This is a genomic window from Paraburkholderia bryophila (genome assembly GCF_013409255.1).
Taxonomy (GTDB): Bacteria; Pseudomonadota; Gammaproteobacteria; order Burkholderiales; family Burkholderiaceae; genus Paraburkholderia.
Window position 1 is genome coordinate 2,013,307 of record NZ_JACCAS010000001.1, and the last position, 57,017, is coordinate 2,070,323.

Annotated in this window: 51 protein-coding genes (2 of these 51 only partly in view); 21 read left to right on the plus strand and 30 right to left on the minus strand. The window is 62.8% G+C overall.

Going from position 1 to position 57,017, the window contains the following annotated elements; genetic code table 11:
* The 8 genes from GGD40_RS08970 to GGD40_RS09005 all read right to left on the minus strand — a co-directional run.
* Positions 1-464: the 5' portion of a lysophospholipid acyltransferase family protein gene (locus GGD40_RS08970; protein WP_179743415.1), read on the minus strand. It extends 313 nt beyond the left edge of the window; only the first 464 of its 777 coding nucleotides appear in the window; it begins with the start codon at positions 462-464; its stop codon lies off the left edge, out of view.
* A 36-nt stretch (positions 465-500) separates the two neighbouring features.
* Positions 501-1,781 (minus strand): dihydroorotase, encoded by a 1,281-nt coding sequence (locus tag GGD40_RS08975; protein ID WP_179706553.1) that lies wholly within the window; start codon positions 1,779-1,781, stop codon positions 501-503.
* Between the two features lie 12 nt (positions 1,782-1,793).
* Positions 1,794-2,819 (minus strand): aspartate carbamoyltransferase catalytic subunit, encoded by a 1,026-nt coding sequence (locus tag GGD40_RS08980; protein ID WP_179706555.1) that lies wholly within the window; start codon positions 2,817-2,819, stop codon positions 1,794-1,796.
* Between the two features lie 222 nt (positions 2,820-3,041).
* A complete protein-coding gene (gene pyrR, locus GGD40_RS08985) occupies positions 3,042-3,596 on the minus strand; it encodes a bifunctional pyr operon transcriptional regulator/uracil phosphoribosyltransferase PyrR (protein WP_179706556.1) in 555 nt (184 codons plus the stop codon).
* Complete coding sequence (gene ruvX, locus GGD40_RS08990) at positions 3,583-4,023, minus strand: Holliday junction resolvase RuvX (RefSeq protein ID WP_035552701.1); 441 nt, start codon at positions 4,021-4,023, stop codon at positions 3,583-3,585. The genes pyrR and ruvX overlap by 14 nt, the downstream gene beginning before the upstream one ends.
* A complete protein-coding gene (locus GGD40_RS08995; RefSeq protein WP_179706557.1) occupies positions 4,020-4,598 on the minus strand; it encodes a YqgE/AlgH family protein in 579 nt (192 codons plus the stop codon). Before GGD40_RS08995 ends, ruvX begins: the two co-directional genes overlap by 4 nt.
* Before the next feature lie 195 nt (positions 4,599-4,793).
* On the minus strand, positions 4,794-6,215 hold the full coding sequence (locus GGD40_RS09000; protein ID WP_179743416.1) for a hypothetical protein: 1,422 nt from the start codon (positions 6,213-6,215) through the stop codon (positions 4,794-4,796).
* A 154-nt stretch (positions 6,216-6,369) separates the two neighbouring features.
* A complete protein-coding gene (locus tag GGD40_RS09005; protein ID WP_013338354.1) occupies positions 6,370-6,540 on the minus strand; it encodes a rubredoxin in 171 nt (56 codons plus the stop codon).
* A 291-nt stretch (positions 6,541-6,831) separates the two neighbouring features.
* Here GGD40_RS09005 and GGD40_RS09010 point away from each other — a divergent pair, with 291 nt between their 5' ends.
* Entirely contained in the window at positions 6,832-7,692 is an 861-nt protein-coding gene (locus GGD40_RS09010) for a hydroxymethylpyrimidine/phosphomethylpyrimidine kinase (protein ID WP_179706559.1), read from the plus strand.
* A gap of 252 nt (positions 7,693-7,944) precedes the next feature.
* Here the strand turns inward: GGD40_RS09010 and groL are convergent, their stop codons facing one another.
* The 3 genes from groL to GGD40_RS36660 form a co-directional block, all read right to left on the minus strand.
* Entirely contained in the window at positions 7,945-9,585 is a 1,641-nt protein-coding gene (gene groL, locus GGD40_RS09015; RefSeq protein ID WP_179706560.1) for a chaperonin GroEL, read from the minus strand.
* 61 nt (positions 9,586-9,646) lie between these two features.
* Positions 9,647-9,937, minus strand: a complete 291-nt coding sequence (groES, locus tag GGD40_RS09020) for a co-chaperone GroES (protein ID WP_007178996.1) — start codon at positions 9,935-9,937, stop codon at positions 9,647-9,649.
* A 421-nt stretch (positions 9,938-10,358) separates the two neighbouring features.
* Complete coding sequence (locus GGD40_RS36660; RefSeq protein ID WP_218900848.1) at positions 10,359-10,562, minus strand: FCD domain-containing protein; 204 nt, start codon at positions 10,560-10,562, stop codon at positions 10,359-10,361.
* Positions 10,563-10,608: 46 nt separating this feature from the next.
* Between GGD40_RS36660 and GGD40_RS09025 the strand changes: the two genes are divergently transcribed.
* Positions 10,609-11,037 carry a hypothetical protein gene (locus GGD40_RS09025; protein ID WP_373565270.1) on the plus strand — a complete coding sequence of 143 codons (429 nt, stop codon included), beginning with the start codon at positions 10,609-10,611 and terminating at the stop codon, positions 11,035-11,037.
* A gap of 114 nt (positions 11,038-11,151) precedes the next feature.
* Here GGD40_RS09025 and GGD40_RS09030 read toward each other — a convergent pair whose 3' ends face one another.
* A complete protein-coding gene (locus tag GGD40_RS09030; protein WP_051980587.1) occupies positions 11,152-11,772 on the minus strand; it encodes a TetR/AcrR family transcriptional regulator in 621 nt (206 codons plus the stop codon).
* Positions 11,773-11,816: 44 nt separating this feature from the next.
* Here GGD40_RS09030 and GGD40_RS09035 point away from each other — a divergent pair, with 44 nt between their 5' ends.
* Positions 11,817-13,082 (plus strand): HlyD family secretion protein, encoded by a 1,266-nt coding sequence (locus GGD40_RS09035; RefSeq protein WP_179743417.1) that lies wholly within the window; start codon positions 11,817-11,819, stop codon positions 13,080-13,082.
* Here the strand turns inward: GGD40_RS09035 and GGD40_RS36880 are convergent.
* Positions 13,069-13,191 (minus strand): hypothetical protein, encoded by a 123-nt coding sequence (locus GGD40_RS36880; RefSeq protein WP_257030532.1) that lies wholly within the window; start codon positions 13,189-13,191, stop codon positions 13,069-13,071. The genes GGD40_RS09035 and GGD40_RS36880 overlap by 14 nt on opposite strands.
* On the opposite strand from GGD40_RS36880, the gene GGD40_RS09040 reads away from it, so the two are divergent.
* A complete protein-coding gene (locus GGD40_RS09040) occupies positions 13,175-14,614 on the plus strand; it encodes a DHA2 family efflux MFS transporter permease subunit (protein WP_257030494.1) in 1,440 nt (479 codons plus the stop codon). The genes GGD40_RS36880 and GGD40_RS09040 overlap by 17 nt on opposite strands.
* The gene (locus GGD40_RS09045) at positions 14,604-16,160 is read left to right on the plus strand and encodes an efflux transporter outer membrane subunit (RefSeq protein ID WP_179743419.1); all 1,557 of its coding nucleotides are present in this window, start codon (positions 14,604-14,606) and stop codon (positions 16,158-16,160) included. Before GGD40_RS09040 ends, GGD40_RS09045 begins: the two co-directional genes overlap by 11 nt.
* Before the next feature lie 149 nt (positions 16,161-16,309).
* Here the strand turns inward: GGD40_RS09045 and GGD40_RS09050 are convergent, their stop codons facing one another.
* Together GGD40_RS09050 and GGD40_RS09055 are read right to left on the minus strand one after the other, a co-directional pair.
* A complete protein-coding gene (locus GGD40_RS09050) occupies positions 16,310-17,587 on the minus strand; it encodes an HD domain-containing protein (protein WP_179706578.1) in 1,278 nt (425 codons plus the stop codon).
* Complete coding sequence (locus GGD40_RS09055) at positions 17,584-18,498, minus strand: LysR family transcriptional regulator (protein ID WP_179743420.1); 915 nt, start codon at positions 18,496-18,498, stop codon at positions 17,584-17,586. Before GGD40_RS09055 ends, GGD40_RS09050 begins: the two co-directional genes overlap by 4 nt.
* A gap of 121 nt (positions 18,499-18,619) precedes the next feature.
* Here GGD40_RS09055 and metE point away from each other — a divergent pair, with 121 nt between their 5' ends.
* Positions 18,620-20,911: a 5-methyltetrahydropteroyltriglutamate--homocysteine S-methyltransferase gene (gene metE, locus GGD40_RS09060; protein ID WP_179743421.1), complete on the plus strand. Its 2,292-nt coding sequence runs from the start codon at positions 18,620-18,622 to the stop codon at positions 20,909-20,911.
* A gap of 98 nt (positions 20,912-21,009) precedes the next feature.
* On the opposite strand, the gene msrA is transcribed toward metE, so the two are convergent.
* On the minus strand, positions 21,010-21,783 hold the full coding sequence (gene msrA / locus GGD40_RS09065) for a peptide-methionine (S)-S-oxide reductase MsrA (RefSeq protein ID WP_179743422.1): 774 nt from the start codon (positions 21,781-21,783) through the stop codon (positions 21,010-21,012).
* 50 nt (positions 21,784-21,833) lie between these two features.
* Entirely contained in the window at positions 21,834-23,765 is a 1,932-nt protein-coding gene (locus tag GGD40_RS09070; protein WP_179743423.1) for a cytochrome c biogenesis protein DipZ, read from the minus strand.
* A 264-nt stretch (positions 23,766-24,029) separates the two neighbouring features.
* On the opposite strand from GGD40_RS09070, the gene GGD40_RS09075 reads away from it, so the two are divergent.
* Both GGD40_RS09075 and GGD40_RS09080 read left to right on the plus strand, forming a co-directional pair.
* A complete protein-coding gene (locus GGD40_RS09075) occupies positions 24,030-24,776 on the plus strand; it encodes a response regulator transcription factor (RefSeq protein ID WP_179743424.1) in 747 nt (248 codons plus the stop codon).
* Positions 24,773-26,263 carry a sensor histidine kinase gene (locus GGD40_RS09080; protein ID WP_179706588.1) on the plus strand — a complete coding sequence of 497 codons (1,491 nt, stop codon included), beginning with the start codon at positions 24,773-24,775 and terminating at the stop codon, positions 26,261-26,263. The genes GGD40_RS09075 and GGD40_RS09080 overlap by 4 nt, the downstream gene beginning before the upstream one ends.
* A 56-nt stretch (positions 26,264-26,319) precedes the next feature.
* Here the strand turns inward: GGD40_RS09080 and GGD40_RS09085 are convergent, their stop codons facing one another.
* The gene (locus tag GGD40_RS09085; RefSeq protein WP_179743425.1) at positions 26,320-26,979 is read right to left on the minus strand and encodes a M24 family metallopeptidase; all 660 of its coding nucleotides are present in this window, start codon (positions 26,977-26,979) and stop codon (positions 26,320-26,322) included.
* 125 nt (positions 26,980-27,104) lie between these two features.
* Here GGD40_RS09085 and GGD40_RS09090 point away from each other — a divergent pair, with 125 nt between their 5' ends.
* Complete coding sequence (locus tag GGD40_RS09090) at positions 27,105-27,473, plus strand: gamma-glutamylcyclotransferase family protein (RefSeq protein WP_179743426.1); 369 nt, start codon at positions 27,105-27,107, stop codon at positions 27,471-27,473.
* A 54-nt stretch (positions 27,474-27,527) separates the two neighbouring features.
* Here the strand turns inward: GGD40_RS09090 and GGD40_RS09095 are convergent, their stop codons facing one another.
* From GGD40_RS09095 to GGD40_RS09115, 5 genes are all read right to left on the minus strand, one after another.
* Complete coding sequence (locus GGD40_RS09095) at positions 27,528-29,063, minus strand: agmatine deiminase family protein (protein WP_179743427.1); 1,536 nt, start codon at positions 29,061-29,063, stop codon at positions 27,528-27,530.
* Positions 29,064-29,275: 212 nt separating this feature from the next.
* Positions 29,276-30,385, minus strand: coding sequence for an agmatine deiminase family protein (locus GGD40_RS09100; RefSeq protein WP_179743428.1), 1,110 nt, complete (start codon positions 30,383-30,385; stop codon positions 29,276-29,278).
* 51 nt (positions 30,386-30,436) lie between these two features.
* Positions 30,437-31,549: a polyamine ABC transporter substrate-binding protein gene (locus GGD40_RS09105; protein ID WP_179743429.1), complete on the minus strand. Its 1,113-nt coding sequence runs from the start codon at positions 31,547-31,549 to the stop codon at positions 30,437-30,439.
* A 10-nt stretch (positions 31,550-31,559) separates the two neighbouring features.
* On the minus strand, positions 31,560-32,474 hold the full coding sequence (aguB, locus tag GGD40_RS09110) for an N-carbamoylputrescine amidase (RefSeq protein ID WP_179743430.1): 915 nt from the start codon (positions 32,472-32,474) through the stop codon (positions 31,560-31,562).
* A 30-nt stretch (positions 32,475-32,504) separates the two neighbouring features.
* Positions 32,505-33,545, minus strand: a complete 1,041-nt coding sequence (locus tag GGD40_RS09115) for an agmatine deiminase family protein (RefSeq protein ID WP_179706602.1) — start codon at positions 33,543-33,545, stop codon at positions 32,505-32,507.
* 102 nt (positions 33,546-33,647) lie between these two features.
* Here GGD40_RS09115 and GGD40_RS09120 point away from each other — a divergent pair, with 102 nt between their 5' ends.
* Positions 33,648-34,556: a LysR family transcriptional regulator gene (locus GGD40_RS09120; RefSeq protein WP_179706604.1), complete on the plus strand. Its 909-nt coding sequence runs from the start codon at positions 33,648-33,650 to the stop codon at positions 34,554-34,556.
* Positions 34,557-34,588: 32 nt separating this feature from the next.
* On the opposite strand, the gene GGD40_RS09125 is transcribed toward GGD40_RS09120, so the two are convergent.
* The 4 genes from GGD40_RS09125 to GGD40_RS09140 form a co-directional block, all read right to left on the minus strand.
* Positions 34,589-36,106 (minus strand): agmatine deiminase family protein, encoded by a 1,518-nt coding sequence (locus GGD40_RS09125; RefSeq protein ID WP_179743431.1) that lies wholly within the window; start codon positions 36,104-36,106, stop codon positions 34,589-34,591.
* A 108-nt stretch (positions 36,107-36,214) separates the two neighbouring features.
* Complete coding sequence (locus GGD40_RS09130) at positions 36,215-37,771, minus strand: DUF3138 family protein (protein WP_179743432.1); 1,557 nt, start codon at positions 37,769-37,771, stop codon at positions 36,215-36,217.
* Between the two features lie 219 nt (positions 37,772-37,990).
* Positions 37,991-39,112 carry a polyamine ABC transporter substrate-binding protein gene (locus GGD40_RS09135; protein ID WP_179743433.1) on the minus strand — a complete coding sequence of 374 codons (1,122 nt, stop codon included), beginning with the start codon at positions 39,110-39,112 and terminating at the stop codon, positions 37,991-37,993.
* Between the two features lie 400 nt (positions 39,113-39,512).
* Positions 39,513-40,979: a DUF1254 domain-containing protein gene (locus GGD40_RS09140; RefSeq protein ID WP_218900850.1), complete on the minus strand. Its 1,467-nt coding sequence runs from the start codon at positions 40,977-40,979 to the stop codon at positions 39,513-39,515.
* A gap of 219 nt (positions 40,980-41,198) precedes the next feature.
* Between GGD40_RS09140 and GGD40_RS09145 the strand changes: the two genes are divergently transcribed.
* The 8 genes from GGD40_RS09145 to GGD40_RS09180 all read left to right on the plus strand — a co-directional run bounded on the left by GGD40_RS09145 (position 41,199) and on the right by GGD40_RS09180 (position 49,234).
* Complete coding sequence (locus tag GGD40_RS09145) at positions 41,199-41,564, plus strand: LysR family transcriptional regulator (protein WP_179743434.1); 366 nt, start codon at positions 41,199-41,201, stop codon at positions 41,562-41,564.
* Positions 41,528-42,127 carry a substrate-binding domain-containing protein gene (locus GGD40_RS09150; protein ID WP_179743435.1) on the plus strand — a complete coding sequence of 200 codons (600 nt, stop codon included), beginning with the start codon at positions 41,528-41,530 and terminating at the stop codon, positions 42,125-42,127. The genes GGD40_RS09145 and GGD40_RS09150 overlap by 37 nt, the downstream gene beginning before the upstream one ends.
* Positions 42,128-42,362: 235 nt before the next feature.
* Positions 42,363-43,481, plus strand: a complete 1,119-nt coding sequence (locus GGD40_RS09155) for a porin (RefSeq protein ID WP_179706614.1) — start codon at positions 42,363-42,365, stop codon at positions 43,479-43,481.
* Positions 43,482-43,790: 309 nt separating this feature from the next.
* Entirely contained in the window at positions 43,791-44,585 is a 795-nt protein-coding gene (locus GGD40_RS09160) for a hypothetical protein (protein ID WP_179743436.1), read from the plus strand.
* Positions 44,586-44,612: 27 nt separating this feature from the next.
* Positions 44,613-46,025, plus strand: a complete 1,413-nt coding sequence (locus GGD40_RS09165) for a DUF1254 domain-containing protein (protein ID WP_179743437.1) — start codon at positions 44,613-44,615, stop codon at positions 46,023-46,025.
* A 27-nt stretch (positions 46,026-46,052) separates the two neighbouring features.
* The gene (locus GGD40_RS09170) at positions 46,053-47,012 is read left to right on the plus strand and encodes a SphA family protein (RefSeq protein WP_179706620.1); all 960 of its coding nucleotides are present in this window, start codon (positions 46,053-46,055) and stop codon (positions 47,010-47,012) included.
* Between the two features lie 262 nt (positions 47,013-47,274).
* Positions 47,275-47,910 (plus strand): hypothetical protein, encoded by a 636-nt coding sequence (locus GGD40_RS36885; protein ID WP_257030382.1) that lies wholly within the window; start codon positions 47,275-47,277, stop codon positions 47,908-47,910.
* Between the two features lie 238 nt (positions 47,911-48,148).
* On the plus strand, positions 48,149-49,234 hold the full coding sequence (locus tag GGD40_RS09180) for a hypothetical protein (RefSeq protein WP_257030383.1): 1,086 nt from the start codon (positions 48,149-48,151) through the stop codon (positions 49,232-49,234).
* Between the two features lie 73 nt (positions 49,235-49,307).
* Here GGD40_RS09180 and GGD40_RS09185 read toward each other — a convergent pair whose 3' ends face one another.
* Entirely contained in the window at positions 49,308-50,381 is a 1,074-nt protein-coding gene (locus GGD40_RS09185) for a glycosyltransferase (protein ID WP_179706626.1), read from the minus strand.
* Entirely contained in the window at positions 50,381-51,634 is a 1,254-nt protein-coding gene (locus tag GGD40_RS09190; RefSeq protein ID WP_179743440.1) for an oligosaccharide flippase family protein, read from the minus strand. Before GGD40_RS09190 ends, GGD40_RS09185 begins: the two co-directional genes overlap by 1 nt.
* Before the next feature lie 341 nt (positions 51,635-51,975).
* On the opposite strand from GGD40_RS09190, the gene GGD40_RS09195 reads away from it, so the two are divergent.
* A complete protein-coding gene (locus GGD40_RS09195) occupies positions 51,976-53,166 on the plus strand; it encodes a glycosyltransferase (protein WP_179743441.1) in 1,191 nt (396 codons plus the stop codon).
* Positions 53,167-53,353: 187 nt separating this feature from the next.
* On the opposite strand, the gene GGD40_RS09200 is transcribed toward GGD40_RS09195, so the two are convergent.
* Positions 53,354-54,499, minus strand: coding sequence for an acyltransferase family protein (locus tag GGD40_RS09200; protein ID WP_179706628.1), 1,146 nt, complete (start codon positions 54,497-54,499; stop codon positions 53,354-53,356).
* A gap of 349 nt (positions 54,500-54,848) precedes the next feature.
* On the opposite strand from GGD40_RS09200, the gene GGD40_RS09205 reads away from it, so the two are divergent.
* Positions 54,849-56,378 (plus strand): hypothetical protein, encoded by a 1,530-nt coding sequence (locus tag GGD40_RS09205; protein WP_179706630.1) that lies wholly within the window; start codon positions 54,849-54,851, stop codon positions 56,376-56,378.
* A protein-coding gene (locus tag GGD40_RS09210) for a glycosyltransferase (RefSeq protein WP_179743442.1) crosses the window boundary here: on the plus strand, positions 56,375-57,017 show its 5' portion. Its footprint extends 578 nt past the window's final position; the window shows 643 of its 1,221 coding nt (coding positions 1-643); the start codon lies at positions 56,375-56,377; its stop codon lies off the right edge, out of view. Before GGD40_RS09205 ends, GGD40_RS09210 begins: the two co-directional genes overlap by 4 nt.

The following is a 57,017-nucleotide window of genomic DNA, read 5'->3' on the forward strand; positions in this document are numbered from 1 at the left end:
TGGAACGGCAGCAGCGCGAGTCCGTTCGACGTCGTGCCTTCGGGAAACACGCACATCAGTTCGCCCGCGCTCAGACGCTCGGCCAGTTCATGCATGATCCGCTTCGCATCGCTGCGCTTCTCGCGCTGAATGAACACGGTGCCGAGCTGCTGCGCGAGCCAGCCGACCACCGGCCATTGCCGGATTTCCGCCTTCGAAACAAACGGCGTCGGCCGCCACGCATTGATCACGTAGATGTCGATCCACGAGATGTGATTGGCAACCACCAGCGCGCCGCGGTCGAGCCTTGCTGCGTCGTTATGCACGACGAGCTTCATGCCGCACAAACGCAGCATTTTCAGCGACCACTGGCGATTCAGCGCCTCGCGCGTAGCAGCGTCGGCTTTGGGGAAACGTGTCGCCACGGTCCACATGCCGTGCAGCAGATGCGCGACGAGACGGGCCTTGCGTAACGCGAGCTTCATGTCGGAGCTTTCCGTAACTGGGCGATGCCGCGGATATTAGCGCTGTTCGAACGCGACGTGACCGGCCACGACCGTCGCGCGCACGCGCGCCGGCAGTTCGTAGCCGAGGAACGGCGTGTTGTGCCCCTGGCTCTTCAACGCACGCGGCTCGACGCGCCAGTACGCGTGACGATCGAACACGCACAGGTCGGCCACGCCACCCACGACGAGGCGGCCGGCGTCCTGCAATTCCAGCACGTCGGCGGGCGCTGTGGTGATGCGGTTCAGTGCCTTGGCAAGCGGCACACCGGCTTCGTCGGCCCATTTCACCGTCAGCGACAGGAACAGCTCCAGGCCGGTTGCCCCCGGCGTGGCTTCGGCGAACGGCAGCAGCTTTTCGTCGTCGTCGACCGGCGTGTGATCGGAGCAGATCGCGTCGATGGTGCCGTCGACCAGGCCCGCGCGAATCGCTTCGCGATCGCGCTGCTGACGCAGCGGCGGATCGAGACGGAACTGCGCGTCGAAATAGCCGATGTCGAGATCGATCAGATGCACGTGATTGACGGTGACGTCGCACGACACCGGCAGGCCTTCGGCCTTGGCCGCGCGCATCAGTTCGATGCCCGCCGCCGACGACACATGCGACAGATGCACCCGCGCGCCAGTCACGCGCACCAGTTCGAAGATCGTATGCAGCGCGATGGTTTCAGCCGACACCGGCACGCCCGACAAACCCATTCGCGATGCCAGCGCGCCGCTGGCGGCCACGCCGCCCTTGCCGAGATACGCATCCACCGGACGCAGCCACACGGTGTAGCCGTAGGTCCTCGCGTATTGCAGCGCGCGCATCAGCACCTGGGTGTCGACCACCGGCACATCGGCCTGCGAAAAACCAATGCAGCCCGCTTCGGTCAACTCGACCATCTCGGTGATGACCTGGCCTTTGAGGCCGACCGTCAACGCGCCGAGCGGATACACATGCGCCTGGTTCAGATTGCGCGCGCGGAACTTGAGCATCTCGACGAGGCCGGGTTCGTCGAGCGTCGGATCGGTGTCCGGCGGACACACGAGGCTCGTCACGCCGCCGGCGAGCGCTGCGGCCATTTCGGATTCGAGCGTCGCTTTGTGTTCGAAGCCCGGCTCGCGCAGACGCGCGGACAGGTCGACCAGACCCGGCGCGATATGCAAGCCCTTCGCGTCGATCGTTTTCGCTGCGTGAAAATCGGCCGGTGCGTGACCGATCGCGACGATCTTGCCCGCTGCAATAAAAACGTCCTGCTGCTGTTCGGTGCCCGCTACCGGATCGATCAGCGTGCCGCCTTGAATATGAATCTTCATGCGCTGCCTTTTTTAATCGTGATTACCCGCGACGATGCCCATCACCGCCATCCGCACCGCGATACCGAACGTCACCTGGTTCAGAATCACCGATTGCGGACCGTCGGCCACCTGCGAATCGATTTCCACGCCACGGTTCATCGGCCCCGGGTGCATCACGATCGCGTCGGGCGCGGCGAGCGCGAGGCGCTCCGGCGTGAGCCCCCAGCTCTTGAAGTACTCCTGCGCCGACGGCAGCAGCGCGCCGCTCATCCGCTCGTTTTGCAGGCGCAGCATGATGATCACGTCGACGTCTTTCAGGCCTTCGTCGAGGTTGTGGAACACCCGCACGCCCATCTGTTCGAGACCGCCCGGCAGCAGCGTGCGCGGACCGATCGCGCGCACTTCCGGCACGCCGAGCGTGGTCAGCGCGTGAATATCCGAGCGCGCGACCCGCGAATGCAGAATGTCGCCGACAATCGCCACGCGCAGCTTGGTGAAATCTTTCTTGTAGTGGCGGATCGTGTACATGTCGAGCAGACCCTGGGTCGGGTGTGCGTGACGGCCGTCGCCGGCATTGATCACGTGCACGTGCGGCGCGCAATGCTGGGCGATCAGGTACGGCGCGCCGCTCGACGCATGACGCACGACGAACATATCCGCATGCATCGCCGACAGGTTGTTGATCGTGTCGAGCAGCGACTCGCCCTTGCTGGTGGACGACGCGTTGATGTTCAGATTCAGCACGTCCGCCGAGAGCCGCGTGGCGGCGATTTCGAAGGTGGTGCGGGTACGGGTCGAGTTCTCGAAGAACAGGTTGAACACCGACTTGCCGCGCAACAGCGGCACCTTCTTCACTTCACGATCGGTGACGCTGACGAATTGGTCGGCGGTATCGAGAATGTGATTGACGATCGCCTTCGGCAAACCCTCGATCGACAACAGATGTTTGAGCTCGCCGTTTTTCGTGAGCTGCGGGTTGCCCTTCAGGAAGCCATAACGGAAGCGCTCGGTGGCGCTGTCGGCGGAATCCTTGGGGGCCTGGGGGGCGGTGTTCATGGTGTACCTGCTTCAAATACGGGCTTCAACGTGATCGATGTCGATGCGGACTGCGTGTGACGATGCCACGCCGGGTTGCTTCGCGTGCGCTGCGGCTGCGGCGGCCGAGGCTGCTGCGGTGCCGGCTTGGAAACCTGTGTTGCGAGGGCGTGGAATGGCTCGATGCGTCGCGCCCATTGCGATGCGTGCGACGCGCGTTGGCGCCCTATCGCGGCGCCCCGTTCAATCGACGCGTGCTTCGGTGTGGAACGTGAAACGTGGGCTGCCTGCTTCAGCGTTCGCGCCGCCACTGGCGTCGCGAGCCAGCACGAGCGTTGCATCCGCCGGCACCTCCACCACGCCGCCGACGAAACGCGCCGCAACCGGCAACTCGCGTCCGCCGCGATCGGCGAGCACCGCCAGTTCGACCGATGCCGGCCGACCATAGTCGTACAGCTCGTTCAACGCCGCGCGAATCGTGCGGCCGGTGTACAGCACGTCGTCGACCAGCACGATCCGGCGGCCGTCGACGGAGAACGGCAGCGAGGTCGGGCTCGCCTGCGAATGCAGGCCTTTCTTCGCGTAGTCGTCGCGATGCAGCGCGACGTTCACCACGCCGAAGCTCGCCAGGTTCAGATCGCGCGCGAGCCGTTCGGCAAGCCACGCGCCGCCGCTATGAATGCCGGCCAGCACCGCGCCTTCGGCGCCGTCCTGACCCGCGCCAAGCTGGTCGCCGTACACCGCGCGAATCTGGTCGAGCAACGCGCGATAAAGCGCTTCGGCGTCAATGGAACTCATGATCGTCGGACAGTCCGTCTAGATATTGCTGGAGGATGATGCTGGCGGCTTCGGCGTCGAGCATGTCGGCGCGGCCGTTGCCGGCGCGAATTTCCGCCTTCGCCTCGACCGACGAATAGCGTTCGTCGATCCACGTGACGGGCAGATTGAAGCGGCCGTTCAGTTGATTGCCGAAGCGCTTCGCGAGTTGGGTCATTTCGTGCGGCGTGCCGTCCGGGTGCATCGGCAAGCCGACGACCAGCGCGTCCGGTTTCCACTCGGCGATCAGCTTGCCGACCGCTTCGAAGCGATATTCGCGACTGCGGTTCTGCACGATCACGAGCGGCCGCGCGCTACGCGTCAGCGAATTGCCGACCGCCACGCCGATGCGTTTTTCACCGTAGTCGAACGCAAGCAGCGTCGCCTCACGTCCGGCCGCCAGGCTCATGCGTGACCCGCTTCGCCCGACAGCATCGACAGATTGATGCCGAGCAGCGCGAGCGCCGCTTCGAGACGTTCTTCGGCGGGTACGTCGAAAATGATTTTGGGGTCGGCCTCGACCGTTAGCCAGCCGTTCTTCGAGATCTCTTCTTCGAGCTGGCCCGCAGCCCAGCCGGCGTGGCCGAGCGTGAGCAGGAAACGTTCCGGACCCGTGCCGCTCGCGACCGCTTCGAGCACGTCTTTCGACGTGGTCATTTCGAGGCCGCCCGGCACCGACATGGACGACGTATACGGATCGCCCTCTTTTGGGTCGTGCAGCACGAAGCCGCGCTCGGTTTGCACCGGGCCGCCGAAATACACGGGTACATGGAGGAGAGGTTCGATCTCGAGTTTGAGATCGATGCGACTGAAGAGCGCTTGCAGGTCGATATCGGTCGGCCGGTTGATCACGAGGCCGAGCGCGCCGCGCTCACTGTGATCGCAAAGGTAGACCACCGTTCCTGAAAACGTCGGATCGGCCATGTTCGGCATGGCGATCAGGAACTGGTTGGTCAGATTGATGCGATCGGTACTCTTGGACATAGTTCGGATTTTAGCAAAGACGATGCAGGATGGCGGGCTTTGAGCGTGGGACTGCGATGTGTGCCGCGAGCCATCGACGGCGAATCAGGTTGCACTCTATCACGCACGCGCGCGTGTGCCATGGCGTAGGGTGCGCGGCGTTTCGCACGAACGTGTTTATGTGCTCGCGGGCCGCGCTATTGCTATGGGCAAATCTTATTCGCCGCCCTGCTCGATCGCGCGCGTCAACGCGGCAAGGCCGGCCAGCGCAACGCCACCACTGGCTGGCGCAACACCCGCAGCCACCTTGTGCAGCGTCGCACGCAACGCTTCGGCGCTTTGCTCCAACGTACTCGCCGCCGGCGCACCGACGATCACGTGCGCGCGCACCGCAGGCGTCGCGACTGCGGCGTGCGCGCGACGCCGCCACGCGAGCCCCAACGCATCGGCCAGCAGCGTCACATGACCGAGGCCCAGCGCGCACGCCGCGGCGCCGAGGCGGTAAGCGGCGTCGCCGGCTTGCAGCGCTTCGCTCGGATCGGCTTTCTCGGGCTGGTCGGCCGCGCGGGCATGCTCGGTCAATGCGGCGATCGACGCATCCGCGGTCTGCAGGAAATCTTCGTACGCGTGCGAGTTGACCGCCAGCACGCCCAGCTCGCGCGTCAGCATGCCGCGCGCCGCGTTGAGCGATTGCGCCTGCACGGCGCCCGCCTCCCACAGCATTTCCGATGCCTGGGTGCCCGCGACGTGCCAGTCGACGGTCAAGCCGTAGTCGTGCAGCACTTCGACCTGATCGGCGTCTTCGGCGGCGGCGCCGAACAGGGCGTAGTCACGCCACAGTAACGCCAGCGTGGCCCGCACCAGCGAGCGCGGCGCGCGCAGGATACCGCGTGCATGATCGGCCAGCGCGAGATTGCAGCGGGCGTAGAAACGCCGCGCATCGACTTCGCCGGTTGCCCGGCCGCCGACCCGCAACGCTTTCGCGCAAGCCTTGGCGAGCCGCCAGAAATCGTAGGGGTCAGGACCGGCGAGTTCGGTGAGCACGGCGTCCAGTTCGTCGAGCGCCGCGTTGGTGAGTGCCCGCGCGGCCGCGCTGCCCGTGTCGGGCTGCGCGCGCAGCACCGGCAGCAGCGCGCGTTCATAACGCGCCCGCAAATGGGCCAGTTGATCGGCGGACTGTGCGTGCATCGACACCGGCGGCACCGGACGCGCGGTCAGCGCAAGATCTTCGAAGACGACGGTGGAACCGGGCGTGTGCTCGGACAAATGCGCGCACACCGCGCGATAGTGATTGAAGAGTGCTGGTGAGCAGGACAGTTCGCGCAGATTGTGGCGTTCGAGCGCCGCGCGGAAATCACGCAATGCCGCGCCGAACACCGCACGCGCATTATCGGCGCCGGACGGATCGTCTTCCGAGAGCGGCGACAGCCGCACGAGGGCGTCAGCGAAACGCTGCGCGCTCAGCCAACCGGCCGCGCGCAACGCGTGCGACGCACGCAGCAGCGCCGACGTGCTCTCGGTATGTTGTTCGAACGCCAGCAGTGCTTCGGCCAGCGCAAGCTCAGCGGGACGGACCGCGCCACCGCGTGGATTCGGCAAGGCGTCGAAGGAAACGGGTGCGGCGGGTCGTGAAGTCATGAGCGGGCGACAGGAAGCTGACGGGCCGCCGCTTCGCGCCGCACGCTGACTGCTCGGCTAGCGCGCGAACCGGTGACAGGACAATGACAGATTACCGCTGCGGCAGGACACCCACGGCGCGCTCGATGACCTTGCGCGCCGCCGGATCGCAACCTCAGATCTGGACCATCTCGAAGTCTTCCTTGCGCGCGCCACATTCCGGGCAAGTCCAGTTAATGGGAACGTCCGCCCAGCGGGTGCCCGGCGCAATGCCTTCGTCCGGCAAGCCGGCTTCTTCGTCGTAAATCCAGCCGCAAATCAGGCACATCCAGCTTTGATATTCCATTCTTGTGTCGCGCAGTAGAGTCCGTGGAAACGGGAGCCATGATGGTACCGTGTTGCCGCCCCAATGCCTAGCAATCAGAAGCGCGCAAGCGTAGCGCGCGGCAGCCTTTGCTTATGCCGTTTGCGTCGGCTCAAGAAGGCTGTAGCGGCGGCTTGCCGCACCGGTGCTGGCGCTTACACACGACCACGCACGCGGGCGTGCGAAAAAACGCCCCCGCGACGGTTTAGGCCGCATAATTGAGCCAATAGCGCACGGTCCGCGCCCAAATTTAGCTCCTTTTTGCAAATTTTCATGCCCAGCGACACACCTCCGATCGTCCTCACCTTCGGCCTCTCCGATCCCACCGGCGGCTCCGGCCTGCAGGCCGACCTGATGACCCTTGCCAGCATGGGCTGCCATGGCGTCTCCGTGCTCACGGGCTACACCGTGCGCGACTCGGCCAGTTGCGACGAAGTCACCGGACTCGACCCTGAAGTCGTCGCGACTCAAGCGCGGATGCTGCTGGAAGACATGCCGATCGCGGCATTCAAGGTCGGCGCCTGCACGCGTGCGGAAGTGGTGAGCGCGATTGCCGAAGTGGTTGCCGACTACGACGACATTCCGCTGATTCTCGCCCCCGACTTCACGCTCGACGACGAGCACGTGCTCGCCGCCGACGAACTGCGCGAAGCGATCGCCGACCTGCTCGCGCCGCAAACCACGCTGCTGGTTGCGGACGCCACCACGCTGCTCGCGCTGGCCCAGCCCGACGGCGACGCTGAAGCGCCAACCTTGGACGCGGCGATCTCGCATCTGCTGTCGCAAGGCTGCGAATACATTCTGTCGACGGAAACCGGCACGCACCGGCACGTGAATACGCTGTTCAGCGAAGACGGCCAGTTGCGCCAGGACACGTGGGACCGCGGCAGCCATCGGATCATGGGTTTGACGGACACGCTGGGCGCGGCAATCGCCGCGTTGCTGGCCAACGGGCAAGACCCCGCCGAGGCGGTGCGCGAGGCGCAGGAGTATCTGTATCAGGCGGTGCGCAATGCGTTCCGGCCGGGCATGGGCGCGTATCTGCCGGATCGTTTCTTCTGGGCGCGCAGCAGCGACGATGAAACGCCGCCGACCGCCGGCAAAGGTGCAACGCCGGGTGAAGCACGGCATTGAACGCTGGCGTGAGGCGCTGGCGTTTATCGCTGTCGAGATGCGTCAGCCACGGTAGCGCACTGTGCAATCACTAGAAGAAGCCCACATTCGTGCGGGCTTCTTCTTTTTCCGCACGAATCGCGCTGACATTCAACACCCTCGCCCCAAAAGCAAAAACCCGCATTTCTGCGGGTTTTTGCTTTTGGGAAGCTCGCCTCGCAGCGTGCCTCCCCATGTGTTTCCAACCGAGCCTCTGACGAGGCCCAATCGAAATTACATGTCCATGCCCATACCGCCCATGCCGCCGGGCATACCGCCGCCCATCGGAGCATCTTCCTTCGGCAGTTCGCAAACAGCTGCGTCGGTCGTCAGCAGGAGACCTGCCACCGATGCTGCGTTTTGCAGAGCCGTGCGCGTGACCTTCGTCGGGTCCACGACACCTGCGTCAACCAGGTCGACGTACTCGCCGGTTGCTGCGTTGTAGCCGTAGTTGCCCGTACCGGCTGCCACTGCTGCCACCACGACGCTGGCTTCTTCGCCACCGTTCGTGACGATCTGACGCAGCGGTTCTTCCATCGCGCGCAGCACGATCTTGATACCTGCGTCCTGATCGGCGTTAGCGCCCTTCAGACCGGCGATAGCCGTACGTGCGCGGATCAGCGCGACGCCGCCACCAGCCACGATGCCTTCTTCCACAGCTGCGCGCGTTGCGTGCAGTGCGTCTTCGACACGTGCCTTCTTTTCCTTCATTTCGATTTCGGTCGCAGCGCCAACCTTGATCACTGCAACGCCGCCTGCCAGCTTGGCAACGCGTTCTTGCAGCTTTTCACGGTCGTAGTCCGACGTTGCTTCTTCGATTTGCGTGCGAACCTGCTTCACGCGCGCTTCGATCGTTGCACCTTCGCCAGCGCCGTCGATGATCGTGGTGTTTTCCTTACCCACTTCGATGCGCTTCGCCTGACCCAGTTCAGCCAGCGTTGCCTTTTCGAGCGTCAGGCCGGTTTCTTCAGCGATAACTTGACCGCCGGTCAGGATCGCGATGTCTTCCAGCATGGCCTTACGGCGATCGCCGAAGCCCGGTGCCTTCACAGCAACCGTCTTCAGGATGCCGCGGATGTTGTTGACCACCAGCGTTGCCAGTGCTTCGCCTTCGACGTCTTCTGCGATGATCAGCAGCGGACGGCCAGCCTTGGCGACTTGTTCCAGTACCGGCAGCAGGTCACGAATGTTCGAGACCTTCTTGTCGTGCAGCAGCACGAACGGGTTGTCCAGAACGGCGACTTGCTTGTCCGGGTTGTTGATGAAGTACGGCGACAGATAGCCGCGGTCGAACTGCATACCTTCGACAACGTCCAGCTCGTCTTGCAGCGACTTGCCGTCTTCAACCGTGATCACGCCTTCCTTGCCGACCTTGTCCATTGCTTCAGCGATACGATCGCCGATCGACGAGTCGCTGTTAGCCGAAATCGAACCGACTTGCGCGATTTCTTTGTTCGTCGTGCACGGCTTGCTGATCTTGCGCAGTTCTTCGATTGCAGCCGTGACAGCCTTGTCGATACCGCGCTTCAGGTCCATCGGGTTCATGCCCGATGCAACGTACTTCATGCCTTCGCGGACGATCGACTGAGCCAGAACCGTTGCGGTCGTGGTGCCGTCACCTGCGTTGTCGCTGGTCTTGGAAGCCACTTCCTTGACCATTTGCGCGCCCATGTTCTGGAGCTTGTCTTTCAGTTCGATCTCTTTCGCGACCGAGACACCATCTTTCGTGACCGTCGGGCCGCCGAAGCTGCGTTCCAGGACCACATTGCGGCCCTTCGGACCCAGCGTGACCTTCACAGCGTTCGCGAGGATGTTCACGCCTTCAACCATCTTGGCACGGGCGGAATCACCGAATACGACGTCTTTAGCTGCCATCTTCTAACTCCTTGAATTCTTTGGGATATGACTTATGACCGGGAAAAGTAGCGACCAGCGCTTACTTCTGCACCACGGCCATGATGTCTTCTTCGCGCATCACGAGCAGTTCGTTGCCGTCGACCTTGACGGTCTGGCCTGCGTACTTGCCGAACAGGACGCGGTCGCCGACCTTCACGTCGAGCGCGATTTGTGCGCCCTTGTCGTCACGCTTGCCCGGGCCGACTGCCAGAATTTCGCCTTGATCCGGCTTTTCTGCTGCGGCTTCGGGGATCACGATGCCCGACGCAGTCTTGGTTTCTTGATCCAGACGTTTGACGATCACGCGATCATGCAAAGGACGAAGGTTCATACATACTCCTCTCTTGATTGAGACTGAAGAACGCTGAGAAAACCCGGCTGGCGGAGCCAACCGGCGATGTTGTTAGCACTCTCGTGCAGCGAGTGCTAATTATATGGACGGGTGGTGACAAATTCAAGAAGGGATGGGATGTCGAGCTTCACTTAAGTTTGAACCTTGCTCACTCAAGTTCGGACCCGCGACGGGCGTCCGGGACCGCGACGTCACAAATTCACTTTGACAAACAGTGACTTAGCCTCTGAACGGCTGCGCCGTGGAGCCGCGCACGCCAGTCGCACCCGGGGGCATCTCCAGCAAAAACGCTCGTGTAAACCGGGAGATCGGCATTCGGCTAAGGGTAAACCTCGAAATAGATCACGCTCCTCGCTCACGCTCGGGGCGAGGAAATCTTCGACGTCGCGTCCGCGCCGCCTCAGCCGCCCTCGATCCAGCGCGTGCCCGACGCCTTGAGATGGCTGCGAATCGCCGACTGGGCGGCTAGCGGATCACGGTCTTCGAGCGCGCGATAAATCGCCTCGTGCTCCACCAGCGCCGCCGCCCAGGTCTGGCTCGTCTCCGCGTGTCTGCTAAGGCGCGCTGAGATCGGGCTATGCCGCTCGTCGAACAGTTCGGCCATCGAGAGGCAACCACGCTTGCAGGTGCCCTGCGCCCATGCGTCGATCGTGCTGACCGACGATCTGAAGCATGTCGAGCAACTCAAACTATTTTTGCTGAACCTCGGACACACGTTCCTCGCCGAACGCTGGCTGCTCGATGCCCGGCCGCAAGACGAGACGGTCTACCACGCCATGCAGGACCCCGCGCTACGCAATGAACTCGAGGCGGTCTGGATGGACGAGGTGATACCGGTGTTCGAGGCGCAGGGAAAGCGGGAGGATGCGCTTGCGTATCTGGACGAGGTGCGCGACCGCTTCATGAATCCGTTTCTCCATCACAGGATTGCCGACATCGCGCAGAACCATGGCCAGAAAAAACAACGGCGAATCGTGCCCCTGCTGGAGCTGGCTACATCGCTCGCGGCTGGCAGGGGGACCTGGATTCCGCAGGCGCGGTTAAGGTTGGCGACGAAAACGGGCTCGGCACAGGGCTAGTCGAGACGGTTTTGCCGATGCCGTTGACGAGCAGCATGAACATGACTTCCAGATCCTGCTGCGGCACTACCGTTGCGTCCATCTGTTTCAACGCAGCCCCGTCGACTTGAAGCCTCAAAGAAACGGCTCGAGCGCGTTCGCCGCCACGAAGATGGCTAGCGTCTGATTGATGTGGGAGCGGATCTCTCCACGCAAGGCTTCCAGATCCTGTCCTAGCATGGCCCGCATCATGAGCGGCGCCACGATGGCATCCAGCATCTGAGTTGCCAGAATCCGCGCATTGCGCTTGACTGCCGCCCGGGTTCGCGCGTCGCGGGGCTGCCCCGAATGCTCCGTAATCACGGCCGTGACCGCTTCGATCGAGCGCAAGCGGCCTCGTTCGTGCGCCAACTGAGCAAGCAATGGGAATCTCGGCGCATCCGCCACGACCATTCTGATCAGTCCAATCACCTCGTCACTCAACAGACGCGTCACCAGCGCCCGGGTGGCATACGTTAGCCGTTCCAGCAACGAATCGAATTGGGGTGACTCCTGGATGATCCGCATGCTGCGTTCCACGCTTCGTCTCACCACGTCGGCGAAAAGCGCTTCCTTCCCCGCGTAGCGGCTGTAAACCGTGGCCTTGCTGGCGGACGCCTTCTCGGCAATCCGCTCCAACGATGCCCCGGCAAAACCATACTCGAGAAACATCGAAGTCGCGGCATCGAGAATCCGCTCTTCGACCTCGCCCGCCATCGACGCGGACGGGCGCCCTTTTCGTAGAGATGGGCGCGTGCTGGATGGGCAAGCTACCTGGCCGCTATCGCTATCGTTGGAACTACGTTTCATCGTGCTGCCCGTGGGGAAAATTATTTTCAGATTATCACAATATTTTAAATAGAACGGTACCGTACCGTTCCATTGTAGTATCCGGCTTATCCGCCCAATTTCTGGAGAAACCGATGGCCGGCAGTGAGAGTGACCAAGAAACGCCGTCCGGGGTGCAGCAAGATCCCGAACGCGCGGAGGCTAACCAGGCGCCAGCCAGCCCAAGGCGCAAGCGCCTGAACCTGCTGATCGGCGCAACGGTACTGACCGTGGTCGTCGTTGCAGGCCTATCGTACTGGCTGCACAGCAGGCATTATGAAAGCACGGACGACGCGTTTATCGACAGCAACCAGAGCCAGATTGCGTCCCAGATCAGCGGGCGCGTGATCGAATTGCTGGTCGCCGATAACCAGCACGTCGACAAGGGTCAGCCCATCCTGCGAATCGACCCGCGAGACTATCAGGTCAAGCTCGAACAGTCGGAAGCTCAGGAAGCGAACGCCGTCGCGCAGGTCGCGCAGGCACGCGCCGATCTCACCGTACAGATCGCCAATCTCGCGCAGCAGGAAGCGCAAGTGCGCGTGTCCGAGGCCGATCTCGTGCAGGCGAAGCAGGACCTGGCGCGCTACCTCGGTTCGGATCCCGCGGCGATCACGCGCCAGCAACTCGATCAGAGCCAGGCGAGCGCCAAGAGTTCGCAAGCCAAGCTCGACAGCGCCAGGCAGGCAGTCACTGCGGCCCAGGCGCAAATCGTTTCGCAACAGACCAAAATCGATGCGGCACAAGCGTCCGTGCGCCAGATCCACGCCGATGTCGACAACGCCAGATTGCAGTTGAGCTATACGGAGGTGCTTGCGCCCCAGGCGGGCAAGATCACGAAAAGAACCGTGAATCTGGGCAACTATGTAACGCCCGGCCAGGCGCTGGTCGCGGTGGTCCCTAACGACATGTGGGTAACAGCCAATTTCAAGGAAACGCAGCTTATCCATATGAAGGTTGGGCAGCCGGTCGACGTCACCGTCGACGCCTACCCGGACACGGTGCTGCACGCGCACGTCGAGAGCCTGCAGCGCGGCACCGGCTCGGTGTTCAGCAGCCTGCCCGCTGAAAATGCCACGGGCAATTACGTCAAAGTGGTTCAGCGCCTGCCCGTGAAAATCGTTTTCGACGGCGACGACTGGCGCAAGCTACCGCTAGCGCCGGGATTATCGGTCGACCCACGCGTCACGGTGCAATGACCATGGCCGTCACGCATGCGTCGCTTCCCAGGTCGGCGGCCGGATCGTACAACCCCTGGCTGATTGCCGTGATCGTCTCCATCGCCACGTTCATGGAAGTGCTCGACACGACCATTGCGAACGTCGCGCTCAGACATATCGCGGGTGGCCTCGGCGCGAGCCAGGACCAGAGCACCTACATCACGACCAGCTATCTGGTGAGCAATGCGATCATTTTGCCGATCAGCGGATGGCTGGCGAATGTGGTGGGACGCAAGCGCTTCTACATGATCTGCGTGTTCATTTTCACGGTCAGCTCGGTAGCTTGCGGGTTTGCGACATCCTTGCCCATGATGATCGCCTTCCGGGTATTTCAGGGGCTCGGCGGCGGCGGGCTGGCACCGGTTGAACAGAGTATTTTCGCCGACACGTTTACGGAAGAAAAACGCCCTTTGGCCTTTGCGCTATACGGCCTCACCGTCGTCACCGCGCCGGCCATCGGCCCGATGCTCGGCGGCTGGATCACCGAAAACTATTCGTGGCACTGGGTGTTCCTGATCAACTTTCCGGTCGGCATCGTCTCCCTCGTGCTCACCGGCATGTTCGTGAGCGACAGCAAGCTGGTGAAGGAGGAGCGGCGGGCGCTGCTCACGAAGGGACTGCGCATCGATTATTTTGGCTTCGTGCTGGTTGCCGTGGGCTTCGGGTGCCTGCAGATCGTGCTCGACAAGTTCGAGCGCGAAGACGGTTTTTCTTCGCAGTTTATCTGTTGGTTCGCGGCCATCGCGGCCGTGTCGCTGCTCACGCTGATTGTCTGGGAGCTCAGGGTGAGTCAGCCGATTGTGAATCTGCGGCTGTTCAGATCGCGCGCCTTTGCGATTAGCTGCGGCGTCATGTTCGCGTTTGGTTTCATCATCAACAGCACGACGCAACTCCTGCCGCAATTCACGCAGGCCCTGCTCGGCTATGACGCAACGAACGCGGGGTTGACGCTCGGGTTGGGTGGTCTGGTCACGCTGTTTTTCATGCCCATCGCTGGCGTTGTCACGGGGCGCGTGTTTCAGCCGAAATGGCTTGTCATGATGTCGCTCGTGGGTACCGGCGTCGCGCTCTTCAATGCGGCGGGGCTGAACCTGAACATCAGCTTCTGGGACGTTTCACTGTCGCGGCTGTACCAGGTCATCTGGCTGCCGTTCCTTTTCATTCCGCTGTCCGCCGTGCAATTCGTCGGCATACCGCCCAAAGAGAACAATAACGCTTCGGCGTTGATCAACATGATGCGCAACCTCGGCGGAAGCTTCGGCGTCTCGCTGGTGACCACCCAGCTTGCCTGGCGTGAACAGTTTCACCATGCGCGGCTCGCCGAACATATCACGCCCTACAACGGCTTTACCACGTCGCTCAGTTCGATTGCCTCGACCGTCGAGCAGCAAGCGTCCGTCATGAGTTACCTCGACGTCTTCATCATGCTGGGCTGCTTTGCGCTGGTGCTCGCCCCGGTTTGTATCCTGTTACCCAAGCTGCCCAAGGGAGCTCAGATCAATGCGCACTGATTATCGATGGCTGCCGCTGGCCTGCCTGGTTGGCGCCGGCGTGTCACTGATCATGTCCGGCTGCACGATGGGGCCGGACTTCAGGCACCCCACTATCGCAGCACCGGATCAGTGGAGCGGGCCTTCCGCAGCGAACCCGGCGGCTTCCGTCGCCGTTGCCGAACCGATCGACCCCGCGTGGTGGAATAGCTTTGGCGATCCGCTGCTCACGGAGTTGGTCACGCAGGCGATCCAGAATAATCTGGATATCAAGGTCGCCGCTGCGCGGCTGGCCGAGTCCCGGGCGCAACTCGGCCAATCCAGGGCGGCGGAATTCCCGACACTCGACGGCAACGCCTCCTATACCCGTGAATTCCAGAGCCCGGATGGTGTCATCGGTCTGCTGGGCGGCACGGGAAGTTCGACGCCGGGCACCAGCACGAATGGCCTCGGCGGCCGGCAAGGAGGCGTACCGACGCAGGGCGCGACATCGAGCGGTCTGCCGCCATTCAATCTGTATCAGTACGGATTCGATGCCTCCTGGGAACTCGATCTATGGGGTCGCGTGCGACGCACCGCCGAGAATGCGAGTGCCACAGCCGAAGCGCAAGAGGAGGCACGACATGACGCGGTGGTATCGACGACGGCGGAAGTCGCGCGCGACTATCTCGACCTGCGCGGCATCCAGGAGAAGCTCCGTATCACCAGGGAAAATCTGGCTTACGCGCAGCGTACCGTCCAGTTGACAGCCGATCGCGCGCACCACGGATTGGCGACCGATCTCGATGTGGCCAATGCGCAGAGCCAGGCGGCATCGACAGCGGCAGATATCCCGCAGGACGAGCAGCAGCAGGCCCAGCTCATCAATGCGATCGGGCTGCTGCTGGGCGAGTATCCGCAGGCGCTCGCCGCACGGTTGACCGCGCCGTCGGCCGCACCGGTGGTGCCGCCGCGCGTGCCGGTCGGACTGCCGTCCGAGCTGGCGCACCGTCGACCGGACATACGCGAGGCGGAAGCCACGTTGCATGCGGCGACAGCCAACATTGGCGCCGCCAAGGCAGATTTTTTCCCGAAGATCACCTTGTCCGGCAGCGTGGCGATTCAGGCGACCCAGTTCACCAACCTGGGAAGCTGGGGCGCGCGCAGTTATAGCGCTGGACCCAGTCTGTCGATACCGCTCTTCGAAGGCGGCCAGTTGCGGGCGACGCTTGCCTTGAGAGAGGCGCAGCAGCAGGAGGCTGCAATCAATTATCGCAAGACGGTTTTGTCGGCTTTCAAGGACGTGGACGATGCACTGACCGGCTATGCCGCAGAGCAACGGCGTCGGGATCGTCTTGATGAAAGCGTGCAGGCGTCACGACGAGCGCTTGAGTTAGCCAATAAGCGCTATGTCAGAGGGATCTCCAATTACCTCGATGTACTGACAGCACAAAAGACCTTGCTCACCAACGAGGAACAACTGGCTGACAGCACGGCGACGGTAACGACCAATCTGGTGGCTTTATACAAAGCCCTGGGGGGCGGCTGGGATATCGCGGAAGCAAAAGTGAGTGACGCAGCGCAATGAGAAATTTAAAGGAAAACCGATGAGATGCCTGCTGCTTCTACCTGGCGTGACTTTTCTGTTGTCGGGTTGCATTCCGCCGCCCCCGCCGCCGGAATGAATGCCGGCAAAACGCCAACGATACGGAAAAGTATCGCCTGCCAACAAGGCCCCTAGCCCCGCTTCAGCGCCAGCTCGCAAGGAACCTGGAACATCTCCCCGGCAATCGACCCGGCCCGCGCGACCGCATCGGCCGGTACGAACACATAAAACCGCCAGAGATCCGCATACCTGTCCTGCAAAGCACCGATCTCCGCGAACGCTGCACTGCCGGCGTCGTTCAGCAGTTCAAGCCCGCGGCTGGTCTCAACCGGCACGGCCGCTTCCTTCATCGCGGAGAGCGCGGGACAGTACAAGACCACATCCGCGAACGGCAGGTCCAACTTCTCCGCCAGTTCCTTTTCGACTGCCGCTCGTTGAACACGCGACACATGGTAGCGGCTCACCCACTCCTTGCGCAGTTCCAGCGGCACGCTGCGTCCCGACACCACGTAGCCGCGTTTAAGCAGATCGCGATTCAGCGTGCGTTGCGCAAGCGCGGCAGCGTCCGCCACCCCGCAACGCGCGAGACGATCCAGCAGTGTCCAGTCGTTGAGTTCGAGCAAATCGCTCTCGGCGAGCACACCGTGATCGAGCGCGATCTCCACTGATTTGGAAATCATCGCGCCCGCGACCACCTTGGTGTGGTGATAGTAAACACGCTCGGTGAGGTAGTACCGCAGTCGCAGCACGCCGATGATCTCGGAGCGCGCGTCCGGACGGTCCATGCCATGTCTGGCGAGCCGGATCACCAGCCGGTCGGCGTGCTCGGCGAAGCAGCGGAAAATCCGGTCGTCGTAATTCTGCGAAAGACCGGCGAAGAAACTGTCGCGCCGCAGATAGTCGAGCAGATCGGCGTCGATGCTGCCCGACACAATGTCCTGCGCCCAGCGCGGCACGCTCTCCGGCGACGACAAACCGAGCAGGCCACCCACCATATCGCGAATACCCAGACGACTTAATGCAGCGCCCAACTCTCCGGCAAACATATCCGCGAGACGCGACCCTTTGTCGTGCCGCGCGAACAGGCGACGCTCGTCTTCCAGCGTGTGGCCGAATGGCACATGCGTGACATCGTGAAGCAAGGCCGCCACGCCGATCGCATCTTCCAGCTCAGCGGGGATCGACAGACCCGAGCGCCGCAAGCTCGCGACGATTCGATGCGCGACCGCGCAAACGCCGATCGAGTGATCGAAGCGCGTATGCAGCGCGCCCGGATAGACGAGATGCGCGGTGCCGAGTTGCTTGATACCGCGCAGCCGCTGCATGACCGGCAGATCGACAACTGCGGTCTCAAGACTACTTAGCTCGATATCGCCATGGATAGGATCGCGCAGCAGAGCTTGTGTCATGGCGTGTCCTCTTGGTCGTTCAAGGCCGTTTCCGGCTTGCGCGCCAGCTCGACAAAAGCCTTGAGATAGTCGACATCGATATCGGTTTCCCGCGCGCCGAGAAAAATCTGTTTGGCGATACCCTTTCGCCCCAGCCGCACCGGCACGAGGTTCATCGTGCCCGCATATTCTTCCACCAGCCAGCGCGGCAGCGCCGCGACGCCGCGGCCGCTCGCCACCATCTGCAGCATGATATCCGTCGTCTCGATCGCCTTGTGACGATGCGGCGTGATGCCGGCCGGCATCAGAAACTGATTGTAGATATCCAGCCGGTCGGTCTCGACCGGATAGGTGATCAACACCTCGCGCGTCAACTGCTCCGGCTTCACATATTCAACCGCGGCCAGCGGATGTTCGCGATTCACCACCAGCACCTGCTCGTAATCGAACACCGGTTCGAAGCGCAAGCCCGGCTTGTAAAGCGGGTCGGGCGTGACCAGCAGATCGATCTCATAGCCGAACAACGCACCGATGCCGCCGAACTGAAATTTCTGTTTGACGTCGACATCGACGTCGGGCCAGCGCGCCAGATACGGCGATACGACCTTAAGCAGCCACTGATAGCACGGATGACATTCCATGCCGATGCGCAGCGCTCCGCGCTCGCCCTGCGCGTATTGGCGCAGGCGTTCTTCGGCGAGATCCAGTTGCGGCAGCAAACGGTTCGCCACGGCCAGCAGATATTCGCCGGCCTGCGTCAACCGCAAGCTGCGCCCCTCGCGCAACCAGATATCGGTGCCCAGTTGCTGCTCCAGCTTCTTCATGGAGTGGCTGAGCGCGGATTGCGTCACGCACAGAATGTCCGCCGCAGCGGTCAGCGAGCCGTGCTTGTCCACCGCCTGGACGATCGCCAGATGAATTCTCTCAAGCATGATGATCCATGAACAAAACTAATGGTTCGTTGAATTATCACCATTTTACTTCATGGAAAGCGCTCTATAGCATTCACGCATCCCGAATCACATCCGCAACTGACCGAATCAAGGCGACACGATGGCAACCGCACACAATCTGGGCTTCCCCCGCATCGGCGCGAAGCGCGAACTGAAATTCGCGCTGGAATCCTACTGGAAAGGCGAGTCCTCGCTCGACGATCTGAAGTCGCTGGGCGCGCAATTGCGTCAACGTCACTGGGCGCACCAGGCCGACCTCGGCTTCGCCGCCGCCGGTGATTTCGCGTTCTACGATCAGGTGCTGGACATGAGCTTCACGCTGGGCAACCTGCCGGAGCGCGTGCAAGGTTTCCACGGCGATACGCTCGACAACGCTTTCCGTGTCGCGCGCGGTCGTTCGGCCAAGGGCGCCGAAGACCACAGCGCGTGCTGCGGCGGCGTCGCGGCCGGCGAGATGACCAAGTGGTTCGACACCAACTACCACTTCATCGTCCCCGAGTTCAGCGCGAGCACGGCATTCAAGCTCGATCCGTCGCGTCTGCTGGACCAACTCGCCGAAGCCCGCGCGCAAGGCGTCAAGGTCAAGCCGGTGATCGTCGGCCCGGTGACGTATCTGGCGCTCGGCAAGGCCAAGGACGATTCCGACAAGCTCGCCCTGTTGCCGCGCTTGCTGCCGGTCTATGCCGAACTGCTGGCCACGCTGGCCGCGCAAGGCGTCGAATGGGTGCAGATCGACGAACCGATCCTGGTGACCGAACTTTCCGCCGAATGGCAACAGGCCGTCGACACCGCGTACCAGGCGCTCGCCAACGGCAAGGTCAAGCTGTTGCTCGCCACCTACTTCGGCCAGTTGCTCGGCAACCTGCCGCTCGTCTGCAAGCTGCCGGTGCAAGGTCTGCATCTGGATGCGATCAACGCCCGTGCCGAAGTCGCCGCCGTGATCGCTCAATTGCCGCAAGACCGCGTGCTGTCGCTGGGCGTGATCAACGGCCGCAACATCTGGAAGACCGATCTGGCGAGCGTGCTCGACTGGCTCGAACCGGTCGCGCAGCAACTGGGCGAACGGCTGTGGATCGCGCCGTCGTGCTCGCTGCTGCATGTGCCGGTGGATCTGGAAAGCGAACAGAAGCTGGATGCTGAAGTCCGCTCGTGGCTCGCTTTCGCGCTGCAGAAGCTGGGTGAACTGAAGGTGCTGGCCATCGCGCTGAATCAAGGCCGCGACGCGGTCAAGACCGAGCTGGCCGCCAACCGCGCCGCCATCGCCGCACGCCGCGCTTCGCCGCGCGTCAACAACCCGGCGGTCAAGGCAGCGCTCGCGAAAATCAACCCGGCGCTCGGCCAACGCAAAAACGCTTACCCGGCGCGTGCCGACAAGCAGGCCGCGTTGCTGAAGCTGCCGGCGTACCCGACCACGACGATCGGCTCGTTCCCGCAGACCGGCGAAATCCGCCAGGCGCGCAGCCAGTTCAAAAGCGGCGCGCTCGACGAAGCCGGCTACAAGACCGCGATGCGCGCCGAGATCGAACGCAGCGTGCGCGAGCAGGAAGCGTTGGGCCTCGACGTCCTGGTGCACGGCGAAGCGGAACGTAACGACATGGTCGAATACTTCGGCGAACAGCTCGACGGCTACGCGTTCAGCCAGTTCGGCTGGGTGCAGTCGTACGGCTCGCGTTGCGTGAAGCCGCCTGTCCTGTTCGGCGACATCAGCCGTCCGAAGGCGATGACGGTCGAATGGATCAAGTACGCGCAGTCGCTCACCAACAAGCCGATGAAGGGCATGCTGACCGGTCCGGTCACGATCCTGAACTGGTCGTTCGTGCGTGACGATCAGCCGCGTTCGGTGTCGTGCTACCAGTTGGCGCTGGCGATCCGCGAAGAAGTGATCGACCTCGAAAAGGCCGGCGTGCGCGTGATCCAGATCGACGAAGCCGCCTTGCGCGAAGGCTTGCCGCTACGTCAGGCGCAGTGGCAGGAATACCTCGACTGGGCGGTGGAATCGTTCCGCATCACGGCGAACGGCGTGGACGACGAAACGCAGATCCACACCCATATGTGCTATTCGGAGTTCAACGACATCATCGCGTCGATCGCCGACATGGACGCCGACGTGATCACGATCGAGACCTCGCGCTCGGACATGGAGCTGCTCGACGCGTTCGACCACTTCAACTATCCGAACGAAATCGGCCCGGGCGTGTACGACATTCACTCGCCGAACATCCCGACTCAGGAGCACATCGTGCAACTGATGAAGAAGGCCGCTGAGCGCATTCCGGCGCAGCGCCTGTGGGTGAATCCGGACTGCGGTCTGAAGACGCGTCAGTGGGAAGAGGTGCTTCCCGCGCTGACCAACATGGTCGCGGCTGCGAAAACGCTGCGCGCCGCTTCGTAAGCCACACAATCTTTCTGCTCCCCAGGTTGCGCGCCGGCTCTATCCAGCCGGCGCGCAACGCCGTGCATCGCTCGTACTGCCCGCCTCACGCACCCACCTTACGCGCCCACCTTCAACAACACCGCATCGTTGCGGTACAGATCCGGAAACATCGTCTTCAACGCCGTCACTTTCGGCATATCGTTGATCGCGATATACGGGTAATCCGGATGCAGTGCGAGGAAATTCTGGTGATAGTTCTCCGCCGGATAGAAACCCTTGAAGTCCTCCACCCGCGTCACGACCGGGCCTGAAAACACATGCGCTCTATCGAGCTGCGCGATATAAGCCTGCGCGACGCTGCGTTGCTGTGCATCGGCGGGGAAAATCGCCGAGCGATATTGCGTGCCGTGATCGGGGCCCTGGTAATTCAGCTCGGTCGGATTGTGCGCGACCGAAAAGAAAATCTGCAGCAGACGGCCGTAGCTGATCTGCGTCGGGTCGTAGGTGATCTGCACGGACTCCGCGTGCCCGGTGTCGCCCTCGCTGACGGTTTCGTATTGCGCCGTGCCGGCCGCGCCGCCGGTATAACCCGAGGCCACCTGCTTCACGCCGCGAACGTGTTCGAACACGCCCTGCACGCCCCAGAAGCAACCGCCCGCGAACACCGCGGTTTCGCTATGCGCGGCGCCGGCTTTTTCGTCCTGTACGGGCGCCGGAATTTTGGTCACCGGTTCGGCGGAATGCGCGACGTGCTGCACGGCGAACACGCTCGCCACCAGCGCGGCGCAGATCGCCAGTCCGCCGAAAGGCGAGCGCTTACGCAACGAGGATGAGGATGAGGATGAGGATGAGGACGACGACCGCAACTGACTGCTCGATTTCGTATGCATGATGTCCAGCCTTCAAAGAATGAATGATCGATTAACGCCGTGCGGCCCGTTTAGCCGAACGTGAATGCAAACGCCTGCACGCCCGGATCCAGAAACTCGATCGTGAACGTGTGATCCGCGACATCGCCGCTCTGCCGCACGAGTTGATAAAGACGCTGTTCGGTCACGGTGCCGCTGCCGTCGGCGGCAACATCGCTGCCGTGCGACGCGCCCGGCGCCGCGCCATCCACGCTCACGCGAAAGCGCACTGGCTTGCCGTCCGCATCGGGGCCGAGCACGAGGTGCAGATCGCGTGCGTGGAAGCGATAGACGATCCGACCCGATGCGGCCTCAAGCGTCGCGTGTTCGGCGCCGACCTTCCATGCGCCGGCCAGTCCCCATTGGTTGACATCTGGCGACGACGGCGCGGCGTACGTATGCACCTTGTCCTCAGCAGCCCCGCCCGGCGACGCGAAATTCTCCGCGCGCTCATAGCCGATGTACGTTTCCGGCGACTGCATGTCGGCGTTGTCCGCCGCGGCCTGCACGCCTTGCGCGCTGTTGCCGGGAATACCGAGCGCGACCTTGGACACGCTCACGTGACCCGCCTCGGTCAGCAGTTGCTGGATCACCTTTTCCGACTCCGCATAGTCGCCTTCGCCGAAGTGGTGATAGCGGATCTGCCCTTTCGCATCGACGAAATAGTGCGCCGGCCAGTACTGGTTGTTCAGCGAGCGCCAGATCGCGTAGTTGTTGTCGATCGCGACCGGATAGTCGACGCCCAGGTCATGCACCGCTTTCTTGACGTTGTCGACATTGCGTTCGAACGCGAACTCCGGTGCGTGCACGCCGATCACGACCAGCCCCTGATCCTTGTATTTCTGCGCCCATGCTTTGACGTAAGGCAGCGAACGCAGGCAGTTGATGCACGAGTAGGTCCAGAAGTCGATCAGTACGACCTTGCCGCGCAGATCCTGCGCCGTCAGCGGCGGCGAATTCAGCCATTGGACCGCGCCGTTCAACGGCGGCAGCACGCCTTCCACGGGCAGCGCGGTCGCGACGGACGGTGTGACCACGGCGCGCATCATGCCGCCGTTGGCGTCGGCTGCGTTTGCCGTCGTCGTGGGCGCGTTGCCTTGCGCGTCGGCGTCGGCGTCGGCGTCGGCGTCGGCGTTGGCGTTGGCGTTGGCGTTGGCGTTGGCGTTGGCGTTGGTGGCGTTGGTGGCGTTGGCTGCATTGCTCGCGTTGTCGGCCGCTACCGGCTGACCCGGCTTCGCACCCGGCGAGAACTTATCCACCAGCTTCTGTTCAAGCCCGCTGGTCGCCACCGTCGACACACGCGCCAGCACTCCAGTATCGAGGCCGAACGCAATCGCCACCACACCACCCAGCATCGCCACGCCGATCCCACGGCGAATCCATTCGCCGGCGCCCAGCGAGCGCTTCATCGCCGTGAACACCCGGCCGCCGATCAGCAAGGCCACCGCCAGCGACGTCGCCGCGCCGGCCGCATACGCCACCAGCAACAGCGTGGTGCCGACGCTCGCGCCGCGCAAAGCCGCGCCGGTCAGCACCAGACCGAGAATCGGACCCGCGCACGGCGCCCACAGCAAGCCGGTCGCAATGCCCAGCAGGAACGACGAACCCGCCCGCACCTGCTGGCCGTCGGCCTGCGCGAAGTTCGACAGGCGATTGCCCGCGCTGACCAGCGGGCGCATCAGATGATCGGCGAAGCGCGGGAACAGCAGCGTCAGCCCGAACACGCCGAGCAGCACGATCGCGACCCAGCGGCCATACTGATTGGCCTGCGTGACCCAGCCGCCGCCCACCGCGGCGAGCGTCGCGACCAGCGCGAAAGTCAGCGCCATGCCGGCGAGCAAAGGCAGGCCGCTGCGCACGAACGGCTGATCGGCGCGCGCGAACACGAACGGCAGCACCGGCAGAATGCACGGACTGAGGATCGTCAGGGCGCCGCCGAGATAAGCGAGAACGATGAGTAACATGTCGGTTCCGGGCGTGGTTCGTGGATCGTTCAGGTCAGGGGGTCAGGCTGAAACGATCCGGATTTGAGGAAGACGATTTGAGAAACATGAGCGCATCGTAGTGCGCAAGCGGTGTCGAAGTCCTCACAGAAAGTTAAATTAAATGTGATAACTCACTGCCCGGAAATTTTGCACAATGACGCAACGGCCCGCTTTGCGGCGGCCCTTGCCGTCTCACCCGCCAAGCCACGTCCCATCAGCGTTTGACAAGCCTCCACGAGCCCCATGGACCATCCGAAACGCATCCTGATCGTCGAAGACGACGTCGACATCGCCAACGTGCTGAGTCTGCATCTGCGCGACGAACGTTACGAAGTCGTGCATAGCGCGGACGGCAACGAAGGCCTACGGCTGCTCGAACAAGGCGGCTGGGACGCGCTGATCCTCGATCTGATGCTGCCGGGCGTCGACGGTCTGGAAATCTGCCGGCGTGCCCGCGCGATGACGCGTTACACGCCGATCATCATCACCAGCGCCCGTTCGAGCGAGGTGCACCGGATTCTCGGCCTGGAACTGGGCGCCGACGACTACCTCGCCAAACCGTTCTCGGTGCTCGAACTGGTGGCGCGCGTAAAGGCCTTGCTGCGGCGCGTCGAAGCAATGGCGAAAGATTCGCGCATCGACGCGGGCAGCTTGCAGATCGCCGGCCTGACGATCGATCCGCTGACGCGCGAGGCGCGCGTCGACGGCAAGCCGATCGAATTGACGCCGCGCGAGTTCGACCTGCTGTATTACTTCGCGCAGCATCCCGGCAAGGTGTTCTCGCGAATGGACCTGCTCAATGCCATCTGGGGCTATCAGCACGAGGGTTACGAACACACCGTGAATACCCACATCAACCGGCTGCGCGCGAAGATCGAAGCCGATCCGGCGCAGCCCGAACGCATCATGACCGTGTGGGGCCGCGGCTACAAACTCGCGGCGCCGGGCGAGTGGCCCGCGCCCGCACCATCACGAACGGACACGCCGTGAATCTGACACTCACCCAACGGCTCGCCATCGTTTTCTCCGCGCTGCTGCTTGCATGCTGCGGGGCGTCGGCGTGGCTGCAGATCCGCTCGAGCGATCTGCATGAGAAGGAGGTCGTGCAGAGCCTGTCGAAGAGTCTCGCCGACCATATCGCGCACCGCGCCACGCTGATGGACGCGAACGGTTTGCGGCCCGACGCCGTGCGGCAATTGTTCGGTCAGTTGATGGCGGTGAACCCGAGCGTCGAGGTGTATCTGCTCGACAACGCCGGCAATATCAAAGGCGACGATGCGCCCGTGGGCCACGTCAAGCGTGAACGCGTGGATCTCACGCCGATCCGGCAATTCATCGCGGGCGACGCGCTGCCGATTCTCGGCGACGATCCGCGCAGCGTCGACGGTAGAAAGGTGTTTAGCGCCGCGCCGCTGCAATTGAGCGGTCAGCAACCGTCCGGCTATATCTACGTGGTGCTGCTCGGCGAAGAACACGACGCGCTGGCCGCGCGCGTGGCCGCCAGCTCCGTGTTGCGCAATACGTTGTGGTCGATGGCGCTGGTCGCGCTGCTGGGTCTGCTGGCGGGTCTGACGGCGTTCGGTCTGATCACGCGGCCGCTGCGCCGCCTCACCGAAGCCATGCGCCGCTTCGACGCGGACGGCGAACCGGATACGCAGCCGCACGTGCCGCGTTCGTCACCGGCGGGACGGCGCGACGAAATCGCCGTGCTCGAAGCCACCTTCGCGCAGATGGCGGATCGCATCGGCGAGCAGTGGCGTGCGCTGACGCGCCAGGATCAGCAGCGGCGTGAACTGATCGCGAATATTTCGCATGACCTGCGCACGCCGCTGACGTCGCTGCACGGCTATCTGGAGACGCTGTCGCTGAAGTCCGATACGCTCGGCGAAACGGAACGCAAACGCTATCTGGCGATCGCGCTCGCGCAAAGCGTGAAGGTCGGGCGGCTCGCGCAGTCGTTATTCGAACTGGCGCGGCTCGAACACGGCAACGTGCAACTCACGCTCGAACAGTTCTCGCTGGTCGATCTGGTGCAGGACGTGTTCCAGAAATTCGAGTTGTCGGCCGAGGCGCGGCAGATCCAGTTGCGCGCGGACATTCCCGCGCGCTTGCCGGCCATCTGCGCCGATCTGGGGATGATCGAGCGCGTGCTGACGAACCTGCTCGACAACGCGATTCGCCACACGCCCGCGCACGGTAGCGTCGACATCGTGCTCGCGCATAAGGACGGCAAGGTGGCGGTTACGCTTAGCGATACCGGTCCCGGCATTCCCGTCGAACAGCGCGACGCGCTGTTCGAACGGCCGTTCAACGCCGGTGGTGCGCATCAGGGCGGTGGACTCGGTTTGTTGATCGTCAGACGCATGCTGGAGCTGCATCACAGCCGCATCCGTTTGCTCGATCAGCCGACAACGGGCACGACGTTCTATTTCGAGCTGCCCACGGCGGCCAGCGTGCCGACGACGCTCGCAGTCTGACAAGGCGTTTCGTCAGTGCATCAGCGCACGACGCACCCTGCGCGGATTCACACGCTTTAGACCAGCAAATCCTCGTAGAACGCGCCGAACGGCCGCGTCGGATGAGCCAGTTGAATTTCGAGGATCCATAGCCCGGCGTCGGGACACTCAGCGAAGTCGCCAAGGTTACCGGCTTTGTAAATCGCATGCGGGAAGTCGCACACACGGTGCCCTTTGATATCCAGATTCAGCCGCCAGCCGAGCGCCTCGGCGCGCTGCGCCGCGAAGTCGTACAGTGCCGCGCCACTCGCGCGAGTCGAACGCCAGTGATGCTCGACTTCGTCGAATAGCGTTTTCGCCGCGTCGGCGCACGCGTTCATTTCCGTGTCGTTGCCGACCACGAAAGTCGCGCCCGCGTCGCCTTCATGGCCGTCCCACACCACGCCCAGATCGACGAAGAAAATATCGTCTTCCGCGAGTCGCGGGTCGCCGTCCGAGCGTTCCTTGAACATCTTCAACGTGTTCGCGCCGAAACGCACCAGCACGGGATGCCAGATCCGGTCCATGCCCAGTTCGCTCAACACGGTCTTGCATTCGGCCGTCGCTTCCGATTCGAGCATGCCCGGCCGCACCCGCTGCGCGAACTGGTCCATGACCTCCCACGTTTTGCGCTGCGCGTATTTCATCGACTCGAGTACGTACTTGCTGCCGACGGCCTGCTTTGCTGCTGTGTCCATCCGCTCTCTCCGGTTATATCCTTACGAATATAGCGAGAGGCCCGCGCGATGTCCACGTCCGTCTTCATCACGGTAAGATTGCTGTCCCACCCGATGACCGACGTCGCACGACGCCCACGCCCGCCATGACCTTTTCCGAAAAGCTCTTTTCCTACGGCACGCTGCAACTCGAAGCGGTGCAGTTAGCCACCTTCAGCCGCAAGCTCGACGGTCAGGCTGACGACATGCCCGGCTTCTCGATGACTCTACTGAAGATCGAAGACGCCAGCGTGGTCGCGACCAGCGGCAAAACGCATCACCCGGTGGTGAGCTACAGCGGCAATCCCGCGGACAAGGTGAGGGGCACCGTCTTTTCGATCACGCCCGAAGAACTGGCGCAGGCGGATGCCTACGAAGTTTCGGACTATCGCCGCGACCGGGTGACGCTGGCGTCGGGTGTGTCGGCGTGGGTTTATGTCGCGAACCATTCACCCGTGCCGCCAGCGGCGAAGTGAGCGCGCATTCAGATTCATTCAGCGCGCCCCGCCTCTGCTTGCAGCCGAGAACCTTTACGCCGGCAGTTCTCGCGTCGAGCAATGCACGCCACCGCCGCCCGATGCAATGCCGAGAATATCCACCTGCACGATCGTGCGCGATCCGGCGTACGGACGAATAGTCGCGACCGCAGCCGCGTCCGCTGCGACGTCGTTGAATTTCGGCACGATGATCGCGCCGTTGCATTTGTAGAAGTTGATATAGCCGGCGGCAAAGTTCGTCATCTGTTTGTCGCTCAGCGTCACGCCGTTCGAGGTGCCGTAGTTGGTCGGCGCATTCAGCGGGATCAACGTGAGCGGCCGCCCTTTCGCGTCCGTTTGGCCCGCCAGGTTCCGGTAGTTGGCGGCCATCAGCGCCTGTTCTGCCGTCGAGTTGGCAGGATCGGCCGCGTACGCGACCACGCCCGGCGCGAGGAATTTCGCGTAGAAATCGACGTGTCCGTTCGTGATGTCGGTTTCATTCGCCGGCGTTGCGGCGCCGCCTTGCGCGCCCACGCCCGCGCCGCGCGGATAGGTCGCCGTGCCCGGAATCCAGATGATCTTCTGCACGCCCAGCGTGCGTTGCAATTCAGCCAGCACGGTGGCTTTCGCGGTCGGCAACAGGGTCGCGTTAGCCATCACGCCATTCGGAATCGCGAAGAGTTGCGGGTTGCGATTGACGTGCAGTACCGCGGATTCCGTGAGAATCGCCGTAGCCTCGCCGTCGAATTCGATCGCGCCGCCTTCGAGCGTCAACGTGCTTTGAAGCAATTTCGCGTTGTTCGTCTGCGCCATCCACGCAGCGAGCGTGTGATCGTTCGCGAACGGCTGGAAGAATTTTCCCGCCTTCGATTTGTTGCTGCTTGCCGCGATCGAGGCCGGCACCGTCATCCCCGGGTTGAGGTTCGTGCTGTCCGTATTCGCGTTGCCCCAGCCGTTGAAGTTGAAGCTCACCGCGCACAAGGCATTGGCATTGCTCGTGTCCTTGACGAAAACGCAGCCGGTATCACGCGTCCAGAGATCGTTGAAGCCATTGGCGAGCACGACCAGCTTGACGCCGCCCACGCCGGCGCCGCGCGCCAGGTAGTTCGCGTGGAGCGTCGGATTCGCGCCGCTCGCCGTCGCCAGCAAGGTCTGCGCAATGCTCAGGTCGACCGGCAACACCAGCAGGTTGACCGCTTCATACGTGCCGATTGCTTTCGCTACGTCCATCAGATCGGCGCGCACCCGGTCGATGCCCGCGTCGGTGCTCTGCGCGGTGAGCGGCGCCCAGATGCCGTCGGCACCCGAGGCGAACGCCATATACGTCGCCGTATGGGGTGAGTCCTCGCCCGGCATCAGATACGGCATTTGACTGGCTGTCGGCGGGTTACGCGAGGAGGTCGACGAAGGCGTCGATCCCGACGAAGCGGGAGCCGATGCATCGCCGCCACTGCCGCCGCCGCAAGCCGCCAGCGTGCCGACCAGCGAGAAGCCCAACAACGACGCGGAACCTTGAATAAAACGGCGACGCGTCAACGGCGTCCGCTGAACCGTTGCGTTCAACGCCGGATTGCGTTTGCTTTTTGCCATGACTCTTTACCTGTTACTACTCGCGGCTTTCCATCAACGACGCGGCAATGTTTCGCTCGCGCGAAACGACCGCCGACAGTCCGCCCTGCCAGGACGTGAGTCCACGGCATACGGTCAATCGTGAGGAAAGCCAGATCAATGAACGGTCGAAGAATTCGACCACGAAGACGATCGCGAACGCGCCGCGCTTGCGCGGCGGCTCGCGAATCCAATCAGCCGGGTTGCTGCTGCGTAGTGCAGTGAATGCCCCCGCCGCCTGCCGCCACGCCGTCGATATCGAGTTGAATCACGTCCCGTCCGGGAAACAGATCGACGAGAATATCGCGCGTATTGCGGTCTGCTTTGCCGTCGCCGAACTGCGGTGCGATCACCGCGTGATTGCACACGTAGAAGTTGATGTACCCGGCCGCGAACTGATCGTTCTCATACTTGCGGCGCACGGTGGACGGTCCCGGCAGCACCACCACTTTCAACGCGCGGCCCTTAGCGTCGGTGGACTTGCGCAGGATCTCCAGATTGCGTTTCGTCACCGCGTGATCGTATGAAGACGGATCCGGATCGAGCCCGGCCACCACGACACCGGGGCTCGTAAAGCGCGCGTAGAAGTCGGTGTGGCCGTCGGTAATATCCTTGCCCGCAATGCCGGGCAGCCAGATGATTTTCTTCACGCCAAGCAGCCGCGACAATTCCGCCTCGCACTGCGCCTTGCTAACGCCCGGGTTGCGGTTGGCGTTGAGCACGCAGCTCTCGGTGATGATGGCCGTGCCCTCGCCGTCCACTTCGATACCGCCACCCTCCAGCACCAGGCGCGTCTCGACAAACTGCGCGCCGGTGCGGTGCGCGACGAGCTTCGCGACTTCCGCGTCCTGCTCGTGTTCCTGCTTATTGCCCCAACCGTTGAAGTTGAAGCCCACCGCGCCGAGCTGCCCCGTTGCGCTCTTGACGAACACCGGACCGGTATCGCGCATCCACAAATCGTCGATGCCTTGCGGCACCAGTTCGACCGACGCGCCGCACAGGCGCGCGGCGATCTCGTGGTCTTCCTCGCGCACCAGCATTTTCACCGGCTCGTGCGCCGCGATGGCTTTGGCGATGCCCGCCAGGTTCTCTCTCACCACGGGCAGCAGTTTGCCGCCCCAGATGTCCTCGCTGGGACCGAACGCCATCCAGGTCGCGGCATGCGGGCCGCCTTCGTCTGGCATATGCCAGCCGTCGCTCTGCGCGAACGCGAGCTGGTTGAAGCCGCTACCCAGCGCGCCGGTGATCAGCGCGCCGCTCGAGGCCAACAGCCCCCGTTTCAGAAAATGACGTCTTGTCGTCATGTCAAACACCTCATGCAAATCGGTAAAACGTGATGCGCCGCCCGAAGAACGTCAGGGCTTGCTGGCTTTCAGGCCAAGCCAGATTCTGCCTTCCAGGCGCGCGGTGGCAGGGGATTCGACCACCGGCGTAAACAACGTCTGCTTCTTCTGCTCACTCGGATAGATACTCGGATTATTCACCAGTGTCGGGTCCATCAATTTCAGCGCGCCGAGGTTCGCATTCGCGTAACGCGTCGCATTGGAAATTTTCGCCACGACGTCGGGCCGCAAGATGTAGTTGATAAACGCCTGCGCGTTCTCCGGATGCTTCGCGGTCTTCGGAATCACCATGCCGTCGAACCACATCAAACTGCCCACGCTCGGAATGTCGTAGACGATGTCGCGTTTGCGGTCCAGCTCGCGCGCCCTCTGCGCGGCCAGGTTGATCGCGCCGGAGTAACCCACCATCACGCACAGCTCACCGTCGATCAACTCGTTGGCATTCGCCGAATCGACGAACAGACGAATCGACGGGCGCACTTTCAGCAGCATGGTCTGCGCGACGGCATAGTCTTGCGCGGTCGGATTCACCGGATCGCGGCCCACGTAGCGCAGCGCCAGCGGCAGCACCGTGCTCGCGGAGTCCTGCAGGCCGATACCGCAATGCGCGGCGATCCGCGACGCGATCGCCGGATTGAACACAAGGTCCATGCTATCGGCCGGCATGTCCTTGCCGAGAATGGCGCTGACCTTCGCGCGGTCATAACCCACGCCTACTGTCCCCCACATATACGGCACGCCGTACTGATTGCCGGGATCGGACTGCGCCATCAGTTTCAACAACGCGGGGTCCAGATACTTCAGGTTCGGCAGCTTGCTTTTGTCGAGCTTGCGAAATGCGCCGGCCTGAATCTGCTTCGCCATGAAGTCGTTAGTCGGCCAGACCAGGTCGTAGCCGCTGTCGCCGGTCAGCAACTTGGACTGCAAGGTTTCGTCGCTGTCGTACGCGTCATAACGAACCTTGATGCCGGTTTCCTTCTGGAACTCAGACAAGGTGTCGGGGGCGAAATAATCGCTCCAGTTGTACAGGTTCAGTACTTTCTCTTCCTCGGCGTGTGCTTGGGTCGCCAGCAAACAGAGAGAAAGTCCGAGACCGGCGAAGGCCGGAAGCCAATGCTGTTTCATCAACGGTTCCTTAGCGATAGCAGGACGATGCGCCGTCGCTCGTCAGCAGTGTGCGATACATCTCCGGGCGGCGATCGCGGAAGAAGCCCCACGACTGTCTGTCCGCCCGAATCGCGTCGAGATCGAACGTGTGCAGAAGAATCGTTTCGTCCGTGCGATTGGCTTCGGCCAGTTTTGCGCCGGTGTGATCCGCGATAAAACTCGAGCCGTAAAACACGCCGGCCAGTCCCTGCTGTTGCGGATTGCCGTTGCCGAAACCGACCTCGCGGCCAATCCGGTTGGCCGCCACTACTGGCACCATGTTCGCTGCCGCATGGCCTTGCATGGTGTGTTGCCAATGCGCCGCCGAATCGAAATCGCCGCTGAACGGCTCGGAACCGATGATGGTCGGAAAGCACAGGATTTCCGCGCCCATCAGCGCGAGGCTACGCGCGGTTTCCGGATACCACTGGTCCCAGCAGATGCCAATGCCGATCTTGCCGAAGCGCGTGTCCCACACCTTGAAGCCGGTGTCGCCCGGCGTGAAATAGAACTTCTCGGTATAGCCGGGGCCGTCCGGAATGTGCGTCTTGCGATACACGCCGAGCACCGTGCCGTCGGCATCGGCAACAGCGACCGAGTTGTAGGCGGCGTTGCCGGCCCGCTCGAAGAAACCGATCGGCAGCACGATGCCCAACTCGCCCGCGAGTTTCGCGAAACGCGCAATCCGCGGATTACCTTCGAACGGCTCGGCCAGCTCCAGATGCTTCACGTTCTGATCCAGACAGAAGTACGGCATCATGAAAAGCTCGGGGCACAGCACCAGATTCGCACCCTGCGCGGCGGCGGCACGGATCAAACGTTCCGCCGTCGCCATGTTGTCTTCAAAGGTCCAACTGCCCGATGCCATTTGCACCGACGCTACGGTGATGTTTCGCGACGCCATATGAGTTCCTTCAATCGGTTTCGGTCTGGATCAAACAACGGTAACGGCAGGTTGCTGCTGCGTCGAGCAATGAATGCTGCCGCCACCGATCGACAAGGTGGGAATCGGCAGCAACTCCACGCGTCGCTCGGGAAATGCCTGCGCGAAGACTTCGCGCGCGGCCTGATCCTGCTCGACGCCGAACGCGGTCGAGATCACCGCGCCGTTGACCAGAATGTAGTTCGCGTAGCAATCGCAGTAGCGCTCGGAGCCATAACGTTCGCTGACGATCGGCGACGGCAGATCGATCAGTTCGAAGCGGCGGCCGGCGGCGTCGGTGGCGAGTTCCAGCGCGCGGCGATTCTCGCGCATCACCTGAAAGTAATCGCCCTGCACCGGACTCGCCGATTGGCACAGCATCTTGCCCGGCGCGATGAACGACGCAATGCCGTCCACGTGCCCATTGGTTTCCACTTCGTCCGGATTGCCCGGCAGCCAGATAATTTTTTCAACGCCCAGCATGCGCTTGAGTTCGGCCTCGATCTCAGCGCGGCTCATGTGCGGATTGCGGTTCGGATGCAGCAGGCAGCTTTCCGTGGTGACCAGCGTGCCCTGACCGTCCACGTAAAAAGCGCCGCCTTCCAGCACCATGTGCGAGTTGAAGATCTGCGCACCGGCCGCGCGGGCGATGTCTTGCGCCACCTGCTGGCAACCGTCGTAAGGCTGGTATTTCTCGCCCCAGCAATTGAAGCGGAACGCGGCGGCGCCCAGGTGGCCGTGCTCGCCTACCAGGAAAATCGGCCCGCAATCGCGCAACCAGTTGTCTTCCGCGGCGACGGCGAGCACCTCGACCGTGCTGCCGAGCAACTCGCGCGCGGCATTCGCCTCGCTATGAAGCGCGGTCACCACGCAACGCTGATAGCGGGCAATCGTCTGCGCGACTAGCGCGAACTCCCGGCAAACCTTCAGGTAGTGACTGCCCCACAGGTCTTCGCGGCCGTCCAGAATCGGCCAGCCCAACCAGGTGGTATGCATCGTTTCCCATTCAGCGGGCATCCGGTAGCCGTCTCGGCGAGCGTCAAAGCGACTCATCCTGCTATCTCCGTCGTTAAGTGGTGAGCCATTGTGATACGGGTTACACTTGATGAAAAATGATCTTTCTTGCCCGTATCAATCAACTTTTCTCATATCTCCATGCAACGTGTTCCGTCCCTGAAGTTGCTGATGGGCTTCGAAGCCGCCGCGCGGCTGGGCAATTTCTCGCGCGCGGCAGACGAACTGCATCTGTCGCAATCGGCGATCAGCCATCAGATCCAGCAACTGGAAGAACAGTTGGGGCAGCCGCTGTTTCGCCGGATCGGGCGTGGTGTGGAATTGACGGTGGCGGGCGAGGTGCTGCAGCGAAGCGTGCAACGTTCGATGGAAACGCTGCGCAGCGGGCTCGGCCGCATCGCCACCTATCTGGACCCTGGACTGGTCGTGCTGGTGTGTCCCGCGCCGGTGCTGCACGGCTGGCTGCAACCGCGCCTCGAACAGTTGCAACAGGTGCTCCCGGATCTGTGCCCGCTGCTCTCCACGGACGAAAGCGCGCGTTACGTCGATGAGATCGACGTCGATCTGACGATCGGCGCGCGGCCTATGCAGCAGGCCGGCCTGCTCGAAGTGCCTTTCCTCCAGGACGAATGGGTGACCGTCTGCGCCACGGAACTGGCGGCGAAACTCGCACGCGTGCCGCGCGCCAAGCATCATCTGCATACGGGCCTGATCTGCCTGGAAGAAAACCTCACCAGCGAGAGCACGGGGCCGATTTTTCGCGGGCAGTTGGCGGCGTTTCGCATGAACGCGATCTACGACGATCAGCGTCTGGTGCTGGATGCCGTATTGCGGGGGCGCGGCATTGCCTGCCTGTCGCGGCTGGTCGCGCAAGGCAGCATCGATCAGGGCGCGTTGACCGTGCTCGCCGATTACCCGCGTTTGCCGGGCATGACGTGGTGGCTGTCGCGCGTGGCCGGGCCGTCGCGCTCGCCTTTCGTCGAGCAGATGTATGAATGGTTGCTCGCACAGGGCAAGCAGGCCGATCCCGGCCGCGGGCTCGAGGTCTAACGCGTCTCGGCACAGCGGCCGGCTCTTTCACGTCACGCGGGCAGTTCCCTCGTCGTGCAGTGAATCCCGCCGCCGCCCGACGCAATCCCCAGAATGTCCACCTGAACGATGTCGCGCCAGCCGGCATAAGGCTGGATCGCTGCCAGTGCGGCGGCGTCCGCGTTGGCGTCGTTGAACTTCGGCATGATGATCGCGCCGTTGCAACTGTAGAAATTGACGTAGCCGGCCGCGAAGTTGGTCAACTGACTATCGTTCAAGGTCACGCCGTTGGAAGTCCCATAGTTCGCAGGCGTGGTCAGTTCGATCAGTTGCAACGTTCGTCCGCTCGCATCCGTTTGATTGTTCAGATGCTGCCAGTTGGCTTCGGTCAGCGCCCGCTCGCCCATGGAATTCGACGCGTCGTAGCAATAGGCGACCACGCCGGGCGCGAGGAACTTCGCGTAGAAATCGACGTGCCCGTTCGTGATGTCGGTTTCCTTGGCCGGCGTCGCGGCGCCGCCTTTTCCACCGGCTCCGCAACCGCGCGGAAAGATCGCCAGCCCGGGAATCCAGATGATTTTCTGCACGCCGAGCGTGCGTTGCAGTTCTGCCAACACAGTATCTTTGGCGGTCGGCAGAAGGGTAGCGTGGGCGATCACACCATTCGGAATCGAGAACAGTTGCGGGTTGCGATTGACGTGCAGCACGGCGGATTCCGTGAGGATCGCCGTGGCCTCGCCGTCGAATTCGATCGCGCCGCCTTCGAGCGTCAACGTGCTTTGAACCAGCGTCGCGTTGTTCGCATTCGCCATCCAGCCCGCCAGCGTGTGATCCTTCGCGAACGGCTGGAAGAATTTGCCCGCTTTCGACTTGTTGCTGCTCGCCGCGACCGAAGCCGGCACCGTCATGCCCGCGTTGAGGTTCAAGCCGTCCGTGTTCGCATTGCCCCAGCCGCTGAAATTGAAACTCACCGCGCACAACGCGTTGCCGTTCGCCGTGTCCTTCACAAAGAGACAACCGGTGTCGCGCGTCCACAAATCGTCGAAGCCATTGGCGAGCGCGATCAGATTGACGCCGCCCACGCCCGTGCCGCGCGCCACGTAGTTGGCATGAATGTCGGGATTCGCGCCGCTCGCCGTCGCCAGCAAACTTTGCGCGACGCTCAGGTCGACCGGCAGCACCAGCATGTTGACCGGCTCATACGTACCGATCGCTTTCGCCACGTCCATCAGATCGGCGCGCACCCGGTCGATACCGGCGTCCGTGCTTTGCGACGTGACGGGCGTCCAGATGCCTTCCGAGCCCGAGGCGAAGGCCATATAGGTTGCCGTGTGCGATGCGTTTTCGGCGGGCAGTAGATACGCCGCCTGGTTCGGCAACTCGTTCGCGGATAAGCGCGCGGACGAGCGAGCCGCGGCAGGACTGGACGGCGAATCCGCGCCGCCGCAAGCCGCCAGCGTGCCCATCAACGACACGCCGAGCAGCGTGGCCGATCCTTTGATAAAGCTGCGGCGTGTCAATGGCGAGTGAACGGGCGCCACGCACGACGGTTGGGTGCTTTTGTCCTTCATCGCATCTCCATGAGCTATGAGCTGTGAGTTATCAGCTGTGAATCAACTGATTCGGTCTTCCACAGCGTCATGCCCACGAAACACGGCATGACGCTGCGTCATACCGCGCTAGAACGAGTAGATAAACTGCGTGGCGAGCAGGTCGTTGGAACTGCTGTACGAACCGTCGTTGCGCAGGAACACCTTGTTGTTGGCCCAGTCGTGCCGGTACTCGACCTTCACCGTGATCTGTGCGGTCGGGAAGAACAGCAGATCGAGCGCGACGTCCTGACGATTCGAGCCCTTGCACTGCAGGCCCAGACCGCCGTTCGCCTGCGCATTGGCCATGCAGTCCGCGCTGACGCCGAAGCCGTTGTACGGATCACGCCCTTGCCCATTCAGCGCGACCCCGCCGCCACCGCCGCCGTTCTTGCTGTCGGCGAGGAAGTCGTAGCGCAGCGTCGCGCCCATCCGCCCGAGACCCGGCACACTGAACTTGCGGTGCGCCAGCAGCGACACGCCATACCACTGCGCCTGGCCGCCGTTGAAGGCGGCGTTCTGCTGCTGGCCATAGTCGAGTTCGACGTTGTATTGCACGTCGGCGAGTAGATAGGTCAGGTCGGCTTCGGAGAAAAAGAACGTGCCGAAACCACTCGGCGCCTGACCGCTCACGCCATAACTGACCGCGCCGGTCGTCGGATTGATCGCGCTCGGCAAGGTCTGCCGGCCGATGTTGAACGACGCGCCGATATCGAGCGCGCTCGACCACGTATAGTCCGCGCGCGCGGTGAAGGTCGGCACCTTGTTGCTGGTGGTGATCGGGTCGCCCAGTGCGTTGGCGCCGGTCTGCGTGATGGCGCCGTTGGTCCGGTACTGTTCGTTGCCGAGCAGGAACTTCCACGCCCAGTTGCCCTTCGCGTAGTTCGCGCCGAGGCCGATATAGCTGCCCGGATCGGAGAAGTCGTACAGCAGGTTGTGGGTCAGCGTGAGCATCTGGTTCGACTGCTGCACTTCATAACCGCCGAAGCTCGACATCAAGCCGGCGACGAACGTCGTCGTGCCCGACAGCGGCACGCTGAGCACCGCCGTGTTCAGAATGTCGTTGCCGATCTGGCCATGCTCGTTTTGCAGCAACGTGATGCCGTTGCCGCGATTCGGCATCAGCGTGATTTCCGCCGACGGCGCCATCGGCCCGACGCCGAAGGTCTTCTTGATGTCGAGGTACACGTCGCCGAACGTACTGTTGAAGTAGCCGCCGGTGCTTTCGTGGTTCGCGAACAGGAACGACGAACTGCCTTGCGCGCGGTTGTACACGTAAGTCGGATCGATATAACCGGTGACCGAGAGACCGGCAATCGGACCCGTGTTCGCAGCGTCTTCGAGCGAATTCACTTTGAGTGTTTGAACGGCGAGTTGCTGCTTCATCGACGTGACGTCGTCGTTGGTCAGCGTCGCCTGCGCCTGACCGTACGCGGACGATGAGACGTCGACCGGTGCGAGTGCCGGCGCGGGCATTGCGGCGGCGGCTACCGGTGCGGCCGGCGGTTGCGTCTGCAACCGCTTCACCTCTTTTTGCAGCGCGTCGAGGCGTGCCTGCAACGCCCGGATCTGGTCCGCCGTGGTGTCCGCCAGCGCGATGCCGGGCAGACAGCCCGCCACCAGCAGACCAATCAGTTTCTTTCTCACGCAAAGTCTCCTCGTTTGTTGTAGTGCGATTAATGGGTTGAGGCGTTGACCGTCGCGAGCGCTGCCTTTCGCGGTATGCAGGCGCGAGCGGCCCCTGCGAGGCACGCGAAGCGGCTCACAATCGGTACTGCGGCGATCAGGGAAAGGTCGCGCTCTCTCGCGCCCGTTAGCGGCGCGACAGAAGGGTTAGCGCGGCGATGGCCTCATGCGGCGCGACGCTCAGCGGCCCGCCTTCAACTGCGCCCAAAGACGGTTTTCCAGGCGGACGATATCGATCGGCAACGGCCTCATCAGCGTCATCTTGCTCAGCACGTCGTCGCCCGGATAAACGCTCAGATTCTGCGATACCACCTGGCTGACGAACGGCCGCGCGGCGCGGTTCGCAGTCGGATAGAACACCTCGTTGGTGATCGCCGCGTTGACCTTCGGGTCCTCGATATAGTTGATCCACTTCATTGCCGCTTCGGGATGCGGCGCATCCTTCGGAATCACCATCACGTCGAACCACAGCAAGCCGCCTTCCTTGACGTTCGAGAAGCGGATCTCGTACGAGCGTTTCGCCTCGGCCGCGCGCCGCCGTGCAATACCCACGTCGCCGGACCAGCCAATCGCCACGCAAACATCGTTATTGGCGAGGTCGTTGATATAGCCCGACGAGTTGAACTGCGTGATGTATGGCCGCACTTTCTTCAGCAGATCGAAGGCAGCCTGATAGTCGGCGGGGTTCGAGCTATTCGGATCCTTGTGCAGATACTGCAGCGCGGTCGCGAACGCGTCGGCGGCCTGATCGAGGAACGAAACGCCACAGCTCTTCAATTTCGACACGTTCGCCGGATCGAATACCAGTGCCCAACTGTCCACCGGCGCGTTGTCGCCCAGCGCCTTTTTCACTTCCTGCACGTTGTAGCCGATACCGTCGGTGCCGTACGCCCAGGGCACGCCGTATTGCGCACCCGGATCGGCATCCGCGATCATTTTCATCAGCACCGGATCGAGATTCTTCAGGTTCGGCATTTGCGCCTTGTCGAGCTTCTGCAGCATGCCCGCCTGAATCTGTCGCGCCATATAGTTCGACGACGGCACGACCACGTCGAAACCCGAACTTCCTGCCAGAAGCTTCGCTTGCAGCGTGTCGTCGCTGTCGTAGTTGTCGTAGCGCACGTGAATGCCGGACTGCTTTTCGAAATTCGGAATCGTGTCCTTCGCGATGTAATCCGACCAGTTGTAGACGTTGAGTTCGGTGTCGGCCGCGCGTGCGGATGCCGGGCAAAACAGCAACAGCCCGGTAATCGCGACGAGAGCGGCACTCGCGGCCTGATGATGGAGATGACGAACACGCATGGTTATTTTCCTTGAAGTAAGCGTGAGGATTGACGGTGTGTGAGGCGATCGGACACAGCCGGTCATGGCAGGCGTGACTGATTCACGCTGGCCCGCAACCTGGCTGACTGCTTGATTTCCATTACTAACTAAATGATTTATCTGAATCGCCAGGCGAATCGACATGAGCACTTTGCTCAAGCAATCTCATCGCGACGAAGGCCGGCTGCTGCCTGTCGATGGGTGAGCCATTGTGGGTCGAACAAAAGCTGATGAGAATTGATGTTTTTTGTTTGATTCGATCAATTCCGCTCATGCCTTTCAGGACGAAAGGTAGCGGACGCGCAAACAAAAACGCCGTCCCTGTGGCCGGTTGGCCGGGACGGCGCGGGTCGAAACGGCGGCACTCTACTTCATGCGCTTACCTCACGCGTTGAAACCCCGGCGGCGCCCACTTGCCATCCAGCGCATCGGCGCGCGGCGAATAGACCCGCAGCGTCGGTCCCAACGAACCGGATGCGGGCGAAGGCAACCAGTTCGACTCCTTGTCGGCGCCGGGCGAATCGTGCTGGATATACAGATCGAGCGACCCATCGGCGTTGAACCTGAGCTTGTCATGGCTGCCTAGCGCGAAGCGCTCCAGCGGATTCGGCACCTGAAAACCCTGGTGGTCGTACATGGTCAGCGACCAGAACGCGTCGGCGGGCGGCAGGCTGTCTTTGTCGAAATGCAGCACGTAGCGGTTCGCGCCATCGAGCGGCTTGCCTTCGCTGTCGCGGAACGCGGTCGGGTAAATCGCGTCCGCGGGCAAATTCGCACCGAGCCCCGCCAGCGCGATCACCGCGCGGTGACGATACGACGTGCCGTAGGTGCCGATGTTGTCGATCACCATCGACCAGCCGTCGACATGCTGCCCACCGGTTTTGAGCGTATCGGTCATGCGTTGCAGCGCTTCTTTCGCGCCCGCGTTGATCGCGTCGCGCGTCGCGTTGTCCAGTCGCGCCGGGTCCCATGTCTTGCCGGGCACGATTCCAAGCGCCTGCGCGCGGAACAGGATCGGGTAGTCGTCCGCGTGTGCCGGATAGCGTGCCATCAACTGCGAAAGCCGCGTCAGCATCTCGACACCGCTCAGCCGGTTCACCTGCACCAGCGGCGGCGTGCGGGCGTCGACACCGGCATCGCCCGGCGCGCTATCCGCTACCGCGCCGGACGTTGCCGACGGATTCAGCGGCGTCAATTCGAAGCCATCCTGCAGCCGACGAACCTGTTTGTAGTCTTCCGGGCCGTTGGTCTGGATGCGCGCCATCAGCCAGATCGTCGAGGTGGGCGCGTCGATCCTTTGCACACCCGCCGGCAACGTGCCGTGCCAGCCCGGCGGCACGTAGGCGTAGCGGCCGGCCCGCGTACCGGTCGTGCGCGAACCCACCGAGGCGAACACGTCGGTCCACATATCCAGCGACGGTACGAGGTAGTAGCGGCCCTGCGTGTCGGGCACGCTCAGGATGACCGGCCCGTTGCGCAGATCGAGCCACGCCAGCGAATACAGCGTGTCGAAGTTGAAGCGCACCACGTCTCTCGCGTCCGCCTTGGGATAGCTACGAAAATGCGCGAACTGGTTCGGCGGCGCGCGCATCGGCACCGAACGGGCGTCGGGCACGTCGGTAGCCTGTCTCATGGTGATGTCCATGAGCACGATCGGATAAGCGTAGTAATACAGGTCGCGCGCGAGCGACTGCATGTCAGCCGCCGACAACGCGATCGGTTGAGCCTGCGCTCGCGTCGCATCAGGCGTCGCGGCGACGCCCACATGAGCGAAACCGCCCGCGAAAGAAGCAGCCAGCAGCAGGCCAATGAGCCGCGGCCGGAAAAAGTGATTCGTCAGTGTCATGGGGGAGGGAAAGCAAAGGCATCGAGGTTGATCAATCGCCATGCCGACGAAAACCGGGCCACCCGCTCCCGTCGAATTCATCCGCATGGGTCTCCTGCGTGGTTGGCTCATCACGGTGCGCACCGTCCGGCCGACCATCGCGTCGCGCCAGTTTCCAGCTAAACTCCCCGCACATTCCAATGCATTATTCTGATAGCGAGCTTGCAAATCGTGCATGAAATGAGTGTCCGCCGCCTCAATCACGTCGTCGCGCTCGCGGAAGAAGGCAGCTTCGCGCGCGCGGCCGAACGGGTGCATCTCAGCCAGCCGGCGCTAAGCCGCAGCATTCAGGCAATCGAAGACGAACTCGGCTTGCGCCTGTTCGATCGCGCCGCACGCGGTGTGGCGGTCACGCAAGCCGGCAAGACTATCGTCGAACGCGCGCGCCGCGTCCTGTTCGAGGCGAACTGCCTGGTGCGCGACGCGGAACTGCTGAAGACACACGAAATCGGCGAGGTGCAATCGGCCTCGGTCCTTATCCGGCCACGATCCTGCTGCCCGATCTGCTGGTGGGTTTCGCGCGGCTGCATCCGAACGTCGGGCTGAAGCTCGAACTCAACCACGCGCACGCGATGATCGACATGTTGCTCGCCGAGCAACTCGATTTCATCGTGATCGACAAACGCGTGCTGCCCGACAACCCTGCCCTCGCGATCAAACCCTTGCGGCGACACGACGGCCGCTGGTTCGGCCGCGCGGGCCATCCGCTGGCGAGCCGTGAAGCGGTCTCCGCCGTCGATCTGCGCAAATTCCCGCTCGTGACCGTGCCGCTGCCGCCGTTCATGCACAGCGCCGTGCATCGGCTATTGAAGATTCGCTCGCACGAGAAAATTCCGGTGCAACTGGAATGCAACGACGTGCGGGTCCTGAAGTCGTTCGTCGAACAGACGGACGCGCTGCTGTTCGCTACGGCCTCCTCGGTCCACAAGGAACTCGCTGCGCGCACGCTCGTGCCGATCGCCGTGAAAGACGCCCCTCGCATCGGGCTCGCGTTCGCGCTGGTGGTGCTCGCGGATCGCACCCTATCCCCCGCCGGCGAAGTGGCGCTCGCTCTCGCCGGACAGATGCTGAACGACGTCAACCTCGACGCCGTGGAACCCGTCAAATGAACGACGCGGCGCGACGCTCCGCACATGCGTGTTCTGCAAGCTCTGCATGCGAATAATGCAATGGCTTTATTGATTTCCTCGACTTCAAATTAGCACGGACATTCTTTTTTCCGAGCAAGGCAAGTCCGGCAACGCTCGACCGGACAGGCGCCCTGGCATTTGCCAGTGCGCCACCTCGCTCCAGTCCGCGCGAAAGAAGCCCGCAACAGGCGGAAATCATAAAGAGGAGACATGCATGCGTTCGATCGGCCAAAGTCTTGGCGCAATTCCATTGATGCTCGCGGCTTGCGGCGCATCCGCAGCTGAGTCCGGCGTCACGCTTTACGGCGTTGCCGATACTTTCGTTCAATACCTGGACAACGGCGGAGCCCATTCGTACTCGCTCAGAAGCGGTGGGTCCACGGGCTCGCTGTTCGGCCTGAAAGGCAATGAAGATCTGGGCGGCGGCCTGAGCGCGCAGTTCAATCTCGAGAACGGCTTCAACCTCAACAACGGGACAGGCTTCGCCGACACCACCGCGCTTTTCTATCGTCAGGCGTGGGTCGGATTGAGCGACGCGAAGTACGGTTCTCTCACGTTGGGCCGCCAGTATGAGCCGAGCTTTCGCGCGGTGTATCCGACCGATCCGTTCCGTGCCAACGAGGTGCTATCGCCGTTTTCAGCGCTGGTTCTAACCGTCGATCGAAACACGCTGTCCACGCAATACGATAGCGGACGGGCCAGCAACTCGATTCTCTATCAGTCGCCGAATCTGAAAGGCCTGCAGTTTTACGGCATGTATGCGTTCGCCTCGACAGTCACGCAGCCCGTTCCGGCGACGACCGGCAACATGCTGAATCTGGCGGCGAGCTATTCGGGCTACGGCCTGTATGCCGCCGTGGCATACGTCAACCAGCATGCGGGGCAAGAGACCCTTGCCGGTTTGCCGGCGCCATTGAGTTTGCTTGGCACCGAGCACTTTATCGGCGCACTCGCGTACCGGGTGGGCATCGTGAATTTCCAGTTCAACTATTCGTACCAGCGCGCCGAAAACGCGCCGGGTCATTCTCTGGCCGCGCTGCTTGGAACCGCGCACTCGCTCAGCACGGTGGAGTTCGGCGCCACGATCCAGGCGTCGCCCGTCGATGTGATCCAGATCGCCGGAATCGAACGCGACGTGCGTGGCGCTCACGACAACGCGCCTGGGTTTCAACTCGGTGTAGAACATGCATTGTCGAAACGCACCAGCCTTTACGGCCGCGCCGGGTACATCAAGAACAACGGCAGCTCCACGGTCAGTTGGCCAGGCGTGACGGTGAGCGAGCCAGGGACGAAGCAGACGCTCGCGGTACTCGGCATGACGCATCGGTTCTGATCGCGGCGCAGCACGTTCCGGCGTGCTTCGCCGCACTCTATAGGTTGTTACAAAATGCGTCTTTGTCAAACCCTATAGGTTTGCTAACCTTTCAGAAACAATTCGTAACGTGGTTGCTGCCCCATCAAATCTGACGCCCCGCCTGCGGGCGTCAAAGTGACTGAGAGGGTTGAACATGGCCGTTGTTGACCGGGTATTTCGCGCTTCCACTTACCAGAGCGATTCCCTTCTATCGGCCTTGCCGCCTGCTTAGCCAGCCTCTTTCCGAGGTACTCGAATTAACTGAAGCACACACCCCGACCCGAGGTGATGGTGAGACTGTCGATTCGCAACAGCGCGGTTGTTCTTCTAGGTTTTTCCATTGCATCGAGTGCGTTCGCTCAAAGCGACGCCGACGACGCCAACAAGAGCAATAACCCGCTCAATCTCGCGGCGTCGTTCAACATTCAAGACTATTACGTACCCAGCGTGCATGGCGCGATTGCGCACACCAACGACTTTCTGCTACGTCCCACGGTGCCGTTCGGGCCTAACGGCATCGTTCCCGTCCCGCAGATTTTTCGCCTGACCGCACCGGTCAGTACGCGTCCCGACCCAACCGGCGGCTACAACACGGGCCTCGGCGATATCAATCTGTTCGACATTTTTCTGCTTAGCCAGGGCGGAACCCAGATCGGCGTGGGGCCGCTCGTGACCTTGCCGACCGCGACCGACCCCAGCCTCGGCACGGGCAAATGGCAAGCCGGGCTCGCGGCCGTTGTGGTGAACGCGAGCAAGGCGAGGCTGATCGGTGCGCTGGTTCAGTGGCAGCATTCGTTCGCAGGCCAGAGTAGCCGGCCCACCGTACAGTCCCTCACCGCCGAGCCCTTCGGCATTTTCAACTTGCCCGGCGGCTGGTATATCCGCTCCACCGGCATCTGGACATTCGATCTGCAGCACGGCAGCTACTACATACCCGTGGGCCTCGGTGCGGGCAAAGCATGGAAGAGCGGCACGACGATCTACAACGCGTTTATCGAGCCGCAATATTCGGTGGCGCACTCGGGAGCGGGCGTGCCACGCTGGCAGATATTCGCCGGCCTCAATCTGACTTTCGGCAAGTAGATACGACAACTCGCGAGGCGCGAAAAAATGACGTTGCGTCCTTTACTGGTAGTGAGCGTGTTCGCGGCACTCGCCGCTTCCTGGGCTTCGCCGGGCTACACACAGACGAACGGCGCCGCGCCGCCCACCGCATTCGCGGCTTCTGCCGCCGACGCGCGTGGCATCGCCAAAGACGCGTACCTCTACGCGTATCCGATGCTCTACAACTACAAGACGTTGTACGAGCAGGCGGTGGATCCCACTGCGAATTCCTACGTCGGTGGCTTTGGCCGGTTTCGCAACTATTCGCAGCCTTATGGCCCGGAGAACAAGGACATCGTCACGCCGAACAACGACACGCCGTATTCCTGGGCGTGGCTCGATCTGCGGCGCGAACCCTGGGTGCTGACGGTGCCGGCTATCCCCGACAAGCGCTATTACGTGTTCCAGTGGATCGACCTGTTCACCTACAACTTCGCGTACGTCGGCTCGCGCACGACCGGCGACGGCGCGGGCCATTACCTGTTCGCGGGACCGAACTGGCATGGCGAAACACCCAAAGGCATCGACAAGGTATTTCGCTCCGAGACGGATTTCATCGTCACGCTGGGCCGCACTGCGTTGCTCGGACCTGCGGACGTGAAGAACCTGCAGGCGATCCAGAAGGGCTACAAATTGACGCCGCTCTCCGCGTTCGAGCACAGCGCGCCGCCTCCGCCGGCGCCGAAGCTGTCGTTTCCGAAGTGGGACGAAGCGAAGGCGACCTCGATCGACTTCATCGCCTACCTGAATTTTCTGCTGCAATTCACGCAGCCGACCCAACCCGCCGAAGCCGATTTGATGCAGCGGTTCGCGACCATCGGCATCGCGCCGGGCAAACCGTTCGATGCGTCCGCCTTGCAACCGGATCAACGCGCCGCACTCGAAGCCGGTGTCGCCGACGGCAAAGCCGCGCTCGCGAACGCGGAAAAACAGACCACGAGTTCGTTCGATCTGTTCGGTACACGGCAAGATCTCGGCAGCAACTACACGACGCGCGCCGTGGCGGCCGCGATGGGCATCTACGGCAATACGAAAGAAGAAGCGGTGTATGTCGGCACCCGTCTGAATGCCGACCGTCAGCAATTGCTCGGCTCGCAGCCTTATGTGATCCATTTCGACAAGCAGGATTTGCCACCGGCCCAATTCTTCTGGTCGATGACCATGTATGACTTGCCCGCGCGCCACCTGGTCGCGAATCCGATTCACCGGTATTCGATCGGCGACCGGACTCAAGGCCTCAAATATGGCGACGACGGTTCGCTCGATATCTATGTTCAACATGCGTCGCCTGGGCCGGCCAGGGAGTCGAACTGGTTGCCCGCGCCAGAGGGCGCGTATGACGTGATCGCGCGAATCTATGGTCCCCAGGCGTCGGTGTTCAACGGCAACTGGACATTCCCGGTGCCGCGGAAACAATAGCGGCGCCTGAACCAGAGAGGGAGTCGAATGAAAGCGCACAGTGTCCGGCAGTGGCAATGCCACACCGCCCGTCTCGCCCTCGCGATGTGCGCGCTGAGCGCGGCGCAGGCATCGATGGCGACGGAAGGCGGCGTCGGCCGTCCGATCACGGGGATGCAGGTCACACCGTACGCCGGTGTAGTGCCCCCCACCGCCGACTGGATCGTGTCCATCACGTCGATCTATTACGAGGGTTCGCTCGGCGCGAGCAAAAGCATTCCGATTGCCGGCACCGTGACGGCCGGGATCAACTACAACATCTCGTACAACCTGATCAACGCAATCCGGACGTGGGGCATTACCGCGGGCGGCTGGAATTTCGCGTCGTCGTTCGGCGTGCCGGTTCAGTACACCGACGTGTCGTCATTTCACGGACGCTTGCCGAACGACACCGCCACGCAGTTCAGCGATCTGTTCTTCACGCCGGTGGTCGCGGGCTACCACCTGAGCAAGACCGATCACATCGCGCTCAGTGTGCAGATGTACGCGCCGACCGGCGCCTATAACCCGAACCGGCTCGCCAATGCCGGACAGAACACGTGGACCTTCATTCCGACGCTGGCCTACACGAAGCTGATTCCCGCGCAGAACATCGAGTTGTCGGTGAACTACGGGATCGAGTTCTACACCGCGAATAGCGACACGCATTATCACAACGCGCCGCTCAGCGTCCTCGATCTGATGGCCGTGAAACGCTTTTCGGGTGGCTGGGGCCTCGGCGTGATCGGCGGCTACATTCAGCAACTGGGCAACGACACGGGCGGCCTCGCCGAATTCACCGGCGGCTCGCGAGGTCATTCGGTGGGTATCGGCCCGATGGTGTCGTGGTCCGGCAAGGTCAGCAAAACACCGGTGTCCGCGTCGCTGCGCTGGGTCAATGAATTCGAAGTGGAGAACCGGCCGAAAGGCAACGCGGTGCAGTTGTCGATCAGCGCGACCTTCCAGTGAAGGACTCGCGTGGCCTAGGGAATGTCCCTGGGATTTCGCGCCGTTTGCAACGCCATCTCGCCAATCTGTCTTGATTGGACTGCAGGATGGCGTATTCGCGCGCTATACAGCGCATGGTGTCGATAGCCCGAGGTGCTACGCTCAGGAAAGCAGCCTTCGCGGCCGTGAGCCGCCGTTCAGCGGCAGAATCAGCAGCCATCAGAACATACCGCGAAGCGCGATTGCCTGCGAAGGGCGAAACATCGCTGCGGGAGCGACTGCGATGAAAATCAAAACTTATATTCTAGTGACGCTGGTAGTGTTTAGCAGTGCTGCTTTCGGATGGCAGCCGCTGGTCTATCCCATTCGCAGTCAGAGCCCTTATCAGCGCAGCATCGACACCGCGACCTGCTATGCGGCGGCGAACAAGCAAACCAAAGTCAACATAGCGCACGAATCGCAGATTCCGCCGCGCCATCCTGCTGTCACCAAGACCTCATCGACCGGTGTGCCTTCGCGGCCGCCTTTGCCGCCCAGCAGCTTCTCGGCCACGCCGCCCGGCATCGGCATGCCGGCAGCAGCAAGCGCGGCCGGCGCCAGCGCACCGGTTGCCACGGCAGCGACGGGCGCGTCAGGGGCCAAGGCAAGCAACGCGACCAACGCAACTAATCCAGCGAGTTCGGCCAACGCGACGGCGGCCGCATCCGCTTCGAACGCGACGGCGATGGCCGCCAATCCGGCCTCGGCGACGAGTGCGGACAATGGCGCCTCGGAAACCGCCGCGGCGAGCGCCACGGAGGTCGCTGCAGCCTCGGGCGTGAAGCTGCCGCCGCTGCCGGCGCCCGAGCCGCCGATGACACAGTATTGGGCCGCGTATGGTGCATGCATGCAGGCGCGGGGTTACGTGGTAGCACAGTAACCCTGCTGCACGCCTCGCTGCGGAGCCTTGTTTTCCTTGATTGTGGCGCCGGCATTCGACGCCCTTTTGCGAAACGGCAATGCTTAGCGACATTACTTCCGATCAGCAGGATTATCCCCGATGCGGCCACTGCGGTGAGCCGCTAAGCGGCCGTTTTACGCGCTGTCCTTCGTGCCATGCGCATCCGGTCGACACACTCGACGCGCATCCGGCGCCGCCTCCGTCTTTGAAGATTCCGTTGGACCCACCCCCATCGACGATCGACGCGCGACTGCCCGCGCGCAGAATCTGGCGGCCTTCGTCGCGCGCGCTGGCCAATCCCTACGACGTGGTGGAAGAGCCCGTGGTCGACGCGCCAGCGCATCAGCGATTACGGCAGTCGCTTGTGATCAGCGGTTCGGTGCTGGTGGTGGCGTCCGCGGTGTACCTGGGTTTCATCCACAGCAACGACTCGGGCGTCGGACCGCCCATCGAAGTCTCGGGCAAGGTGAAGACGCAGAATGTCGTGCCGCCGATCGCGGTGGTTCAGCATCCTGCAGCGCCGCTGGCGAATCGATCGGCAGCAGTGGCAGCGCAGCGGTCCACAACAGTTGCAGCCCAGCATGCACCGGTTGTCACCGCTCAGCGCCCGTCGTCAACCGCGAGCACAAGCACGAACACGACCGCGACCGCGACGACACAGCGCCCTGCGGTCGCCACCGCCCAACGCGCGGCCGCCGCCGACACCCAACGACCGACCATCGCCGCCACCCAACGCACGCCGGCCACGACTACCCCACGCCTCACGGTCATCGCTTCGCAGCGCGCCGCGGCCGTGCGCTTGCCGCCGCTCCCTCCAGCGAATCCACCGTTGCCCGCACCGCGCCGCGTCGCGGCCGCCGCACCGGACACCCTGCGCACAGCAAGCAACACCGGCAATTCCGGCCGCAACGCCCCGGATAAATCGCGCACGGACGTCTCGCGGCATATCAAAGCCGCACGCTTCGATCTCCAGCAAAACAATCTGTCGGCGACCCGCGCGCGACTGGCCGCAGCAATCGCCGCACAACCGGATAACCGCGACGCCCTCAACATGCGCTCCACGCTCAACACGCGGGAGCAGCAACGCGACGCCCTGCTGAGCCTCGCGCGAAGTTGCGGCACGATCGCGCGCTGGACCTGCGTGCGCCATAGCGCGGGCAGTGCGCTGCAAATCGATTCGAGCAGCAAGGAAGCGCAGCGTCTCGTGATGCTCGCCGCGCGCGAAGCCGAGCCGGCGTTCACCCTGCCTGCGCCGTCCATACCCGATTCCGTGCCGGATCCACAGTTGGACAATCACCATTGATTGAGCCCGGCTTCGCAAGACCTTCGCCGCGAAGCCACGCCATGCAGACCAACACGCGCCAGCGCGCCCCGCCCTACCGCGTCGGCACCGCAAGCTTCACCTGATTGGCGATCGCCCGGTAGCGAGCCGCCGTATCCCTGAGCGTCAGACCGGTCAGCGAGCGTTGCGCCCGCGCCTGTCCCAACGCGGCGACCACGGCCTCGACATAGCAGCGCATATCTTCGGTATCGACCAGTTGCACGTTCGGAAATCCGTTGGCGAACGCGAAGGCCGGAATCCGGTTCGCCACGATCGGCACACCGGAGGCCAGCGCTTCGAGGAACGCCACGCTATGCGCCTCGGACTGCGACGGCATCACGAACACGTTCGACTCCGACAGCACACGCGCCACGTCGGTACGCGGCCCGGCGACCACCACCCGCTCGCCGATGCCGAGCTGGTCGGCCAGCGCGATCACCTCGGCCTGATACTCGGGGTCTTCGATCACGCCGTAAAACACGAGGCGCGCGTCGTCCACCTGCTTGAGCACTTCGCTGAACGCGCGCACCGTGAGCAGCTGATTTTTCACCGCGGTGTAGCGGCCAATCTGCACGACTTGCGGCGCGCAATCGCTGCGCGCCACGCTGTCTGTAAACGAAAACCGCGCGAGGTCCACGCCGTTCGGCACCACCGTCATCGACGGATGCGGTCCGATGGCCTGCACGTAATCGGTCACGCCCTGCTGCGACACGCCGATCACCACCCGCGCGCGCCCCTTCAGAAGATGTTCGACACGCCGGAACAGCGGCCGCTCGAAGTCGTTGCCCGCGGAATGCATGACGTACACGACCGGCACACGCAGCGGCAACGCGCGCGCGTAAAACGACGGAATGGTGGCGTGCGCGAAGATCACATCGGGACGGAAGCGGCGCACCGCGCGGAACAACTGCCACAGCTTGACGGGCAAACCGTGCCGATGCCGCGGGAACCAGCACTGCACGTCATGGCTCTGCAGTTCCTCGCGCAACGAAGCGAAATCGGCATGCGCGGGCAACAGCGACGCCACGCACACCGCCATCCCTTCGGCGGACTGGTCGAGCGCGAGGTCCTTCGCCAGGACTTCCGCGCCCGATAATCGTGGCGCAAGCACCAGATGAAAAACTCGCATCACGACGTCCTTGCAGTCAGCGTCCTGAATAGCATCCACGCCGCAGCGCAGCCGAGGCCGAGCGTCATCGACCAGGCAATGCCGGTCACGCCCCACCAATGCACCGCAGGCGGCGCGCTCACCAGCAGCACGACGACCTGAATCGCCGACGCATGCACGGTCGCCTTCGCATCGCCCACCGCACGCAGATACGCGACGAGCACAGCGATCAGCGCGCCGATCGCCATGTTGATCACGAGGATCCGGAACAGCGGCACCGCGGGCAGCCAGGCCGCGCCGAGAATCAGCGAGAACAGCGGCTCGGCGATCATCCTGAGCACCACGACGAACGCGGTCAGTCCCACCGCGATCGCCAGCAGATAGATCTTGATGACGCGCGACGCCGACTGCGGATTGCGCCTATGGTGCGCCGCGAACGTGGGAAACAGGTATTGCGACATCGCGATCGCCGCATCGGCGAGCAGCATCTGCGCGAGCCGCGACGACATCTGATAGCTGCCCAGTTGCGCGGGTCCAAGCAGTTTGCCGACCACCACCTTATCGAACTGATTGAGCAACAGATTGATCACGCTGCTCGCCCAGATCCAGCGGCTAAAACCGACATAGTGACCGATGCCCGACCACACCGCGCGAATCGGCGGACGCGGTTTCATGGTGGCCCAGGTCAGCGTGCTCTTCAGACTTTCGCCGGCCACGAGCCCGATCAGCACGGAAGCCGCGCCCGCGCCGAAATACGCGAGCGCGAGTCCAACCGTGCAATCGACGAACGACGCCGCCACTTCGACGCCGGCAATGTGCTGAAAGCGCCGCTCGCGTTGCACCACGTAATAGGTCGGCGAAGCCAGTCCGCGCAACAACGGCAGCAACGCGGCCAGTTGGATCAGCACGAGCGAACCGTTCAGATGGAATTGACTGCTCAACAGCGGCGCCAGCGCGACCAGCAGTAGCGAGATGAGTACACCGCGCGCGGTCAGCGTCGTCCACACCGCGCCGAGTTGCGGACGCGTGGGCGCATGTTCGCCCTGAATAACGGCCTGCGCGAGTCCGGTGTCGGACAGCGCTTCGGCAATCGCCACCGCGAGCAAGGCCACGCTCACGCTGCCGATCGCCGCCGGCCCGAGCATGCGGCCGATCGCGAGGAATTTGATCGCCACGAGGCCACGCACGGCGAACTGTTGCAGCAACACCCACGTTGCCGCACTCGCGCCGAAACTGCCCGCTATCGACACTGCCGGAAGCCTGATCGCCCGCAAGCTGTCTCTCCGTCAAAACCTGGCGCGCCCAGATCGGCGCCAGGCAGCGATAAAGGTATCGCTGCGAACGCCGCCGGCGCACAATTCATTGGGTTGCACCAGCAAGCTGGCGGGGTTTTCATCGAACTCCAGTCTCGACCTTACCGCGAGAGAATCGGCGACAACCGCCATCAGCTAGGCGTGGTCAGCCGAAGCCAACAGACCCTGGTACGTTGGCACACAAAGCGGGTCAAATTAGCCATTACCCTTACGCGGGCGATGCTAACGTTGCTCCGCTAGCGCCTCGCAACAGCCGGCGCTCAGGTACTTTTTTCTCCTACCACGCACAGGTTACCGACGCGATGGAACAAGACTACGTCCTGATAGTGGAACCCAATCTGACCGGCCATCGCTGGCGCTATGTCGAGTGGACCATGCAGGCCTGCGCGGAGGCCGGTTACCCCTGCATTCTGGTGACCGAATGCGCGAACGAAGATCATCGGCTGGCGCGTCAGATCACCGCCGCCAACCGGCCGGACCAGCAGATCGCATTCGTCGATCCTGAAGAGCAGCAGCGCGGCCGTTTACCGGATCCGAATCCGTACTGGCGCTTTCACCGCTATTTCCGGCGCGTGCATTCGATCCTCGGCCGCATGCAGAACATCCGCCTCGTGGTGGTGCCGTACGTCGACTATTTTTTCTACGCGCTGCCGTTTCTCGGCTCGCCGTTCGGCAACACGCCATGGATCGGCATCACGATGCGCGCGACGTTTCATCACCACAAGGTCGGCATCAAGGCGCCCGATCGTCCGGTCGTCAACGCGATCAAGGCGCAGTTGTTCAAGCGCGCGATTCGCACCAGCGGACTGCGTACGCTGCTGACCATCGACCCCACGTTGCCGGAATGGGCCGCGCGCTATTCGTCGAAGACCGGCGCGAAAGTCGCCTATGTCGCCGATCCGTTTCCCGATGAGCAGGCGGAAAATCCGGTGCTCGCGCGCGCGCGTCTCGGCCTCGACCCCGACCAGCGCTATCTGCTCGTGTATGGCGCAATCACCGAACGCAAAGGCATCTACGAACTGGTGCACGCGCTGACGCGACTGGAACACGCGCCGACGCTGATCGTCGCCGGCGAGCAGGACGACGTGACCCGCCACTTCATGCGCAATCACGTGCGCAGCCTGACGCCCGCGCCGCTGGTGCTCGACGAGTTCATTTCGAACGACGTCGAACGCGATCTGTTCTCCGCCTGCGACGCGGTGTGGCTCGGCTACAAGGGACACTACGGCATGAGCGGCGTGCTCGTGCAGGCGTACCGGTTCGGCAAGCCGGTAATCGCGACGGAAGACGGTTTGATCGGCTGGTTCAGCCGGCGCTGCGAGTTGGGGCCGATTCTGAGCGACCTGAGTTCCGCATCGATTGGCCGCGCGATTACGGAAACCATGACGTCGTGGCCGCATCCGCGCGAAGCCGAGCCGGCCGCTCGCGAAGACCTGCTATCGCGGCACACGCTCGGGCAATTCAAGCAGACCTTGCTGCAGCAGATGGCTTGAGTTTTAGCGCGGTTTTCAGGGCGCGTGGCGTCTTTTCACCCCGCCCAACTCCGCAACACCTCCTCCGCAAAAAAACGAGGCGTCCATCATTACGATGGACGCCTCGTCACATTCAGCCCGTCAATCTAGTTAGCTAGCTACAGCCGACCGCCACTACCGGCAATCGGCCACAACACAAACCTCTCGCTCAAGATAACTGCCCACCCGCGGGCACTTCCTCGCGCACCGAACTGCTGCGCTTTTCCGGGAACAGCGCATTGCGCATCAGTAGGAACGGGTATTCGATCGCGCGCGTGGTCACGTAACCGATAAAAATGGCAATCGCGAATTGCGCCGTCAGCGCCAGCACCCAGATCAGGCTCGGCGGGAAGCCCATCGCCGTGGTCTTGCGAATCAGCATGTCGCCCGGCGCGAGCGCCAGCGAATGCCACAAGTAAATCCCGTACGAATAGAGGCCGATCCACGCCACCCCGCGGTAAATCCACGACTCGCGCAGCGAGCCGGAATACTCGAGCACCAGCACGATCAGCGCGGCGAAACCGAGCGCCTGAATCGTATAGCCGATGCTTTCGTCGAGCGCGAGATTTTTGGTTGCGAGCACCAGCCACGCACACAGGATAACCACGCCGAGAATCAGCAGCCCCTTGCGTTTGGCAAGCTGATGATAGACAGCGGGCTTCATCCAGTAGATCGCGGACAGAATCACGCCGACGAGCAAACTGTCGATCCGATACTGCGTGTAAGCGAACGCGCCATCCAGATCGCCACCCGCCACCGCGAAGCAGCGCGCGGTCAGCACCACCGCGCAAATGCCGGTCAGCACACCGACAATCGTCCATGCACCCAGCTTCCAGCGCGCAAACAGCAACAGCAGCGCAGGCAGCACGAGATAAAAGTGTTCTTCGACCGCGAGACTCCAGGTCTGGGTGATCGAGGTCCCCAGATAGTTCTGCAGGTGGGTCAGGTTCTGAACGAGGAAGGTATTCCACGGGTGGCGTCCGGCCAGCACATGGAAAGCAATCAGCACGTAGTAAGCGGGCCAGATGCGGAAAATCCGCCGCACGATAAAGCGTCGCGCATCCACATGGCCGGTCTCGGCGTATTGGCGAAGCAACAGGCCGCCCACCAGAAAACCGCTCAGCGTGAAGAACAGATTCACGCCCTCGCGGCCGAAATTCTTCAGCGGATATTCGATGACCTGGATCAGGTAATTGCCGGTGTGGACCGCATGAAAGTGAAATCCCATCACCGCGATGATCGCGATGCCGCGGACGAAATCGAGTTCGATCGCCCGTCCCCGTGTCGTAGGCCGCGCCCCGCCGAAAAATTTCATATTTTTCCCCTGTCATCTGGTGCAAGCGATCCCGCACTAGGGCATGGCCCTTTTTGCATCTTCCGTGGCTGCGTCCGCGTGTGCGCGCCAACTTCAAGACATTGGAAGACAACCTGAGCCGATGTGCACGTCTCTTGCCGCAACGAACTTGCATGCAACCCAAGTAAGCGCCAAAGCGCCAACGGGGGTCTATAGAAAGGCACTTGCCGCCGTCGCCAGAACCCAGGCAATCGACGACGAATGCGGTCCAGGTAACTAACGTATTGGGAGATTCCCGCACAATGGCCCGATACGTGACCGTCCGCTGCAGACGGACGGCGAAACGACGGCGACGGGGGAGGGATCAGCAATGCGCCATCAGTATGCAACGCCCTGGATATGGATTTTTCTGCTTCCGCTTGCGTGGGACTACAAGGCCACTGACGCCAATGTCGGCCACCTCGCACAGTTCGTGTTCGTGGTCCCGGCGTTCGCCGCCGGGCTCGCGCTGTTGCTCGTCGCACCGCGCTTTCGCGAGCGCTCGCGGCTACGCTCGGTCGTCACCGCCAGCATGCTGCTGTGCGTGTTCGGCAGCGTGGTGGCCCAGTTCGTGCAGGATAACGACGTCGGCAACTACCTGCGCACGCTGCTGCCCTTCGTGCTGTTCCTGCTCGGCTACCTCGTGGCGTGCCGGCCGTGGAGCGAATCGCGCCTCTCCCAGTTCGAACGTGCACTGTTCGTCGCCAATCTGATTAGCGCCGTGTTCACCTTCGTCTACGGCATAGCGACCAGCGGCGATCTCGAGGAAGTGCGCTACCGCATCATCTCCGTGACATTGCTCGGTTTGCAAGCCGTGCTGCTGCACGAATTCGTCGTGGCGCGGCGCTTCTCGCTGTTCAACGTGAGCGTGTTCGCCGGCACCGTCGTCGTCGAGTTGCTGAGCGTGACCCGCAGCCTGCTGCTCGGCACCGTGCTGCTGTTCCTGCTCGCCGTGGCGCTGAGCGCGCCGACGCTTCAGCACATCTGGCGCGCGTTCGGCCGCAGCATCGTGGTCGGCGTCGTGCTGGCCGCGATAGCCGGCGTCGCGGTCATCAGTTTCCCGACCGTCGCCGAACACTGGACGCAGCGCATTTTCGCGTCCGCGGAAACGGAGTCGGGCAAGGATCCGACCACCATCACGCGTCTCGCGGAAATGCGCGACCAGTACGATCAGGTGATGGAGTCGCCGTCCACCGTGTTATTCGGCGAAGGCTACGGCCACTATTACCGCTACTCGCCGGCCTATCTGCCGGATCTCGCCGGACAGATCTCCGACGAAGATTTTTACGCGATCCACGAATGGGCCGCCGGTCACAATTTCTGGGTCTACCAGTTCTTCGCGGGCGGACTGCTGTTCGGCATCGGCATGCCATTGGCGACGCTGGCGGCGCTGGCAATCTGCTTCTTCTCGTATCGCTACTGGCGCGCGGTGGTGCCCGACGCGCCGATGCTGCCGGTGCTGGGACGCGCCATCATGCTGTTCGCCGCATTGCCGGCCACCTCGATCGGCGGCAATCCGCTCGGACCGCGTTTTTCAGGCCTCGTATTCGGCATCGCGCTCGGCCTGATGATCGCCACGCACTCGCGTTTGCAGCGTGCGTTGCCGGCGCGCGTGAGACGCCCGCGCAGACCGCCGCATTGGCGGCCGGGCGTGATGCCCGATCTGCCTGGTCGCATCCAGCCCGGCATGGGTCGTGCCGACCTGCCCGCCGCGCTCGGCGCGTCGCGCGGCTCTAACGACTCACGCGACACCCGCGACGCTCGCGACACCCGCGATACCCGCGTTTCGCCCTCATTCGGCGCGCTCGTGCCCCACACCTCGCCGACGCCAGGCGCCAACCGACCGACTATCGCCCGATGAAAATCCTCCATCTGCTTGCCAGTGTCGATCCCCGCGCGGGCGGTCCTGTCGAAGGCGTGCGCCGTAGCGGTATCGCGATGCAGGACGCCGGTCACGACATCGAAGTCGCCACCTGCGACGCGCCCGGCGACGCCTACCTCGCCGCGTTTCCGTTCGCGGTGCACACCTTCGGTCCGACGCAAAGCCGCTATGGCCACAACCCGCGTCTCGCGCCGTGGCTCGCCGCCAACGCGAAACGCTTCGACGCGGTGATCGTGCACGGTCTGTGGCAATACCACGGCTTCGCGGCATGGAAAGCGCTGCGTAACAGCGAGGTGCCGTATTACGTCTACGTGCACGGCATGCTGGACCCGTGGTTCAAAGAGACCTATCCGCTCAAGCACATGAAGAAGTGGCTGTACTGGCCGTGGGCCGAGTACCGCGTGCTGCGCGATGCGCACACCGTCATCTTCACGACGGAAGAGGAACGCACGCGCGCGCGTCAGTCGTTCTGGCTGTATCGCGCGCATGAGCGGATCGTGCCGTTCGGCACGACGGTGCCGCCGCTCGACGCCGCTCCGATGCGCGAAGCGTTCCTGCAAGCCGTGCCCGGCCTGCGCGGCAAACGCATCGTGCTGTTTCTCGGCCGCGTGCATGCAA

What these genes read in the sequence shown, in the direction of transcription:
- GGD40_RS08975 (WP_179706553.1), bottom strand. Translation starts at nt 1,781, where the DNA reads ATGAAGATTCATATTCAAGGCGGCACGCTGATCGATCCGGTAGCGGGC.
- GGD40_RS08980 (WP_179706555.1), bottom strand. Translation starts at nt 2,819, where the DNA reads ATGAACACCGCCCCCCAGGCCCCCAAGGATTCCGCCGACAGCGCCACC.
- pyrR (WP_179706556.1), bottom strand. Translation starts at nt 3,596, where the DNA reads ATGAGTTCCATTGACGCCGAAGCGCTTTATCGCGCGTTGCTCGACCAG.
- ruvX (WP_035552701.1), bottom strand. Translation starts at nt 4,023, where the DNA reads ATGAGCCTGGCGGCCGGACGTGAGGCGACGCTGCTTGCGTTCGACTAC.
- GGD40_RS08995 (WP_179706557.1), bottom strand. Translation starts at nt 4,598, where the DNA reads ATGTCCAAGAGTACCGATCGCATCAATCTGACCAACCAGTTCCTGATC.
- GGD40_RS09000 (WP_179743416.1), bottom strand. Translation starts at nt 6,215, where the DNA reads ATGACTTCACGACCCGCCGCACCCGTTTCCTTCGACGCCTTGCCGAAT.
- GGD40_RS09005 (WP_013338354.1), bottom strand. Translation starts at nt 6,540, where the DNA reads ATGGAATATCAAAGCTGGATGTGCCTGATTTGCGGCTGGATTTACGAC.
- GGD40_RS09010 (WP_179706559.1), top strand. Translation starts at nt 6,832, where the DNA reads ATGCCCAGCGACACACCTCCGATCGTCCTCACCTTCGGCCTCTCCGAT.
- groL (WP_179706560.1), bottom strand. Translation starts at nt 9,585, where the DNA reads ATGGCAGCTAAAGACGTCGTATTCGGTGATTCCGCCCGTGCCAAGATG.
- groES (WP_007178996.1), bottom strand. Translation starts at nt 9,937, where the DNA reads ATGAACCTTCGTCCTTTGCATGATCGCGTGATCGTCAAACGTCTGGAT.
- GGD40_RS36660 (WP_218900848.1), bottom strand. Translation starts at nt 10,562, where the DNA reads ATGGCCGAACTGTTCGACGAGCGGCATAGCCCGATCTCAGCGCGCCTT.
- GGD40_RS09030 (WP_051980587.1), bottom strand. Translation starts at nt 11,772, where the DNA reads ATGGCGGGCGAGGTCGAAGAGCGGATTCTCGATGCCGCGACTTCGATG.
- GGD40_RS09035 (WP_179743417.1), top strand. Translation starts at nt 11,817, where the DNA reads ATGGGCAAGCTACCTGGCCGCTATCGCTATCGTTGGAACTACGTTTCA.
- GGD40_RS09040 (WP_257030494.1), top strand. Translation starts at nt 13,175, where the DNA reads ATGGAAGTGCTCGACACGACCATTGCGAACGTCGCGCTCAGACATATC.
- GGD40_RS09045 (WP_179743419.1), top strand. Translation starts at nt 14,604, where the DNA reads ATGCGCACTGATTATCGATGGCTGCCGCTGGCCTGCCTGGTTGGCGCC.
- GGD40_RS09050 (WP_179706578.1), bottom strand. Translation starts at nt 17,587, where the DNA reads ATGACACAAGCTCTGCTGCGCGATCCTATCCATGGCGATATCGAGCTA.
- GGD40_RS09055 (WP_179743420.1), bottom strand. Translation starts at nt 18,498, where the DNA reads ATGCTTGAGAGAATTCATCTGGCGATCGTCCAGGCGGTGGACAAGCAC.
- metE (WP_179743421.1), top strand. Translation starts at nt 18,620, where the DNA reads ATGGCAACCGCACACAATCTGGGCTTCCCCCGCATCGGCGCGAAGCGC.
- msrA (WP_179743422.1), bottom strand. Translation starts at nt 21,783, where the DNA reads ATGCATACGAAATCGAGCAGTCAGTTGCGGTCGTCGTCCTCATCCTCA.
- GGD40_RS09070 (WP_179743423.1), bottom strand. Translation starts at nt 23,765, where the DNA reads ATGTTACTCATCGTTCTCGCTTATCTCGGCGGCGCCCTGACGATCCTC.
- GGD40_RS09075 (WP_179743424.1), top strand. Translation starts at nt 24,030, where the DNA reads ATGGACCATCCGAAACGCATCCTGATCGTCGAAGACGACGTCGACATC.
- GGD40_RS09085 (WP_179743425.1), bottom strand. Translation starts at nt 26,979, where the DNA reads ATGGACACAGCAGCAAAGCAGGCCGTCGGCAGCAAGTACGTACTCGAG.
- GGD40_RS09090 (WP_179743426.1), top strand. Translation starts at nt 27,105, where the DNA reads ATGACCTTTTCCGAAAAGCTCTTTTCCTACGGCACGCTGCAACTCGAA.
- GGD40_RS09095 (WP_179743427.1), bottom strand. Translation starts at nt 29,063, where the DNA reads ATGGCAAAAAGCAAACGCAATCCGGCGTTGAACGCAACGGTTCAGCGG.
- GGD40_RS09100 (WP_179743428.1), bottom strand. Translation starts at nt 30,385, where the DNA reads ATGACGACAAGACGTCATTTTCTGAAACGGGGGCTGTTGGCCTCGAGC.
- GGD40_RS09105 (WP_179743429.1), bottom strand. Translation starts at nt 31,549, where the DNA reads ATGAAACAGCATTGGCTTCCGGCCTTCGCCGGTCTCGGACTTTCTCTC.
- aguB (WP_179743430.1), bottom strand. Translation starts at nt 32,474, where the DNA reads ATGGCGTCGCGAAACATCACCGTAGCGTCGGTGCAAATGGCATCGGGC.
- GGD40_RS09115 (WP_179706602.1), bottom strand. Translation starts at nt 33,545, where the DNA reads ATGAGTCGCTTTGACGCTCGCCGAGACGGCTACCGGATGCCCGCTGAA.
- GGD40_RS09120 (WP_179706604.1), top strand. Translation starts at nt 33,648, where the DNA reads ATGCAACGTGTTCCGTCCCTGAAGTTGCTGATGGGCTTCGAAGCCGCC.
- GGD40_RS09125 (WP_179743431.1), bottom strand. Translation starts at nt 36,106, where the DNA reads ATGAAGGACAAAAGCACCCAACCGTCGTGCGTGGCGCCCGTTCACTCG.
- GGD40_RS09135 (WP_179743433.1), bottom strand. Translation starts at nt 39,112, where the DNA reads ATGCGTGTTCGTCATCTCCATCATCAGGCCGCGAGTGCCGCTCTCGTC.
- GGD40_RS09140 (WP_218900850.1), bottom strand. Translation starts at nt 40,979, where the DNA reads ATGACACTGACGAATCACTTTTTCCGGCCGCGGCTCATTGGCCTGCTG.
- GGD40_RS09145 (WP_179743434.1), top strand. Translation starts at nt 41,199, where the DNA reads ATGAGTGTCCGCCGCCTCAATCACGTCGTCGCGCTCGCGGAAGAAGGC.
- GGD40_RS09155 (WP_179706614.1), top strand. Translation starts at nt 42,363, where the DNA reads ATGCGTTCGATCGGCCAAAGTCTTGGCGCAATTCCATTGATGCTCGCG.
- GGD40_RS09160 (WP_179743436.1), top strand. Translation starts at nt 43,791, where the DNA reads ATGGTGAGACTGTCGATTCGCAACAGCGCGGTTGTTCTTCTAGGTTTT.
- GGD40_RS09165 (WP_179743437.1), top strand. Translation starts at nt 44,613, where the DNA reads ATGACGTTGCGTCCTTTACTGGTAGTGAGCGTGTTCGCGGCACTCGCC.
- GGD40_RS09170 (WP_179706620.1), top strand. Translation starts at nt 46,053, where the DNA reads ATGAAAGCGCACAGTGTCCGGCAGTGGCAATGCCACACCGCCCGTCTC.
- GGD40_RS36885 (WP_257030382.1), top strand. Translation starts at nt 47,275, where the DNA reads ATGAAAATCAAAACTTATATTCTAGTGACGCTGGTAGTGTTTAGCAGT.
- GGD40_RS09185 (WP_179706626.1), bottom strand. Translation starts at nt 50,381, where the DNA reads ATGCGAGTTTTTCATCTGGTGCTTGCGCCACGATTATCGGGCGCGGAA.
- GGD40_RS09195 (WP_179743441.1), top strand. Translation starts at nt 51,976, where the DNA reads ATGGAACAAGACTACGTCCTGATAGTGGAACCCAATCTGACCGGCCAT.
- GGD40_RS09200 (WP_179706628.1), bottom strand. Translation starts at nt 54,499, where the DNA reads ATGAAATTTTTCGGCGGGGCGCGGCCTACGACACGGGGACGGGCGATC.
- GGD40_RS09205 (WP_179706630.1), top strand. Translation starts at nt 54,849, where the DNA reads ATGCGCCATCAGTATGCAACGCCCTGGATATGGATTTTTCTGCTTCCG.